General features: G+C 65.5%; 48 protein-coding genes (1 of these 48 running past the window's edge). 34 read left to right on the top strand and 14 right to left on the bottom strand.

What is annotated here, in order from left to right; translation table 11 throughout:
* The first annotated feature begins 97 nt into the window (after positions 1 to 97).
* The 12 genes from ACFC79_RS24665 to ACFC79_RS24720 all read left to right on the top strand — a co-directional run bounded on the left by ACFC79_RS24665 (position 98) and on the right by ACFC79_RS24720 (position 6809).
* Positions 98 to 601, top strand: a complete 504-nt coding sequence (locus tag ACFC79_RS24665) for a hypothetical protein (protein WP_376243679.1) — start codon at positions 98 to 100, stop codon at positions 599 to 601.
* Positions 601 to 1071, top strand: a complete 471-nt coding sequence (locus ACFC79_RS24670; RefSeq protein ID WP_376243682.1) for a hypothetical protein — start codon at positions 601 to 603, stop codon at positions 1069 to 1071. The genes ACFC79_RS24665 and ACFC79_RS24670 overlap by 1 nt, the downstream gene beginning before the upstream one ends.
* 1 nt (position 1072) lies before the next feature.
* Complete coding sequence (locus ACFC79_RS24675) at positions 1073 to 1945, top strand: hypothetical protein (RefSeq protein ID WP_376243684.1); 873 nt, start codon at positions 1073 to 1075, stop codon at positions 1943 to 1945.
* A 10-nt stretch (positions 1946 to 1955) separates the two neighbouring features.
* The gene (locus ACFC79_RS24680) at positions 1956 to 2654 is read left to right on the top strand and encodes a hypothetical protein (protein WP_376243687.1); all 699 of its coding nucleotides are present in this window, start codon (positions 1956 to 1958) and stop codon (positions 2652 to 2654) included.
* Between the two features lie 139 nt (positions 2655 to 2793).
* Entirely contained in the window at positions 2794 to 3225 is a 432-nt protein-coding gene (locus tag ACFC79_RS24685; RefSeq protein WP_376243689.1) for a hypothetical protein, read from the top strand.
* Positions 3226 to 3296: 71 nt separating this feature from the next.
* Complete coding sequence (locus ACFC79_RS24690) at positions 3297 to 3518, top strand: hypothetical protein (RefSeq protein WP_376243692.1); 222 nt, start codon at positions 3297 to 3299, stop codon at positions 3516 to 3518.
* A gap of 189 nt (positions 3519 to 3707) precedes the next feature.
* A complete protein-coding gene (locus tag ACFC79_RS24695; protein WP_376243694.1) occupies positions 3708 to 4274 on the top strand; it encodes a hypothetical protein in 567 nt (188 codons plus the stop codon).
* Between the two features lie 146 nt (positions 4275 to 4420).
* Positions 4421 to 4906: a hypothetical protein gene (locus ACFC79_RS24700; RefSeq protein ID WP_376243697.1), complete on the top strand. Its 486-nt coding sequence runs from the start codon at positions 4421 to 4423 to the stop codon at positions 4904 to 4906.
* A gap of 176 nt (positions 4907 to 5082) precedes the next feature.
* Positions 5083 to 5208: a hypothetical protein gene (locus ACFC79_RS24705; protein WP_376243699.1), complete on the top strand. Its 126-nt coding sequence runs from the start codon at positions 5083 to 5085 to the stop codon at positions 5206 to 5208.
* A gap of 78 nt (positions 5209 to 5286) precedes the next feature.
* Positions 5287 to 5508, top strand: coding sequence for a hypothetical protein (locus ACFC79_RS24710; protein ID WP_376243702.1), 222 nt, complete (start codon positions 5287 to 5289; stop codon positions 5506 to 5508).
* Positions 5509 to 5724: 216 nt separating this feature from the next.
* The gene (locus ACFC79_RS24715) at positions 5725 to 6207 is read left to right on the top strand and encodes a hypothetical protein (RefSeq protein ID WP_376243705.1); all 483 of its coding nucleotides are present in this window, start codon (positions 5725 to 5727) and stop codon (positions 6205 to 6207) included.
* The gene (locus tag ACFC79_RS24720; protein ID WP_376243706.1) at positions 6204 to 6809 is read left to right on the top strand and encodes a hypothetical protein; all 606 of its coding nucleotides are present in this window, start codon (positions 6204 to 6206) and stop codon (positions 6807 to 6809) included. The genes ACFC79_RS24715 and ACFC79_RS24720 overlap by 4 nt, the downstream gene beginning before the upstream one ends.
* 226 nt (positions 6810 to 7035) lie before the next feature.
* On the opposite strand, the gene ACFC79_RS24725 is transcribed toward ACFC79_RS24720, so the two are convergent.
* On the bottom strand, positions 7036 to 7740 hold the full coding sequence (locus ACFC79_RS24725; RefSeq protein ID WP_376243708.1) for a hypothetical protein: 705 nt from the start codon (positions 7738 to 7740) through the stop codon (positions 7036 to 7038).
* Positions 7741 to 7815: 75 nt separating this feature from the next.
* Positions 7816 to 8298 (bottom strand): hypothetical protein, encoded by a 483-nt coding sequence (locus tag ACFC79_RS24730; RefSeq protein ID WP_376243710.1) that lies wholly within the window; start codon positions 8296 to 8298, stop codon positions 7816 to 7818.
* Between the two features lie 685 nt (positions 8299 to 8983).
* Here ACFC79_RS24730 and ACFC79_RS24735 point away from each other — a divergent pair.
* Positions 8984 to 10900, top strand: coding sequence for a helix-turn-helix domain-containing protein (locus ACFC79_RS24735; protein WP_376243713.1), 1917 nt, complete (start codon positions 8984 to 8986; stop codon positions 10898 to 10900).
* A 558-nt stretch (positions 10901 to 11458) separates the two neighbouring features.
* Positions 11459 to 11998, top strand: coding sequence for a hypothetical protein (locus tag ACFC79_RS24740; RefSeq protein ID WP_376243714.1), 540 nt, complete (start codon positions 11459 to 11461; stop codon positions 11996 to 11998).
* A 312-nt stretch (positions 11999 to 12310) separates the two neighbouring features.
* On the opposite strand, the gene ACFC79_RS24745 is transcribed toward ACFC79_RS24740, so the two are convergent.
* Positions 12311 to 12793 carry a LysM peptidoglycan-binding domain-containing protein gene (locus ACFC79_RS24745; protein WP_376243717.1) on the bottom strand — a complete coding sequence of 161 codons (483 nt, stop codon included), beginning with the start codon at positions 12791 to 12793 and terminating at the stop codon, positions 12311 to 12313.
* Between the two features lie 186 nt (positions 12794 to 12979).
* Between ACFC79_RS24745 and ACFC79_RS24750 the strand changes: the two genes are divergently transcribed.
* From ACFC79_RS24750 to ACFC79_RS24820, 15 genes are all read left to right on the top strand, one after another.
* Complete coding sequence (locus ACFC79_RS24750) at positions 12980 to 13924, top strand: hypothetical protein (protein ID WP_376243720.1); 945 nt, start codon at positions 12980 to 12982, stop codon at positions 13922 to 13924.
* A 105-nt stretch (positions 13925 to 14029) separates the two neighbouring features.
* Positions 14030 to 15067 (top strand): hypothetical protein, encoded by a 1038-nt coding sequence (locus tag ACFC79_RS24755; RefSeq protein WP_376243722.1) that lies wholly within the window; start codon positions 14030 to 14032, stop codon positions 15065 to 15067.
* 243 nt (positions 15068 to 15310) lie between these two features.
* Positions 15311 to 16552 (top strand): AAA family ATPase, encoded by a 1242-nt coding sequence (locus ACFC79_RS24760; RefSeq protein ID WP_376243725.1) that lies wholly within the window; start codon positions 15311 to 15313, stop codon positions 16550 to 16552.
* A gap of 207 nt (positions 16553 to 16759) precedes the next feature.
* On the top strand, positions 16760 to 18445 hold the full coding sequence (locus ACFC79_RS24765; protein ID WP_376243728.1) for a hypothetical protein: 1686 nt from the start codon (positions 16760 to 16762) through the stop codon (positions 18443 to 18445).
* 899 nt (positions 18446 to 19344) lie between these two features.
* On the top strand, positions 19345 to 21285 hold the full coding sequence (locus ACFC79_RS24770; protein ID WP_376243731.1) for an AAA family ATPase: 1941 nt from the start codon (positions 19345 to 19347) through the stop codon (positions 21283 to 21285).
* A 609-nt stretch (positions 21286 to 21894) separates the two neighbouring features.
* Positions 21895 to 24735 (top strand): UvrD-helicase domain-containing protein, encoded by a 2841-nt coding sequence (locus tag ACFC79_RS24775; protein ID WP_376243733.1) that lies wholly within the window; start codon positions 21895 to 21897, stop codon positions 24733 to 24735.
* 106 nt (positions 24736 to 24841) lie between these two features.
* On the top strand, positions 24842 to 25462 hold the full coding sequence (locus tag ACFC79_RS24780) for a hypothetical protein (protein WP_376243736.1): 621 nt from the start codon (positions 24842 to 24844) through the stop codon (positions 25460 to 25462).
* Between the two features lie 65 nt (positions 25463 to 25527).
* On the top strand, positions 25528 to 26613 hold the full coding sequence (locus ACFC79_RS24785) for an AAA family ATPase (protein ID WP_376243739.1): 1086 nt from the start codon (positions 25528 to 25530) through the stop codon (positions 26611 to 26613).
* 64 nt (positions 26614 to 26677) lie between these two features.
* On the top strand, positions 26678 to 27031 hold the full coding sequence (locus tag ACFC79_RS24790) for a hypothetical protein (RefSeq protein WP_376243742.1): 354 nt from the start codon (positions 26678 to 26680) through the stop codon (positions 27029 to 27031).
* Positions 27032 to 27068: 37 nt separating this feature from the next.
* Positions 27069 to 28289, top strand: coding sequence for a hypothetical protein (locus ACFC79_RS24795; RefSeq protein WP_376243744.1), 1221 nt, complete (start codon positions 27069 to 27071; stop codon positions 28287 to 28289).
* A 599-nt stretch (positions 28290 to 28888) separates the two neighbouring features.
* The gene (locus ACFC79_RS24800) at positions 28889 to 29212 is read left to right on the top strand and encodes a hypothetical protein (RefSeq protein WP_376243747.1); all 324 of its coding nucleotides are present in this window, start codon (positions 28889 to 28891) and stop codon (positions 29210 to 29212) included.
* On the top strand, positions 29209 to 29526 hold the full coding sequence (locus tag ACFC79_RS24805; protein WP_376243749.1) for a hypothetical protein: 318 nt from the start codon (positions 29209 to 29211) through the stop codon (positions 29524 to 29526). The genes ACFC79_RS24800 and ACFC79_RS24805 overlap by 4 nt, the downstream gene beginning before the upstream one ends.
* A 343-nt stretch (positions 29527 to 29869) precedes the next feature.
* Positions 29870 to 30940, top strand: a complete 1071-nt coding sequence (locus tag ACFC79_RS24810; RefSeq protein WP_376243751.1) for a hypothetical protein — start codon at positions 29870 to 29872, stop codon at positions 30938 to 30940.
* A gap of 134 nt (positions 30941 to 31074) precedes the next feature.
* A complete protein-coding gene (locus ACFC79_RS24815; RefSeq protein WP_376243754.1) occupies positions 31075 to 31428 on the top strand; it encodes a hypothetical protein in 354 nt (117 codons plus the stop codon).
* A gap of 126 nt (positions 31429 to 31554) precedes the next feature.
* Positions 31555 to 32283 carry a hypothetical protein gene (locus tag ACFC79_RS24820; protein WP_376243757.1) on the top strand — a complete coding sequence of 243 codons (729 nt, stop codon included), beginning with the start codon at positions 31555 to 31557 and terminating at the stop codon, positions 32281 to 32283.
* Between the two features lie 277 nt (positions 32284 to 32560).
* Here the strand turns inward: ACFC79_RS24820 and ACFC79_RS24825 are convergent, their stop codons facing one another.
* The 4 genes from ACFC79_RS24825 to ACFC79_RS24840 form a co-directional block, all read right to left on the bottom strand.
* A complete protein-coding gene (locus tag ACFC79_RS24825) occupies positions 32561 to 32938 on the bottom strand; it encodes an HU family DNA-binding protein (RefSeq protein ID WP_376243760.1) in 378 nt (125 codons plus the stop codon).
* Between the two features lie 112 nt (positions 32939 to 33050).
* Complete coding sequence (locus ACFC79_RS24830; protein WP_376243762.1) at positions 33051 to 33416, bottom strand: hypothetical protein; 366 nt, start codon at positions 33414 to 33416, stop codon at positions 33051 to 33053.
* Between the two features lie 56 nt (positions 33417 to 33472).
* Entirely contained in the window at positions 33473 to 35284 is a 1812-nt protein-coding gene (locus tag ACFC79_RS24835; RefSeq protein WP_376243765.1) for a hypothetical protein, read from the bottom strand.
* 1 nt (position 35285) lies between these two features.
* Positions 35286 to 40847, bottom strand: a complete 5562-nt coding sequence (locus tag ACFC79_RS24840; protein WP_376243768.1) for a hypothetical protein — start codon at positions 40845 to 40847, stop codon at positions 35286 to 35288.
* A gap of 169 nt (positions 40848 to 41016) precedes the next feature.
* Here ACFC79_RS24840 and ACFC79_RS24845 point away from each other — a divergent pair, with 169 nt between their 5' ends.
* On the top strand, positions 41017 to 42975 hold the full coding sequence (locus ACFC79_RS24845) for a zinc-ribbon domain-containing protein (RefSeq protein WP_376243771.1): 1959 nt from the start codon (positions 41017 to 41019) through the stop codon (positions 42973 to 42975).
* Positions 42976 to 43088: 113 nt separating this feature from the next.
* On the opposite strand, the gene ACFC79_RS24850 is transcribed toward ACFC79_RS24845, so the two are convergent.
* From ACFC79_RS24850 to ACFC79_RS24860, 3 genes are all read right to left on the bottom strand, one after another.
* Positions 43089 to 47150 carry a type IV secretory system conjugative DNA transfer family protein gene (locus tag ACFC79_RS24850; protein WP_376243774.1) on the bottom strand — a complete coding sequence of 1354 codons (4062 nt, stop codon included), beginning with the start codon at positions 47148 to 47150 and terminating at the stop codon, positions 43089 to 43091.
* A gap of 126 nt (positions 47151 to 47276) precedes the next feature.
* Complete coding sequence (locus tag ACFC79_RS24855) at positions 47277 to 49376, bottom strand: hypothetical protein (protein ID WP_376243777.1); 2100 nt, start codon at positions 49374 to 49376, stop codon at positions 47277 to 47279.
* Between the two features lie 140 nt (positions 49377 to 49516).
* A complete protein-coding gene (locus ACFC79_RS24860) occupies positions 49517 to 52396 on the bottom strand; it encodes an AAA family ATPase (protein WP_376243779.1) in 2880 nt (959 codons plus the stop codon).
* 565 nt (positions 52397 to 52961) lie between these two features.
* Between ACFC79_RS24860 and ACFC79_RS24865 the strand changes: the two genes are divergently transcribed.
* Together ACFC79_RS24865 and ACFC79_RS24870 are read left to right on the top strand one after the other, a co-directional pair.
* Positions 52962 to 53381 carry a hypothetical protein gene (locus ACFC79_RS24865; protein WP_376243782.1) on the top strand — a complete coding sequence of 140 codons (420 nt, stop codon included), beginning with the start codon at positions 52962 to 52964 and terminating at the stop codon, positions 53379 to 53381.
* A 97-nt stretch (positions 53382 to 53478) separates the two neighbouring features.
* Positions 53479 to 53682 carry a transposase gene (locus ACFC79_RS24870; RefSeq protein WP_376243784.1) on the top strand — a complete coding sequence of 68 codons (204 nt, stop codon included), beginning with the start codon at positions 53479 to 53481 and terminating at the stop codon, positions 53680 to 53682.
* A gap of 228 nt (positions 53683 to 53910) precedes the next feature.
* On the opposite strand, the gene ACFC79_RS24875 is transcribed toward ACFC79_RS24870, so the two are convergent.
* Both ACFC79_RS24875 and ACFC79_RS24880 read right to left on the bottom strand, forming a co-directional pair.
* Positions 53911 to 54120 carry a DUF397 domain-containing protein gene (locus ACFC79_RS24875; protein WP_376243787.1) on the bottom strand — a complete coding sequence of 70 codons (210 nt, stop codon included), beginning with the start codon at positions 54118 to 54120 and terminating at the stop codon, positions 53911 to 53913.
* Complete coding sequence (locus tag ACFC79_RS24880) at positions 54117 to 54989, bottom strand: helix-turn-helix domain-containing protein (RefSeq protein ID WP_376243790.1); 873 nt, start codon at positions 54987 to 54989, stop codon at positions 54117 to 54119. Before ACFC79_RS24880 ends, ACFC79_RS24875 begins: the two co-directional genes overlap by 4 nt.
* A 250-nt stretch (positions 54990 to 55239) precedes the next feature.
* Between ACFC79_RS24880 and ACFC79_RS24885 the strand changes: the two genes are divergently transcribed.
* Both ACFC79_RS24885 and ACFC79_RS24890 read left to right on the top strand, forming a co-directional pair.
* On the top strand, positions 55240 to 55524 hold the full coding sequence (locus tag ACFC79_RS24885) for a hypothetical protein (RefSeq protein WP_376243792.1): 285 nt from the start codon (positions 55240 to 55242) through the stop codon (positions 55522 to 55524).
* Positions 55521 to 56093: an ATP-binding protein gene (locus ACFC79_RS24890; protein WP_376243795.1), complete on the top strand. Its 573-nt coding sequence runs from the start codon at positions 55521 to 55523 to the stop codon at positions 56091 to 56093. The genes ACFC79_RS24885 and ACFC79_RS24890 overlap by 4 nt, the downstream gene beginning before the upstream one ends.
* A gap of 124 nt (positions 56094 to 56217) precedes the next feature.
* On the opposite strand, the gene ACFC79_RS24895 is transcribed toward ACFC79_RS24890, so the two are convergent.
* Complete coding sequence (locus tag ACFC79_RS24895) at positions 56218 to 56751, bottom strand: hypothetical protein (protein WP_376243798.1); 534 nt, start codon at positions 56749 to 56751, stop codon at positions 56218 to 56220.
* A gap of 369 nt (positions 56752 to 57120) precedes the next feature.
* Positions 57121 to 57671, bottom strand: partial view of a relaxase MobL gene (mobL, locus tag ACFC79_RS24900; protein WP_376243801.1) — the 3' end only. 1729 nt of this gene lie beyond the right edge of the window; the window shows 551 of its 2280 coding nt (coding positions 1730–2280); its start codon lies beyond the right edge, outside the window; it ends in the stop codon at positions 57121 to 57123.

The following is a 57671-nucleotide window of genomic DNA, read 5'->3' on the forward strand; positions in this document are numbered from 1 at the left end:
CCGCTACGAGAAACGCGCCTACATCTACCTCGGCACCGTCACCCTCGCGGCCCTCGCGATCTGGCTCCGAACATGATCCAAGAAACAGACCCTAGTCATGAAGTACGAGATGTGCGCCACGCAGTTCCGCACGGCCCACGATTACCTGAATCTCGTGACCGGCGAAGTCGAACTCATCCGTCGGTACGGCGCCTACGACGTCCAGGAGTCGTTTCTTCAGCCCGACGGGCGGATCCTCCTCCTAGCCCACGGCGCTCACTGCGGCGAGCCCTACGTGGTCGGTGTCCACAACGCGTCCTCCGGCGTCTACTGGTCCGACGAGGGCGACGCCCGCAGGCACTACGGCTGGCGGATCGCCGAGTCGTTCGGCCTGGTCGTCGAAAAGGAGGGCTCGGTGGCCGTCGTCCCGGCCAGCCGTGAGTACGCCACCGACCTGGTCAAGAAGATCAAGCAGGACTGCGCCGAGTGGAACAGCGGCGCGGTCGACGCGGAGGAGGTCGGCGACCGCCTGGTGGAGCACGCCTCCTCCCTGGCCAAGCACCTCCAGAGGACCGGTGTTCTGTCCGCTCGGGTCTTCGAGAGCTGGGAGGCGGTGGGCTGATGCGTCCCACGTTGCAGACCCTGATGCTCAACCTCCAGCTCGCGGCCTACCAGTCCACCCCGGGCGCTCCAATCAAGAACTACGGGCCCCAGGGCAAGGGACCGATGGGCGAGTTCCTGCGGCCGACCACCAAGGCCGAGGCCGAGAAGATCCGCCCCGTCTTCGAGCGGTACGCGGCCGAGCTGCGCGAGCGCGACCCCGGCACCTACAACGCGTGGCTCCTCGACTTCGAGTTCTGGCGCGCGGGCGACCTGACCGTACGCATGCCCAGAGTGGACGCCTACGAGAAGCGCGACGAAGACGGCCTGCGCATCTTCCGCGACCACCGGTTGATCAACACCCGGGAGATCGTCCCCTGCTCCGACGACGACCAGAAGGCATTCGCATGGCAATGCCGACGCTGCGGCTTCAAAGGGCACGACGCCGACCTCATCGGCGCACCCCGCTGCATGACCAAGAAGGGAAACTGACATGCGTTGCACCACCGTGTCCGGCACCGACGTCGAGGGCGATTGCCTCGGTACCGCAACCCACCTGTTGATCGGCTCCATCAGCGAAGACGAAGGGGCCCGAACGCCTTTCCGTGACCCGGTGTGCGAGCCCTGCGGACGAGCCTACGAGCGGCGCCCCGCGCTGAAGGCCCGCGTCGTCCCGCTGCACGTGTACATGCCGGAGAGTGCGTTCATCGAGATCGTCGAAGGACACCGGCTGATCAAGGACCCGGAGCATGAGTCCCGGTGCTTCGACTGCGGTAAGGCCGGCACCCCGACGTGGTTCCGGTTCCAGACGAACGGCTGCCCCGGCCGCCCGGAGTCCATCACCGTGCTGCGTTACTCGCGCGAGTTCCTCCAGAGCGGCCTCGGCAGGGCCGAGAAGGCCGCACAGTTGTGGTGGGACTACGCCGTCGGCTACCTGCACACGCACATCGGGGACTGGCGGGCGGTCACCGATGACCCGCACTACGCCGCCTACTTCACCTTCCGGGACCGTGAGTACGGCGTGCGGCATGACCTGCTCGGCGGCCGTTTCGGGGCCGAGAAGCTGCCCAACCGTGGCCGCCCTGAGCCGGAGATCATCGATCCCTACCTCGACCCCTACAACCAGGCCGTCTTTTACTTCCACGGCCGGGTGACGGACTCCGGGGCTGCGTACTCCGCCCACTGGACGCCCGGCCACGCGAACATCGCCGACCGCGAGCTGATCATCCTCTACACCCCCGGGGGCTCGATCCGCGAAATCCTCCGCGTCCCGGGCGTGCGGGGGTGGGCCGAGACGGTCGGCGCCATCTGCGACGCGTTCGGTCCGATCAGCCACATCAAGCTCCAGACCCGCATCTTCGAGTAGGAGTTCAGCCATGCCCAAGCCCGAGTTCATCTACCACCCGACCACCCCGCCCGGCGAGGAGCCGACGCGCTTCCAGGTCTACAGCAAGAGGTCAGCCGACATCGACGACGCCTATCTCGGCACGGTCTACCTGACCGCCGGAGGCGAGTGGGTCGCGGACTGGAGCACGCGCAACGGTGCTCCCAACATCGCCATGCCCGGCTTCGGGTCCAAGGCGAGCGCGGCCGAGGCCCTGTACTGGTTCGCTCCGCCGGCCCAGTCGCTCCGCAGCCGCCCGGCCGGCAAGCAGCTCGGTGGGGTTGACGAGCGCCCGGTCGACATGTCCCGGTGCGGCTGCTGCGTGAACAACGACTGCGAGTGCGAGGGCCTCAACCGCATCTCCCAGCGGGTCGGCACCGCCCAGTCCTACGAGATCTGCCCCTCGCTCATCCCCGAGACCGGCGTGCTCGTGTCCCTGATGCCGTTCCGCGACAGCAGCGACTTCCTCGTGGACTTCAACACACGCGGCATCGGCACGGGCATCGGCTACCTCCAGCACCGGGACGACGGCCGCTATGACGTCCGCGTGGGCCAGAAGTCGATCGGTACCGCCGCGACGCCGGAGGTCGGCATGTGGGCGTGCTTCCAGGCCCACACCGCCACGAAGAGCTTCGCGCAGCTCCTGGAGCACTTCGAGCCGCATCAGGAGGAGCCGGCCGGCACCGAGTAGGCGGCACACCCACAACTGAATAGGCCGGAATACGGCCGGGCCCCGTGAACGAGTTCCTCCGCCCGGTTCGATTCCGGGACGGGGCGCCATGCGTCCAAAGGGACGCAGCAGAAACAGCTCCTCTGAAGGGTCCGAACGCATGAGTATCACGCCTGAATCCGTGCTCACCCGCTACCGCCTGACGTGGTCGCGAGCCGACGGCACCGGGAAGGAGCAAACCGTCGAGCGCTTCGTCGACTCGGCTGACCTCACGCGACCGGGCGACATGGACGAGCTGAAGCAGGTCATCCGCAGGATGCTCGCAATCGCATACCTGCCGACCGGCGAGGCACAGCCGGAGAACGTGCACCTCCAGGACGTCATGCCGATCTGCAACTGCGACGACCCGAGCCCCGGGAACTGCGCCTTCGCGGAGTATGGGGGGCACCGCTTCTACCTCGGCCCGGCCGGCGTCGGCGGCGGCTACGAGGCTATCCGTGACCGGCACGACGACAGCGTTCTCGGCGTCGTCCGCAACACGCTCAGCGTCGAGTTCCTGACGCTGGTCCAGCACCGGTGCGGCCACCAGTGAGCGGCGCGAGGCGACCCCGGCCTCCGGCACCATCCACTACCCGTTGAACTAGCTGTAGGAAGAGGTACCCCATGGCACGCCGAATCGATCCCCAGTCCATGCTCGTTATCGCCCGCATCGGCGGCAGCTCCAGCAGCCGCAAGGAGGAGCGGTGCGCCAGTGTCGAGCGGGGCGAGGCCCTGATCAAGCTGTGGGCGACCGAGGGTTACACCACCTTCTGGACCGAGGTCGGCGAAGAGGGGTTGTCGAAGCCGTTCCGGCTGGTCGACGGCGAGCGCGTCGACATCAAGTAGCACGTGCGGGGCAAGGCCCAGGGCACACCAGCAACACACAGCGGCTCGCCAACCGGTAGCCGCTTTTTCGTGCGCAGAATGAAGAAATCGGAGCTTGTCATGACCATTACCGCCATCGAGGCCGCTCCTTCCGCTCAGACGTCCGCCCCCGTCATCCGCCTGGACGATCCGTAGGGGCTGCACCGGGCCGTGTCCAACGCCCTGCTGTTCACGATCGCCGCCAAGGAGAACATCCCGGCGCTGCGGGCGGTCCGCTTCGAGCGCGACAAGGACGGCACGCTGGTCCTGGTGTCCAGCGACAGGTACCGGCTGTTCAACGAGACTGTCGAGCACACCCTGGTGTCCGGGAAGACCGAGTTCGGGTTCCTGCTGGCCCACGACGACGCCAAGCGGCTCGCGGACCTCCTCAAGGGCGCAGGCAGGTTCGGTCAGGTGATGCTCACCGTGGAGGACACGCGGCTGAAGGTCCAGGCCGGCGGCGTCGAGATCACCCTGGGCTTCGAGGAGGCCGCGTTTCCGAAGTGGCGGAAGCTGATGCCCTCGGAGGACACGGCCACGGACGTCGGGGCCATCGCACTCAACCCGACCTTCCTCGGGCACATCGGCAAGCTGAAGCTCGCCACGGCCAACACCCCGGCCCAGCTCAAGTTCTACGGCCACAACAAGCCGGTCCGGATCTCCTTCCACGACGGCCCGCTGGTCTGGCAGATGCCGGTCGTTATCGACTCCCCGAAGGCGGCGGCGAAGGCCGCCTGATCCCGGCCAGCATCTGCCCAGATCGGGAGGCCGGCCCCCTACGGCCGGCAGCGCATTCCGATTCGTGCGGATTCACTGATGGTCAGCCCGCAGGAATTCACTGCGACCTGATCATCTGTGTGCCCGTGCAATAAGGAGGAATTTCCGTGCCCGAAATTCGGACCGATGTCTGGATCACAAACGCCGCCTCACCGGAGCAGCTCCTGCCGTACCTTGGCAAGCATTTGGTGGCCCTGCCATTCGGCCGGGAGGGAGAGAAGGCCAGTGGCCAGTTCATCAGCCTCGACCCGACCGCCGAAACGGTGGCGCTGCGCGACTACTCGACCGGGATTGTGACCGAACTCCCCATGTTCACCACACACTTCCGCTACAGCACCACCATCGAGTCGCCCTTCGCCGGACTGGCCGTGGGAATGATCCGCCGATTCGAGTGGCATCACGACCACTACGGCAACCCGCTGGCCCTGCCTGTCAGCTACCTCGGCACCGTCGACAAGGTCGCCGCCAATGCCGTGCACCTGTGGGTCCGCGATACAACCCACCAGGCAGGCGGCTGGTGGGCCCACATCAAGGCCGACGACGCAGCGAAGCACTCGATTCGTCCACCTAGTGCCGCCGCGCCCGCTGAATAGGGAATCCCATCAATCGAATGGGCCCTACATTTCGCCTGGACCTCTCCCTGCGCTACTTCCAGTCGCCAGAAGTTCAGCTACGTGTGGGACTTCGTCATGTCCTTCTGGATCGTTGTACGGCGTAAAGACCGGCCGGAAGTTGATCCCGACGCACGACGTGGTCTACGACCGCAAACGTGGCAACCGGGGCCACCGCCCTGGTCATGTCCTCCCGCGGGCACTTCCAGGTCCGCTACGAGGGCGACGAACAGCTCACCAACTACCTCCACCGGTGCCTCCTCGCTCCGGGGACTACGGCGTGACCACGAAGCAGTGGGCCGTCGACATCGAACTCGGCCGCAAACAGCCCAGTCAGAAATGACCCCGATATGCATCTCGTCGTGTCTGCTTCCGACGGGATATACCGCAACTCCGACACCGACTACTCCTGGACCGACGCAGGGGAGATCCTCGCGATCGGCGCGAACGCCAGCTTCGTAGGGATCTCCTCCGGCCGCCACACCACCCGGGGCAAGGTCGTCGACCTGACCGTCACTCGCGACGAGGTGACCGAGAAGATCACCGTTCTGCTGACGAAGCAGGGTTGGTACCGGCCTGACTAGGAGCAGCAGAGCGAGGAGTGCCGCAAGTGCCTGCGCGAACCCTTCGGCCTGGCCCCGGATTTCGCGGTCGGCACCGTACTGGAGATCCATCAAGGCCGACCCCGGCTGTACCAGCCCGACGCGTGACCCCTCAGCCGTGTCGGTCCCCCCTGCGGGGGCGTGGCAGTCATTGCCGAGCGCCCGAATCCACCCTGCTATCCGAAAGGAAATCCACGCATGCCCGTGCCAAGAAGCGGACAGCCGGAGCGGGACGAACCGCCCACCTCCGGCTGGCTCGTCGACCTCTCCGAACAACAGCAGAACGCCCTGGTCGGCAGCACCCTGAATGTCTTCTGGAAGCAGCAGGCCGCCACCGGCCTGCTGCTCTCCGTCACCGAAGGCGTCGCCCACCTCTACCGCCCCGACCAGGTCGAGCCCCTCAAGTACCTGGTGACCGGTACCCGCTTCGAGCGTGTCCCCGGCACCCCGATGCGGCCGGCCCTCGCCGCAGCGCTGCGCTACGAGCACTTGTGGGTCACCCGCTTCAACGCCTTGCTGACGGACGGCGAGCTGCGGCCCGGTGTAAGCCAGAAGCACTACGACGAGAAGGTCACCGAGTACGAATGGGGCCTGCCCGACGTGTTCTCCAGCCTGGTCGCCGAGGCAGCCATTAGCGCATTCACCCCGCCCACCATGCCCGCGAAGGAACAGCAGCGATGACCGACGCACCAGTCTTCGAAGCGCCGTTCGGAGGCGCGATGGTCCACCTGACGAGCCCCCGGGACCACCGGGGCTACCGGCACATCGTCGCCTGGTCCGTCGGCATGGGCGCCACCTCGACCGACTTCGTGAAGGAGCGCTGCCGTCAGGCCGAGGCCGAGCAGGCACCGAAGGACGCGGTCTACAAGTCGACACCCAACCCCAACAGCGAAGAGGTGCCGCAGTGGGTCAGGGTCGGAGACATCGCCCGGCCCGAGAACCGTGAGAGGGTCGAGACCTACGTCAAGGCGATGCTCGCCTACGAGAAGAAGCTGAAGGCGTACCGCAAGCAGGTCGCCGACCTGCCGCCCCTGCACAGCTACACCCTGAATGTTCCGGCCACCGTGACGATCACCGTCAAGGCCCCCTCCTACGAGGCGGCGCATGCCGCTCTCGCCCCGGCCGACGGGAAGCCCGGCCACGAGATCAAGCAGATCACGCCCCGCATCAATGGCACGCTGCTCCTCCTGCTGAACCGAGAGGACGCCGAACTGGTAGCCACGGACGACCCCGACTACAAGACCCCGCCGACGACCGAACGCAGTATGCCTCTCAGCACCTGAACAGCATCCCGGTACCGGCCCGGCCTCCCTCGCGGCTCCTGCTCGCGGACACAGGCTGCCTCCCATGAGCGCGAACACCGACGCCCCCGGGGTTCAGTACGTGGACACCAAGTTGCGAAATGTGGTTTGAGGTCCACAACATCAGCCCCGGCGAGTGACCAGTCCCTTGAGGCGAAGGCCTCGGAAAGTCTCCGGGGCCTTCGTCGGCCACCAGACTCAGCCGTACTCACGACCACTGATCGCCAACCGACGGCCGTAGCCTTTTCTGGCGTAGACGCTCACGTACGGAGCCGATCATGGGAAGTGTCAGGCCGGAGAAGAGTGCGAGCACTGCCAGCCCGCTCAGGACGGGGCTCAGAATCTCTTCGGTCTTCAGCGGCCACGGGCTGTTGAGGGTGTAGAAGATGATGTACGACCCTTTGCAGAAGGTGTACGCCATGCCCAGAGCTGCAGCTACCGAGGACATGGCGAAGCCGGCGCCACTCCACGGGCGGATCCCCCAGTTACGCCGGGCCGTTCTGCCGCACATGAACGTGAGTTCGCCACACGTGACCAGGACGTATGAAAGGTAGATGAGCAGGTAGGCGGCGACCTTAAAATTATCCGCGTAGGCAGTGGTGAACTCGACATCGGGCCCGTTCGTGGCCAGGAAGAGCGGCACCATAATCGCCAGCTCCACCAGCGCGGCGAAGCCGCGCTGGAACATCGCGGACTTCAGGTACTCGGGCCGGTAGGCCAGATCCACCATCGTGATCTGCAGAGCGGCGCACCACAGAATCGCGCAGACGTGCGCCACCAACTTGCTCACATTGGCGATACCTGTGATGTCCTCCGCCGTATTTGCGACCACGGGGACAGCACACAGGACGCCGAGTGTGCAGACACCGAAAGCGATGGCGATGGCCCATGTGGAGACGCGTGGATTGCCCACAGCTCTCCGTGTGCAGAGTGCAGAAACCAGCAAACCGGCCACGGTGCACGTCCCGAAGACTATGCCGTCCACTACTTACAGCCCTTCCAGTGCGTCAGCCGCATATCGCGCGGCCTCGTCTCTGCTTCGTCGGCGTTGGTGTCTGCCTTGTGCCTTGGGGGTGTCGCTGGTGGTGGCCTGATCTAGACCGAGGTCGGCCCGACGCTGTTCCAAGTCCGCGATGAGATCCTGCAGTTCATTGTGCGGAAGTTCCTTGAGCAGGACCAGGACGCGGCGCGCGAGAGGTTCCTCGAAAACGATCAGGGCCTCGAGATCGTCATAGCTCTCATGCGGCAGTAGATGGGCAGGTGGGACGCCCAGGGCTTTGCACAGGGCCACAACCGTCTTGACAGTCGGATTGTCCTGCGCACCCTTGGCCAGGTGGAAGATGGCCGTGTTGGAGACTCGGGGATACCCATCTGGCAGTGCATTTACAGAAGCTGACAGTGTGCGAGACGTGTACGTGCGACCGCCTCGTACCCCGCGCCCGGCCATGAGGGCCTTCAGCTTCTCCGCCAAGGACGGGCGGTTGCTCCTCACCACGGGTAGGAGCTGTCGGACATGGCCTGGAAGCCCTCCTGCTGATGACTGCACACGACCATGTACCGGTCTCTCGCTCTGTCGGGACTCGTGTGTGTTTACTTTAGTTGACACGTTCGTGTGCGCAAGGCAGGATCACGATGGGGAGACGAAACTCTGCGCAATGATCAGCTTACTGGCTGTGATGGCCGTGTGGTGTGTCGGTGCAGGGTTCCCTTCTGGGCCATGAAGCGTGGTGGCCTGATGAGTTGGATGCGATGGCTGACGGACCAGGGGCCGGTGTTTGCCGCATGACCCGCGGCTGCACCTTCAGGCTAGGTGCTGCGCCGACAGGGGGAGATCGGAAAGTGGCGTCAACAGCAGCGATCAGACGGACCAGCGGCACATCTGTATGGTGCATTTCTCCGGACCGGACTTCCATTTCCGGCCGGGGGAGTACCCGTGTGCGCCACGTCAGAGCACCCCGGCAGACCGGATTCGCGGCAGGGACCCGGTGTGTCTCTGCGACGTCGCCTCGCACAGCCGCGCAGGTTGCGCGGTGCAGCCCTCGTCGAGCGAGCAAGACCGGAGCGTCTTCATGAAGTCGTGACTGCCTGTGTGCCTTGGCAGGCCAGTCGTCAATGGCACATTCGCGACTTCGTCCGGACAGCCCAAGGAGTGCTCGATGCCAACACTGGGCTCGCTGCCCGCCGACAAGCCTGAACTTCGACTGACATTCGTATGGGACGACCCAAAGCGCGCCGGGGTTAGGGAGGTTGCCGGCGTGGTCACCGTGGCTCCAGAGCAGGTGCTGAAAGATGGTGTTCCCAGAAATCTACCCGATGGCTGCCTCGTCCTGATCGCCGGTGCGGCGCCGCTCCGGTTCCGCGGCCGTATCGCGACGGTGCTGGAACCATTGCTCCAGCATATGAGCCAGAAGAGGAGTCCCGGACTCGTCATCAGTGCTGATTCCGGTACCTGTCAGCCCTTTCCTCCACCTGTCGTGGATCAAGCCAGGCGCCTGGATGTCCCGCTCCTGACAACGGCCGCGCCTGCTGAGAAGTGGGAGGGCCTGCACGAAGAGATTCAGCAGTCCCGGCTCAGGCTTGCTGAACGCCGTGTGTCCCATCTCAGCTCACTTGTCCAGGAATTGCCTGCTCATCTTGCCGACGCGCAGGCGATGCAGCGCATTGCGGACTGGCTCGCACGAGTCCTGGACGTTCAGGTCCTGGTCAGTGAGCCGGAGCGGGTCCTTGCCGCTTCGCCGGCCACCGCAGCAGAGCAGCTCGCACAGGCCGTCATCCAACAGTCCGTCGACGCCGGTCTGTCCGATGCTCCTTCCCGGCCCCACACCCAACTCATTCCGCTGGCCCCGGCGTCGGCCGTGGACACGGTACTCGCCGTGGCCCGCCGTATTCCGTTCGATGCGGAAGATCTGAGACTGCTGCGCCATGCGGCGAAGCTGCTCGGTCTCGTGGACCAGGCACACCGCGAGTACCGGGCGGCCGCTGATGCTTCCCGAGCGGCACGCGGTGCAGCTTTTGCGCTGCTTATGGAGGGCGAGGTAGCCAAAGCCCGCCGTGTCATGACCAGCATGGCGCCCGGGATGCTCGACCCGGACACTGCTCGTGTCTTTGTCATCGACACCGAACAGGCGCATCGGGATGCCGCTGTACGCCGCTGCACTGCCATCATCGGGCATCAGGCGCTCGTTGTGCCCGACTCGCGGAGAGCGCGAAGGATCCTGATCGTGCATCCGATACGTTCCGAAGAAGACAACGGGGCTGCTGTCGCAGCTGAGCTCACCCACCTGGCTGGCACATTCGGAGCCCACTCGTCACTGGGTGGCAGCGGGATCTATTCCATGACACTGCTCGCCGATGCGCTTCGCGAAGCAACCACTGCGCAGAGCTTTGCCGCATTGCAACCTGACCCCGTAGCCCTTTCGGTGCAGGGGGCGGACCTCGCCAGTCTTCTCCCTCAGGCGGAAGCGCAGCACTGGGCCCGGCATCTGCTGAGCCCGCTTATGCAGGACGGAGCACAGTGGGAGTTGATGCGTGAGACGCTCCCTGCCGCCCTCGCCTATCCGTATACGGTGGCTGCTCGTCGGCTCCACTTGCATCGCAATACCGTCATGCGCCGCACCGCACGTGCGGCTGAGCTCCTCCACAGGGATTTCGGACGCGTAGGCGACCGGGTCGCCGTCGCTCTCGCCCTGGAAATGGTCACGCAGAGGGAAACGACGGTTCCGGCCGTGCACACCAGCACGGAACCGCCGTCCCTGACACGCCTCCTGGCCGCCCCCCAGGTGCAGGCATGGGCGCAAACCCTGGTCCGACCGGCCCAGGCAGACCGGCGCGACCTTCTGCGGACGGCACGTGCCTGGCTCGCCTTTGATACACACGTCGAGCCCGCGTCCCGCGCGCTCGGGCTCTCCGAGGTGACAGTCCGCTCTCATCTGCGCGCTCTTGAGAGCCACATGCAGCGCGATCTGACCACCCTTCCCGGTGTGCGCGACCTCCACGTCTCCCTGCACGTTGCTACGGGCGACCCCGGTCTTCTTGCGGATCGCCCCGATGACGGTCTGCGCGTCGTGGCATGAGCCGGGTCACGAATTCAAAGCGACACACCGCTTCTCTGTATTCGCTTGCGTGAATCGTGAATCGTGTTCGGATCTGCTGGTATATGAGGCAAGCCGAACTTCCCTGCTAATAACCGACTGAGCGGTCTCAATGTGCATGCCTCGGGGCGGTCGGTCGGGACTCTGGGCGGTCAACCGTGTCACGGGTGTGCACTCCCGGTGTGATCACGTCCCGAGGGGTGCACACCTGCGCTGCCAGGCGACTGTCAGGTGCAGGGTCGAAACGTCCAACCAGTCGGTTTGTGCAGAGGTGTAATGGCGTCGCTCACCGCATATGCGTAGCGTTGCTGGTGCAATTAGATTCCCGATTTCGGGGTGAGTGAGGTGCATCGAACTCACCGGCAGTCAAGGGGATCAGGCCCGCGGTGAGTGGGCCAGGTGGGCAACAGCGAATCTGCTGGGCACACCAGAAGGCGAATGCCGGAGGTGGTTGGAAGCCTCCACCCGGCACCCGCTCTCGCCAGCGCAGAAGCAGGCGCGAAAGGGCCTGCGCAAGGCTTGCATACGAAGGAGTGCGCCATGACGTCCATACAGCCCGTAGCCCCCGGATCCGACGATTTCCGAGGGTTCGAGGAAGCGCGGACGCTCATGTGGTGCTATGAGGCCAGGTCCCGGGTGCACGAGCGTCTGGGTCTCACGGACTTCCCTGCGGACGAGGCCATCATGGCTGTGCACGTGGAGAACACGTCGCGGGCCGACAGGATGTTCCTCTCAGCCTTCGACCACAGGGGTCGACTCATCCGCGGCGATACCCTCTACGTCGACGAGCCGGGCCAGCGCGTCGACGTGACCCCCGAGTTCGACCACGACTTCACCGGCATGGAGATCCCCGTGGGCTCCGGGCTAGAACAGGCTGTCGTCCGTGAAAACGGCTGGGTCATCGACTTGCAGGCCCTGCGGGAGTACGATCCGATCGCCGATCGGCGAGCCACCCAGCGCGCGGTGTTCCTGGCTCACCTCGCTGACATGCTGGCCAGCGGTCAGGCCCGCAGCTTGATGTTCGGGGGCGCCACCGCAGTGGACGAGCCGGGCGAACCTCCGGAATCCGGGGTTGTCTGATAGACCGCCATTTTCCCCTTTTCGCGGGCCCCGCCATGCATGCTGGGCGGGGTCTGATTGCGCCACCCATTGCCCGAGAGCGCTGCGTGGTGTCGAACAGCATCCGACGGAAAGCAATTGAGATAACCGGCGTGGACCGGCTCACGCCGGTCCCGGGTGATGATTCGCGTGCACACGACCGTGCCGCGTACAGCCGGGAGGGATCAGGCGATCGCCTCTGCCCGAGTGGGAGCACAGGACGAAGCCCCGATACCGCGTCACGTCAGCGGCATCGGGGCCTCGTCCACCATCCTGCAGCGGCAGGCTCCTGGATCATCGCACCGGAGGGATCAGCAGTGATGCCCCGGCGTAGATGAGATCCGGGTCCTGAATCCTGTTCTCCTCGACCAGGTGTCCGACCGGGACCCCGCTCTCACCTGAGATCCCGGCGAGGGTGTCGCCCGGCTGGATCACGTAGGCCCTGGTCCCGGGTTCCTCCTTGCGGTCCGTCTCGCCCCCGGGTCCGGCGGGCCCGGCTGGCTCTCCCGCGCCGTTGTCGTCAACGGCGCCGGAGGTGCCGTCGCCCTTCCTGTCCGGCAGCGTCACAGTGCCTCCCTCCTGGGCGGGGGCCGCAGCTGCCACGGCGTTGCCCGTCAGCGCCATCTGCATCACACCCCATCCTGCGAAGAGCATCGCACCGCAGACCATCAACCCGGCTGCGATCACCGGACCGCGGCCGTAACCCAGAGGTCCGACCTGGCCTGCCCTAGTCGTCTCCGACTCGGTCCTCTCAGGCTTCTGAATCGCATCTGTCATCCCCGCCGCCTCTCCTCTGCAAATGGCCCTGAGTGACCATCCATGTCCGGCGTGAGCATTCTATTCATAGTTCATTTGAACTAGATAGAATGGGGGGAGTGATGGTCGGTCTGCTGTCAGTCCGAGAGATTTCGATAGGTCGACGAAAGACCATTGGGTCACCCAGATAGAAGGAAAAGCATCACCATGGTCAACTACTCTGTCTCCGCAAACCAGCTCACCGAGGGCGCTCATGTCCTTGTCCGCGGCATCCTCGCCTACGGGCGTCTCACACGCCCGATCGAGGGCGCCGAACTCGAGGCCAGCGACCAGCGCAAGATCCAGAACGGCATGAGCCCGGTCGGCAAGCCGCACACCACGGTGACCATCACCGAGGCCGAGGTTCTGCTCGCCGACCCGCAGAATCCCACCGTCGAGGAGATCTTCGTCGCCGAGCGCCGCTACACCTCGAAAAAGAGCCCCGATACCGGAGCGAACTACTCCATCGATTCCAAGGGCACCACCCCGCCGATCATCGCGATCCCGTCGGACAAGGGCGACGGCACCTTCGACCAGGACACCAGCGGCCAGGAGCTCGCCCAGGGCCTCAACGTCACGCTCGTGCTGCGCGTCTACAAGCCGAAGAACTTCAGCAACCGCGGCCTGGCGCTCGACCAGGTGATCGTCAACGAGGAGCCGCACTACTACAACGCCGGCGGCGTCTCCACCAGCGAGCTCGCCGCACGCGGCATCGTGTTCAACACCCCGCCGAAGGCCATGCAGCCCCCGGTCGGCGGTTCCACCGCCGATGTCGCCCAGGAGATGGTCGGAACCGAGATCCAGGAAGGCCTGGCCTTCCCGGCTCCGCAGTCCACGGTTCTCGTCCAGGAACCCGCCGCCCAGCCGTCGGCACCTGCACCCGCTGCCGCGGTTCCCACCGCGGTGGCCCCGGCTGCCGCTGCTCTTACGGCACCGGCCCCGGCTGCGACCACCGAGCAGGGGCTCGCGGAGAAGCTCGCCGAGCTCGAGGCCGAGAACGAGAGGTTGAAGAACGCCGGTTCGGCCGTGGGTGCGCCCATCGCCCAGAGCCCCTGGGGCAACCAGAACGGCGGCGCTGGTGGCCAGCAGGTCGGGATCACCTACCAGGGCTGATCCACACCGGCCAGAGACGAGACCCCCGTACTGGCCTCCGTGCAGTGCGGGGGTCTCGTATTTCTCCGTTCCTCCCGCCCGCAGAACGAAAGTGTGCGCCTCACGATGACTCCCGCCGGCCCCCGGACATGGTTCTCCGCCTTCTACGACAACCCCGCGATCCGCACCCTGGGGACCGCTTGTCGGTGGACCATCTCCGGACGGCTCGGCGACCTCGGTACCGACGGCGATGAATCGGACCACAAGGCCCCGATCGACGTGCGCCACCTGATCGACGGATGCAACCCGGGCTGCCGCCATGTCGGCGCGCTGCGCGGAGCCTTCGCACCGGACGCGACCTGTCTGCTCACCCTCGACGAGCTCACGGCCGCGGTGCCGAACGCGGCCAACGCGGCCTACTACCTGCAGGCCCAGACCGACGGGCTCATCGTCATCGACATCGAGCCCGATTGCCCGCCGGGCATAGCCACGGACCTGCTCCGACTGCCGGGGATCCTCTATTCGGAGCTGTCGATGTCCGCTCGGGGCTTCCACCTCGTCGCACCCGTGCCCACGAACCTGCACGGCTTCCCGGTCGCCGCCGGCAAACGCGTGCTGCGCGAGGAGCACGGCTGGTACGAGATCCTGTTGGACCACTGGGTGACCTTCACCAGGTCCCCGGTCCCGGACCGCCTCGTTGACCGCGCTGCCGCCTTGACCGGGCCCCCGCAGTTCTCCTCCGTCGAGGAACTCTACGCCGAACTGGCGGCCAAGGCCCGCGAGAGCGCGAACGCCTCAGCCGTCACCGTCAGCACCAGTGGTCAGATGCCCGACATCCCACACGCGGAGAAAATCGTCGAGCAGACCCTGCTCAGTGCCCGCGGGCGCCTGCGACAACAGAGCGACTTCGACCACGACATGTCCCGCTGGGAGTTCTCCGTCATCGCCACCCTCTACCACTGGATGCAGGTTCCGCTGCGCACGTACAGCAGCTTTGGCATGGAGTACTCCTCCGGTGACCGTGCATGGCTGCTCTACCGGGCGGCCCTGGACGCCATCCCGGCGCGTCCGAAACACAGCCAGCTGCGCAACGGGAGGCCGTTCCTCCTCGACCGGGCGGCAGCCCTCGTCGCAGAACGCGAGGCAGCAGAAACGCGTGCATAGCGTGGCTTGACGCCTGCGCACGGGAGCGTCTGGACGGCAGCCAGTGACGTGGCGGCGGGGGAGGCGCCGGATCGCGCGGAGCGCGATCGGGTGGCGGTGGGCAGCGGGGCGACACCGCCACCGGTACCGGCCGCGTGACCGGGACTTTGTCTTCTCACGTCGTGCGCTGTGTACCGCCGCTCTCCCCTTCTTCTCTCCTTTGTTCCGCCTGCTCAGCTCACCCACAAGAAGGACATCATCCTCATGAAGTTCAATGACACCCTGACCACACTCATGCAGCAGTCCCTGGAGGTCGGCGCGACCCCTGCTCTCATGGGTGAGCCCGGCATCGGCAAGTCCTCCTTCGTCGAGGCGTTGGCCTACTCGATGGGCACCAAGGCATTCGTGCTGCCGTGCAACCAGCTCGCGGACAAGGCCGACCTCACCGGCGCGCGCCTCGCGCCATACACCAAGATCGACGGCTCCCAGAGCTACAAGCAAGTCTTCTACCCGCACCAGGTGATCCAGGAATGCATCGACTACGCCGAGGACAACCCCCGTGAATGGCCGATCCTGTTCCTCGACGAGATCAACAGGACCACCTCGGACGTGACATCCGGCGCGCTCACCCTGGTGACCCTGCGCCGCATGGGCCACATCGAACTGCCGGACAACGTCCGCATCGTCGTCGCTGGCAACGACAAGGGCACCGTCACCACACTCGACGAAGCGAGCCTGTCGCGTTTCACGATCTTCCACGTCGAGCCCGACGCCACCACTCTGGTTTCCGTCCTCGGCGACGACATGAACCCATGGGTGAAGAAGGTCCTCACCCAGTACCCGGCGCTTGTCTTCCAGAAGTCGACGCCCAACGCCATCGTCGCCGACGGCAAGGACGATGACGACGACGGCAACGTCACCATGGCCGATCTGTTCGACGGCGGTGAAGAGATGAGCCAGCTCACCACACCACGCACCATCGACAACCTGTCTCGGTGGCTCAATACCGCCGACAGGCAGGAGCTGGGACAGTACCTCGCGACGCCGGTCCAGATTGCCGGGCGTGAGACCTCACAGCTCAACGAGGTCATTGAGGCCTTCACCGGGGACACGATGTTCACCGCGCAGCTGGTGGGTGTCATCGCGGAGGACCTCGCGTCGAGCTCCGGCGGCCAGCAGCAGAACCGGGTGAACGTCCCGAAGCCGAACTGCTACGCGACTCTCAAGAAGGCGAAGAACATCACCGATCTCGCCACGGAGATCTCGCAGCTGACCAGCAACGAGGTGTCCGGCGCGCTCGTGTATGCACTGAAGGAGAAGAGTGACAATGCGCGCCTCATCGAGCAGCTCGCACAGGTAGCCACGCAGATCGAACCGGAGCACACCCGCACCCTCATCGACATGCTGCGCATGCAGCAGGCCGACCGGCAGAACCTGGAGGCATTCCTTCAGCTCGACACGCCGGTCGTCAACGCGGCCAAGCCCGTCCTGTCGGCCTTCCTCTGAGGCCGGGCCCGTCCGTGCCGTGCATCCGGCACGGACGGGCTGCGCCCGCCCCCCCCCCGAGACAACCGTCTTCCTCCGTACCACCCGTTTCCACGGTCCTCCACCACTGCCCGGCTCCTGGCGAACCGGGCGATGGCGGGGGCTGTACGCCGACTGATCCCTCGGAGGGACGGGCCCGGCTCCATACCCAGATAGAGGAGGTGGCTCATGACGATCACCGTCACGAACCAGAAGCCGGCAGTGCTCGACGCGCTGCACACGATCCCGTGCACCGGTGACTACGACCCCATGCCCGCGCTCCAGCAGACGCTCATCGATCCCCTGCTGGAACCGCTGAACCCGAACGCCCCGGCGACGCTCACCGACGGATCCGGCCACGACCTGACCGGCGACATCCCGGATCTGATCAGGCGCTGCCTCGGCAGCACGATGGACACCGGCGCTGAGAAGACTGTTAAAGAGCTGCTGGGGCAGGCCCTGGTGCACTTCAACCCGAACACCACGCTTCCCGTGGGCGAGCTCTTCGCTGCCCAGGCCGGCAGTAAGCACAATCTGCCCGCCCCTTCCCCGAACGTTCTGTACCACGCGAGCAATGCCGTCATCCCCGCCGCCAAGGAGCTGCTGGCAGGCGTCGGAGAACCCAGTCAGTTCTTCGTCGCACTCGCCTACGCATACCACCCCAACACGCTGGGGTTCTGGTTCCAGTCATCGGCGGCGTTCGACGGCTTCAAGACCTGGCTGAGCCAGCAGACCCAGACCATGGCACCCGCCCTGGCCCCGGAATCCGTCCGGCTTCTGAACGACTTCACGAATCTCTCTCTGAAGGGACTCACGGAGTCCCTGCTGCTGCGGAAGGACGACGCAGACGGCAACGACGAGTTCTCATTCGCCCGTCTGCTCATCCACATGCTCATGTCCTATGCCGGGCAGCAGGCCGGGCAGGCCGCCGCGAACGGTACAGCCGTCGACGCCGGCATCCTGCCATTCACTGTCGGCGAGCTGTTCTGTCCCCGGTCTGTGGTCCTGGTGAACGCCGAGGCCCACGCACGGGCCGCCGCGCCGAAGGTGACGGGGGAGTGGAACCTCATCAACCAGTCTCTGGCCTCGCCGGTCAAGGTGATCTCCAACGCCTCGCTGTCAAGGCTCACGAGCCTTCCGCGCGCGGCGGCCAAGGCTGCAGCCATGGTGGGGAGCAAGCTGTCCGGCCAGCCCGGGGCCCGGTCCGCCCAGGTGAAGTTCCGCAAGCAGCCTCCGAGCAAGCTCGACCTGTTCAAGGACATCACCCGGGTGCTGCACCGCATGGGTAGGGTCAACCGCTCGCAGAACATCTTCCGCACCACGAGGACGACCTTCCTCAAGGCCAATCGCCGCAATCCGGACGACTTCAACAAGCCCGGCCGGATCAACTCGGTGCAGTACATGCCCGACCTGCACGTCTACATCGACACTTCCGGGTCGATCTCCGAGGAGAACTACCAGGAGGCGGTGCTGATGCTCATCCGGATCGCCAAGAAGCTCAACGTCAACCTGTACTTCAACAGCTTCAGCCACCTTCTATCGCAGGAGACGCTGCTCAAGGTGGAGAACAAGTCGATGAGGCAGATCTGGAAGGAGTTCCGGCGGGTGCCCAAGGTCGCTGGCGGCACCGAGTTCAAGCTGGTCTGGGACTACATCAACGCCTCACCGGCACGCAGGCGTCAGATGTCGCTGATGATCACGGACTTCGAGTGGCCTGTGCCCTCGACCCGCGAGGAACACCCGCCCAACCTCTACTACGCGCCGTGCTCGGCCATGGACTGGCAGCATGTGATCCAGTCCGCCGAGGAATACGCGAACGCGATGCAGCACATCGATCCGAGCATCCGGCAGAAGCTGCTGGGCATGGTCGTCTGACTCGACCCGCCACACCGCGGAAGCCGGCAGGGGCAGTGCCGTCCGCTTCTTCTCGTCGGCACTGTCCCTGCCGGCCCGACGGCCTCGACGTTCTCCCTATCCACCCGTGTCCCGATCGGAGCCCCACGGCGCGTCCACCGAGCGTGGCAGCGTACCGAGCGGCCAGTCCGACGGAGCCTGTGATGCGAATCTCCGTTGATGTGCTCACCGTCCGATCACGCCAGGGCCGACGGCCACCGCCTGGTATTGACCGGTCCCCGTACACCCGCCCCCTACCAGAAGGTCGACGAGATCCGCGAAGCCGCCGGCGGCCGATGGACCACGTCCGAAGGCGCCCACGTCTTCCTTGCGGACGCCTCTGAAGCGATCGTCCCGATGCTCCTCCGAGATGCGAGGTCGTACCACCGCTGCCCTCATGGTGGCCCGGCAGATCCATGGCACTGCGATAGCCAAGGCGCAGCGTTCCGTCCCGCCGCCCTCGGCAGTCACGCGCAGGATGCTTCGGCAGTGGGCCTACGCCGCCGGTCACGTCGAGTCGGATCTGCTGCCGCCGACCGCATGTACGCGCTCATCTCCCAGAACATCGTCGCCGCGTCGTGCGCGGCCGGGCTGACCGCCGAGATGGCCTCGTCTCCCCGTCAGTAGGGGTTCAAGGCCGTCTGGCTCGTCCCCCCATGCGATACCTGCGCGTACGCCCTCAACTGGCACGGATATTACGCCGCATGCACCGTCCCGCCGTGCGACTGCAGTCGGCACCAGTCGCCCAGAGACACCCCTGTCCCCGCCGTGAATGGAGGAGCACTCTCCGGTTTCGCTGACGAAGCACCGTGACACCCGAATCGCCCCGGCAGCCACCCGGTAAGCGTGCACCCACCATCCCATCAGCACAGGAGGACCTCATGGGCCTGTCCAATTTCACGTCGGGATCCGACGACGACAAGACCAACGGCTCCGGCCCGCCGTCCGGTCCCCCCAACTTCCCTCCGGCACCCCTTGCATACGGAGGTGATGACGAGGACGTCGTCACGGAACTCCTCATCGACTACAACGAGAAGTTCAAGAACGCCGGCCCGACGATGTTCCGCGACGTGCTCATCGAGCAGGTCCTCGCCACACTCATCAGCAAGAACAAGCCGAACGTGCTCCTGAAGGGCTCCGCCGGCGTCGGCAAGACGAAGATCGTCGAGGACATTGCCCGGCGTATCGCCCTCGGCGACACCCTCATTCCCGACTTGCTTCAGGATTACACGGTCTACGAGCTGCCGATCACGAACATCGTCGCAGGATCCGGCGTCCTCGGATCTCTCGAGGAGAAGGTCAAGGCGGTCGTCGAGTTCGCCTCGGATCCCACCAACAAGGCGATCCTGTTCATCGACGAGATCCACCAGATCACCGGTGGCTCCAGCAGCCGCAGCGACTCGGTGCTGCGCAAGATATCGCAAATCCTCAAGCCCGCGCTCGCTCGCGGTGACATGTCCCTCATCGGGGCGACAACGTCGACCGAGTCCCGTGCCTTCGATGAAGACCCGGCCTTCGCCCGGCGCTTCACCCAGCTCGTTGTCGACGAACTCACGGTCAAGCAGTCCGAGCAGATCCTCATGGCCGTCCGCCCCGGCCTGCTCGACCACTACCGGCACCAGATCGGAGCCTCCGACGACGTCCTTGTCGAGACGGTGAAGATCGCCGAGGCCAACTCCCGTGCCGGTCAGCACCGTCCGGACAACGTCATCACTCTGCTCGACCGGGCGATGGCCGACCGGATCCTGGAGCAGAAGAAGCTCATCGTCCAGGCCGAGAACGCCGGCGACACCGTCCTCGCGCAGACGTTGCGCTCCATGGGGCAGGTGCCGCTGACCACGAATCGTGTGCTGGCTGTGGCCAAGCGACTGATGACCGGCAACGCCCAGCGGCCGGATTTCGATGTTGCGACACTGCGCGCCACGCTCATGGACCACCTGCAGGGTCAGGACCACGTGCTCGACCAGCTCATCGACCGTCTGGCCCGCGAGGAGCTCGACCTATTCCCGACCAAGGCCCCGACGACGTGGATGTTCGCCGGGGCCTCGGGCGTGGGCAAGACCGAGACCGCGAAGATCATCGCCGAACAGATGACCGGTCAGGGACCGATCATCCTCAACATGACCGAGTACCACTCCGCGTGGTCGACTTCGAAGATCATCGGCTCGCCTCCGGGCTACGTCGGGTCCGACTCCAACCAAGAGCTGCCGTTCGACACCCTTGAGTCCAACCCGCACCGGGTGATCCTGCTCGACGAGTTCGAAAAGGCCGACAAAGCCGTGCAGCGGCTGTTCCTGTCGGCGTTCGACGAGGGCTACATCCGCAACGCGCACGGCAAGGTACTCGACTTCTCCAAGGCACTGGTCATCTGCACGACAAACGCCGCCCGTGAGTCGCTCAACGGCATTCACATCGGGTTCGGATCGACTCCGAAGGCCGTCTCGCACAAGAGTCTCACCAAGGCCCTGACGGGATTCTTCGATGCTGAGCTGCTGGGGCGGCTCTCGTTGGTCGTCGGATACAACCCCATCGACGAGGAAACCTACCGGCGGATCATGGCAGCCGACTACGCCCGGCAGCGCGAGCGGATTCTGATCGCCAAGCCCCGGTTGGCCCCGGCTCTGCCGGACACGATGCCCGACGACGAACTGCGCGCCATCGCGGAGGCCACCTACGTGGACTCCCAGGGCGCCCGCCCTGCGGGCAAGGCCGTGCGCACCTGGATCGAGGACCGGCTGCTGGCCGCCCAGGCCCGGACCACGGGCGCATCCGTGCCCTCGGCCGCACCGGTCGAAGAGCCGGTGTCACCGACGGCCGACTGATCCAGAATTCGTGCTCCATCCAACACCCCCGCTCCGGTCTGTCCTGGCGGGGGTGCCCGCTGCCCGCACCGTCACGCCTGGCAGAGTGAAGGACGCCCCGATCACGACTGCCGCACAGCTACAGGGCCGGGACGCGGGGATCGCCGACAACGCCCGGCTGATGCTCGCCGAGAAGGCCAGGAGCTCCGCCGAGTGCAGCCAACCGGGCATGATGTTCGGCCTGTTGAAGAACGGCCTCAGCGGTTCTCTCGTCACGGTAGATCCCTGGGACACCGATGTCGGCGATCCAGCGCGGCACTCGCCCAAGGGGCAATCTGCCGCTCGATGGGTGACCGCGCGCCTGGGTATCGCGGTGTCCGGGGTTGTGCGGCCTATGCCACGGACCCCGGACTCACGGGCCGCACGGCCCCTGACGGGTGAGTTGAGAGAAGCACGGGAGGGCTCGTCGCCCGACGAGAGCCCTCCCGTGCTCAAGCCTGCTCCTGCGCACCCCGAATACCTATCGTCGAAAATTCGGTAACTCATTCGATTTTTGGCAAAATAGCCCTATCTGTCCCGATTCTGTCTCTCTCGACTCACCTATCGAGCCGCCTGACGAAAGACGACACCATGCCCATCGAACCCACGCTGCTCGACGACATCGACCTCTCCGCCGCCGCTGTGGCCGCAAAGGTCGTCGACCCGACGTTCTTCTCCTCGAAACTGACCGGCTCCGGCAAGATGACCGGCCTGCTCAACAAGAGCCTGCGGCCGGTCAACACGGTGACCAACACTGCGTACGCCGTCGCCCGCGACATCGAGGTCAAGCAGAGCTCGACGCATCACGACATCACCACCTCGCAGGTGCCGCTGGCCCCGATCACGCGCCGCGCGCTGCTCTCGGACGGGTCCTTCAGCCTGCCGGTGCCGCACGTCGACGACCGCTTCGCCCTGGACACCTCCTCGGCCAGTCGGGTGCAGGACTTGGACGTCTTCTTCGACATGACCCCCCAGGGCCTGACCCTGTATGAGGACAAATCCGGGGACAAGCCCACCCGATCCTTGGTCATCCAGTACCGGATGGAGCTGGTCTTCCTCAAGACGGGCCTTCCCGAGCCCGAGCGGGCGACCTCAGTCTCGCTTCCGGTCGCCTACGGAGGCCGCGACGCCACCGTGCTTCTGGACTGGAGCACCAGCCCGATGGAGAACGCCCGCGACTTCATCGAAGCTTCCCTCGTCAGTGCTGGGCTGCAGGCCTCCAATCTCGGTGACGAGTTCGACGAGTGGATGGACGCGTACCCGATCTATGAGCGCATCACGCGCCTGTCCCAGATCTGGGACTCCGAGGCCATCGCCGACGAGGTCTGCCAGTACATCCGCGACATGCCCGCCAGCCCGACCGAGGAGCAGCTGAACATGCTTGCGGTCCAGCTGCGCTACCTGGAGAACTACAACGTCCCGCTGGAGGCATACCGTCAGATCCACAAGCAGTTGGACGCGGCCTTTCCCGGGCAGATCGCGGCGAAGCTGTCGAAGCAGAATCTCAGCCTGCTGATGAACCACACGCTCGACCACCTAGAGCAGATGAAGCCACAGCTGGTCACGCCCGCGCGGCCGGCCACTTCGCCGGCCCTGCCGTCGTACCTGTCGCAGCAGCAGTTGAACGCCGTCACGACCCACGAGCCGCTGGCGATGACCCAGGCCGGTGCAGGCACCGGCAAGTCATCCGTGATCCTGGCCCGGATCGCGTATCTCGAAGCCGGCGGGGTACCCGCCTCGGACATCACGGTGCTGTCGTTCACCAACGCGGCGGCCGACAACATCACGGAGAAGAACCCGGCAGTCGGCTCGATGACGATCGCCAAGATGATCATCGACATCTACTCGCTGAACCACCCGACCCACAAGATCTCGGCGATCGACACGATCATCAACTCGATCGACATCTTCTACCCGAACAGCACGTTCGCGGCGACGTTCCGTCACCGCCTGCTGGAGGTCGACCAGAACAAGACCGGCGGATTCACCGCTCTGAACACGTTCGTCGAGAATCACTTCGACGAGGTGATCGCCCTGCTCGACCGCATCGAGCAGACCTCGCTGGAACTGCAGATCATCATCTGCTACCAGAAGATCGACGCCATGGCCGAGCCGGCCCATGTGCAGAGCAAGTTCCTCATCATCGACGAGGTGCAGGACAACTCGGTCTTCGAGTTCATCTACGTGCTGAAGTACGTCACCAAGCACGCGCAGAGCCTGTTCATCGTCGGCGACGCGTCGCAGACGCTGTACGAGTTCCGCTCGGCGAACCCGAGGGCGCTCAATACGCTGGAGGGCTCGGGGGTCTTCGCGACTTTCCGGCTGACGACGAACTACCGGAGCAACCAGGAGATTCTGGATTTCGCCAACGTCGTGCTCGGCGGACTGGAGACCAACCAGTTCGCCAACATCCAGCTGCAGGCGAACTCGCTCGTGGTCCCGACGGCCGACTCTTTCCAGGAGAAGGTCAGGCTGGCCCACCACGCAGTGCACCGTCTGCAGGGGTTCGTGTCCAACGACCTGGCGCCGATCCTGCGCAACACAGTGATCCCGGACTACGTCCAGGACTGCATCGACCGCGGTGAGCAGGTGGCCTTCCTGGCCTACTCGCGCCGGGAAGTGGCAATCATCCAGGATGTGCTGGAGCAGGTGTACCCCAGCCAGCACGTGGCCTCTCTCGTCAGCGAGCGGGTCTATGCCACGGATATCTTCTCGAAGTACATCAAGTTCTTCTGGAACGATGTCCAGCAAGCGCAGCCCGCCAACGCCGCGTTCGTGGTCTCCCAAGGGATCAAGAACAACATGAGCAAGCTGACGAAGAACGCCGGCAACCAGAACGTCGAGAAGGCGGTCCTGCGTACCATCTCCGACTGGTGGATCGAAAACAGCGCTGCGATCAACGGATGGGTTAGCCTGTGCAACCAGGGAACCCTTGCGCACAGGGAGTTCTTCGACCGGCTCCGCGACAACCTCCTGGCCTTCGAGATCTCACGCAACCAGCAGAAGCTGAACGTGAACAAGCAGAAGAACCAGGAACGTAAGCGGAAGAACCTCGAGTCCAGGGCCGCGCTCGTTGTCTCGACGATCCACGGGGCGAAGGGCCTCGAGTTCGGCAACGTCGTCGTCCTCTACAAAGAGGACACCAAGATGACACAGGACACCAGGCGGATGTTCTACGTCGCCTTCACGCGGGCCATGCAGAGCCAGTACGTGCTCTCCTACGGCACCGTGAAGAACCCGCCGATCCAGAGCAGTTACGAGCAGATCGTCAACGCTCTGACCGAGCGCGACAAGAAGAACGCCCAGCGCGCCCTCGGCGTCGACCCGGATTTCCTGGCCGATGCCGATGCCGATGCCGATGCCGATGCCGATGCTGACGCCGCCGGTTCCGGTACAGCCGGCGGCCGCGCCGCGGTCGTCACGACCCGCTGAACGGCTGCCGCACCCCGCATCACAGGGGGCGGGTGGTGCCTCACCCACCGAGGACACCCGCCCTGTCGTCCTCCAACCACCGTCACGCGGCCAAAAGGAGCACCCTTTGACCACGCCCGGCCCTCAGGGCGACTCCGACGGGCTCGCCCCCAACTCCCTGAGCACCTACGACCTGATCATCTGTCACAACGAGCGGATCGTCTTCCACGACCACTACGAATCGGCCGAACAGCGACTGCGGACGTGCGTTTCGATCCTTGTGAACTCCGATGTCCTGACTGGCACCATCACCAGCGGCAGGGCCATCCGTATTCAGCAGCTCCACAGTTCACACGTCGCGCAGTGGAGTACCCGGCCGGACGAGGTCGTCAACGCCATCGCCGAGCTCTGCCGCGGCTGGGGCATCCAGCTGCACATGAGCTCCACCCGGAAGAAGAACACCGCTCCCGCGGTGCTTTACTCCGTCATCACCAAGTACGGGCCGGACCAAGCGGTTACCGAGCTCTTCGCGAGCAAAGAGGAACGCATCGCCAGCCTGATCGAGCGCGCCGAGCACTTCTTCACCTCGCCCGGTCACATTCCCCCGCTCGTGCTCGCGGACGAGCGGCGTCTAGCCGCGCTGGTGGCCACTTTGCTCATGCCGGCCACCGTGACCCTCACCGAATCCGCACTCGACGAGGACGCCGGAGTCTACCGGCCTGCCGATACACCGCACACGATCCGCTGACCCCTCGCCCCGTCGCGATCCCGGACACCGCCACAACCACTCACACCCAAGCAAGGAGGAGCCCCATGTCCGCATCCACGATCGTCGCCTCGGGCGGCGCGTTCCGGCTCTACGGCGACTCGGTGCAGACCTTCAACCGTCTGCCGGTGGCGACCTACGCCATCAGTTTCTCGGAGATGAACGGCTACAGCCTCCACCAGACCGAGCCGCTTGCGCCCAGCGAGGAGACCATCTACGGCGACCACGCTGCGCGAGTCAAGCGCATCGTACGCGGCTACCAGGCCATGGACCGCTCACTGGGCGTGATCCTGTCCGGCGATAAGGGCATGGGCAAGAGCCTCGTGATCCGCATGCTCGCCGAGCGGGCCCGAGACGAGCTCGGCCTGCCCACCGTGCTCGTGTCGCACGACACGCCGGGGCTCGCTTCATTCCTGGACGAGCTCGGCGAGGCCGTCATCGTCTTCGACGAGTTCGAGAAGGCCTTCTCGATCAGGGAGGACGACAATCCGCAGAACCAGTTCCTCAGCCTCTTCGACGGCCTGAGCACCACCAAGCGCCTCTACGTGCTCTCTGTCAACCAGCTGCACCGGGTCAGCGACTACATGCTCAACCGCCCGGGCCGGCTGCACTACCACATGCGCTTCGCATATCCCGACGCCGACATGGTCGCCGGGTACCTGCGCGACCAGGTGCCCGGGATCGACGACTTGCAGGTCGCCGAAGTCGTCGACTTCTCCCGGAAGTATGACGTGAGCTTTGACCATCTGCGCGCGATCGCGTTCGAGCTGAGCCTGGGGGAGCGCTTCGCCGAAGTGATCGCCGACCTCAACATCAAGCGCACCAACGACCGCGGCTACGACACCGTCCAGGCCAGCATTTCCTGGGCCGACGGCAGCACCGACGTCACCAGTGGGCACATCGATCTGTTCGACCACGACGCCCTGCAGTCCATCTCCGACTGGGAGCTCGGCGTCGAGCTGAGCTTCCGCATACGCGACGCCCGCCCGTCCAAGGACGGCTACGTACTGCCCGGCGACGCCTTCAAGATCACCGGCACCCGCGACGAAGAGCAGAAGGCCGAGGAGGAGCGCTCGTTCGACGCCCTCGCGGTCACTCTGCGCCGTCCGCAGAAGGAGTCGATCGACTTCTGAGCCACGCCCCCTGCGAGTGCTCCTCATGAACGCACCAGCAGCCCCGGAACCGCAAAGGAGGGCCATGACCACCCGTCGTTTCGACTCCGATCCGGACGAGCCATACGGAAGGTGCCTGCAGTGCCCCAGCCTGGTGCTCACCACGCAAGCCGACGCCACCACGCATATGACCGAGACCTACGTGGCAGCTCAGGCCGACGGAGGAACCAGTGGTCACTCCGTGGAGGTGACCAATCCGCCACGCAGCCGGCGCATTGAGACAGAAGTCGCCCGGGTCGTCGACACCGCGATCACGGATGCCATTGACAGGCTGCAACGGCTCGTCGAGCTCGGCGACGTCACCGCTGAAGAGATCACCCACAGCCTTCGCTGGCACAACGAATTCGACGAGGCCTGGCAAGAACACTTCAACGAGTAGAACCCGGCTGCCCGGCCCATTACGGCAGAGAAGCGTCATGACCACGACCAAACCTGAGAACCCGTACGCACAGGCGTACGCCTCCTTCCTTGCGGAGACTCGGAACCATCAGCTCGTCGTCCTGCACGAGGACGGCGTCTACCGCCATCTGCGTATCCAGGCCCCCGGCACCCGGGCATGGTCGTGGGACATCTCCACTTGGCCGGGGCACCTGGCCACCAGCGGAGACATTGCCGACGGCTACATGTTCGCGCGAGAGCACGACATGGTCGAGTTCTTCTCGCACGCAGGGAGGCGCGACGGCTACTACTCCGACGGTGCGCCGAGCATCGACGTCCGGTACTGGGCCGAGAAGCTCTGCGGCGGCCGCTCGCACGAGGTGAAGAAGTACGAGCCCAAAGTCTTCCTCCAGCACATCAAGGACTGGCTGTCCGAGGACGAGGAACTCGGCGATGAGGCACAGCGTTTCCACGAGCAGCAGCACGCCCTCTTGTGCAGGCTGTACGAACTGCGCGGTCTCGGGCAAGCGACGCTGATCGAGAATCTCGAGGCGCACTGGGCTCCCACATACCGTCCCGGGCTGCAAGGCCGCGACGCCACCAAGGCGGCGAAAGACCGCCTGTGGAGCACCGACGGCCTCTCGGGCGAGCAGTCCGACCAGCTCGCCGAGGAGTTCGACTGGGTAGAGCTCGGTGACACAGAGATCAAGAAGCAGTCACCCGCCGAAGAACGCGAGCGGATCCTCGGCGAAGCAACGCTCTACGCGGCGGAGTCCGAGCACGAGGCCCGGGAATGGCTGCGAGACGATGCTGAGGCGCGTGAGATCTTCGGAGAGGACGCGTACTGGGAGAGCGACTTCCGCACGTACGACGTTCACTTTCTTTTCACCTGCTACTGCATCGACCTCGGCGTGCGGCTGTACCACGAGCATGTCGAGAAGCACGGCGTCAACGACACCTACGTCCTCGTACAGGACGACAGGGTGGCCAACCGCCCGTCGCAACCGGTGATCGACCTCGGAGTACTGGACTACAGCACCCCCGACGCGCACACCGCGCGTGACGCTCTCTTGGCCCGCGAGCAGATCATGACCGTGCCTCAGGCACGAAAGGAACTTCCGGAGGCGGTGGAAGAGCTCACCGCGCTCGTTCGGTCCCACGGCGACACCGGGACCCTGGAACGTCTCAACGCAGCCCTCACGAAAGAGCACGACGCGGTGGAGCGTGCGGTCGGCCAGGTTGGTTCGTTCCGTGAATGACGGCCTTTGGCTGTCGAACCAGCGCGAGCACGGCGTCGGTGTTCAGGCATTCAGCCGGGCTCGGAACCGCAGTACCTCACGGGCGTGGAACGAAGACGCGATCGACGATCCTGCGGTGTTCCCGGACTGGACTGGCCGACGCTGCACCCCTGGGGCTACTACGTCCATTCACGCATCGGTGTACCACCTGCCAGCCCTGCCGCGTCGCCATCAAGAGGCGTGCGCTGCGGTAGACCAGTAGCTCGTGGTGTACCTGCCAGTGGTCCGCCGGGTGGATGCCATCGGTTCCGACGAGGTGCAATAGCCCGTACTTCGAGCCGAGCGACAAGACACTCCGCGGACGGCGGCCGGGCGGCGCTCGATGTGACCGTAGACGCCGCCCAACACACGGCTGCGTGACCTGAACCGTTTCGACTGGTGAGTGCGGTGCGCGAGGGCAGTTGGTACCCGCACGGGGACGTCATCAACCACCAGAGCGCCGTCCCCGCAACTACCTGCTCGACCGACCGCGCAGCACCGATCCCGAAAAGATATCGCCAGCCCCGGGAATCGGCCGGGAGCCGGCGCCCACGCGTCATACTCATCATCTGGAGGACCCTGTGACCGTCGCCCCTGGGCAGGTCTACCGTTCGCTCAGCAAGCGTCACCACCCCGTTGACGGTGCCATCCGCATCAAGGTCGTTGGCCGGCCCAACACCGATCCGGGCGGGTGGCGCTTCGGGAAGGTCGACATCGTCACCATCACCCGGGACGGCCGAGAGATCCGCCGACGCGCCATCGAGATGTCCCAGCTGCACGACAGCGGGACCACTCGCGACGGCAGGCCCCGCCGTACCGGCTATGTGCGCGAAGCGGCCACAGGGCAGGGACCGAAGGGACTCAAGAGCGAGACCGCGTCCGTCACCGAGGAGCCTCAGCCGTGACCGAGGCCCTGCCCGGTGTCCTCGCTGACTTCGTCGCTCATCGGCGTCATCGAGAACTGGCCGCCGAGGTCGATGCAACTGCGGCTATGCGAGTTTCCACCCCTGTGGGGGACAGGCACGACGCGCCGCCGAACGCGCTGTCCGCCGAACAGGAGGCGATCGAGCGGGACCACCCGGCCACCGCGCTCATTCACGGCTACGGCAATTCTCCCGCGCGGCGTCTCGCCTGCGGACACCGTCTGCACGAGGTCTGTCAGCGCTGCGACAGGTGCCCACACACCTGCTGCTACGTCTCGTTGAAGGTTGTGCCGTGATCTGGCTCGTCATCTTCGCTGCCGTCACCCTCACCTTCTGGATGCTCGTGCTGGCCCTGGGAGGACACCGGTGAGCAGCTGACCGGCCGCTGAGCGTGTCCCGATGCGACGAAGCGGTCGCGCCTGACGAAGCGCATGTTCTCACGACCGGTCACTTCGCCAAGGACGGGCGCCCGGCCGAGCCGCTGCTGTACCCGGAGACCCGCACGAAGGTTGGGCACTGGCTGACCCCACAACCGACGGCACTTCGTCCCCATCCCATCTGCTAGCCCCGACCGGCCGCCATTCGGATGCGGCCCCGGCCGCGCGCGAGCACCCGCGCACCACACCCTGAGAGGATCCCATGAACGACACCCAGCCTGCCGAGCCGTGCACGGACCCGCGTCACACCGGACCCATCCACGACCAGTTCGGATGCACCTGTCATGCCCCGGCCGTCAGCCGCCCGACTGGCCTCGACGCCCTGCTCGACTACGTCGTCGCCAACCTCCCCGACGAGGATGACGCCCCGACCGGCCAGAAATTCCCGTGCGGGCTCGGCGTCTTCTGCGATACGTGCGGCGCGACTTTCAAGGGCGACTTCATCGTGTCGGACACCATGACCAAGGTCGAACGACTGGCCGTCATCCGCGACCACGTGCGCACCGAGCTGGGCTGGCAGTGCGACGACGCGGGCGACTTCTGCCCGAAGTGCCGGCCGAACGTCCCCACCGCCGAGCAGCCCGTCGACGGCGAGCACCAGGACAACGAGTTGCGCGCCGAGTTGGCCAAGCTGATTCGTTGGCACAAGGAAGACGGCGAGCAGCTCACCAAGATGCGTTCCGCGATCGAGCAGCTGCGCGCCGAGCGTGACGAGTTGATCCGCCAGCGTGACCGCATCGCGAACGACACGACCAAGGCCATCGCGGAGCAGCCCACCGGCCCCACCGACCGCCCCGCCAGCGAGATCAACCGCGAGCAGCGCGACAACATCGACTTCAACCGCGGCGGCGTGGTAGCCGCCCTCCGCGACGCCCTGCTCGACCCGGCCGAGCACACCCCCACCAACGCCACCGTCGCTGCCCGCCTGCTGCTCGCCGCCCACACCCGCCAACTCGCCGCCGCCGCCCGTGAGTACACCACCCAGCGCAACACGGAGATGCGCAAGGCCGGCGACCGGCGCCGCAGCGCCACTGTCACCGGCATGCGCCACATCGTCCGCATGCTCGACGCCCGCGCGGCCCTGGTCGACCCGCAGCCTGAGGTTCCGGCCGCCGAGCAGCCCGCCTTCGCCCTTCCGGCGCTCGCGGTCCCCTGCCCCCGCTGCGAGTCGGCCCGCGGGCAGCTGTGCACCAGCCACAACGGCACTCGCGACCGCCACCACGACGTCCACCAGGCCCGCACCGCCGCCTACCAGGAGCATGCCGGCCGATGACCAGCATCACGACCGCGCTGTGGCGCCAACGTGACCGCCGCATCCTCGCCTCTCTCCCCGGTAGCCCTCATCGCCGATAGCCCGCAGCCCACCTCGCCGCCCGCCGAGGACCGGTCGCCGCAGTACTGCTACACATGCAGGAGCAGGTGCGGAGCCTGCCACTGATCACCTGGGGCGCCGCCATCGTGCGGCGCCCCGCCATCACGGAACACCCTGTGGGATTCCGTCATTCCGCCTATTTCACCTACGGCGTGCACATCCCGCTCACTGAGAGGACCAGTGTGGGCGAAGCAGTGCACCACATCGACCCCGTGTCTCACACCACCAACCGGCAGGACGACGACGTCGGTCACCTCACCGCAGGCAACTATGACGACGGTCTGTTCCTCGTCACCAAGTGCACCCGCATCGAATTCAGCTCCTACGAGCACGTCACCGCTGATCCCGACATGGGGCAGTCGCAGGGCGGAACGACCAGCTCGCTGTAGCTGTACAGGCACTCGGATACAGAGACCGGGACGTGCCTGCTCCCGCGCCCTAACACCTCCGCCCACCACGCTTTCGCACTCCCGTCCTGCACCTCACTCTTCTCGAACCGCAAGGAGAAGTACGTCATGAGCGTATACATGATCACTGCCGCCATCACAGTCCCCGCCGACCGCTCCAAGCCGCCGGATTTCGACCACGGCCGCCGCCTGGTCGACAAGGGCACGGACCCGGCGGAGTTCAACCTCGACGACCCGGAGCTCCAGATCAAAGACGTCCTCGGCAGCGTCTTCGACCCGGACACGCACCTCGATCAGAACGGCGAACCGACCGCCGAGATCCTCACGCTGTACGGCCACAAGGTGATCGACGACCTCGAAGAGGCTCTCGCTCCGGACAACGACGAGATCAACGACATCATCGTGGCCGGGCACCGGCTCTACATCTCCGGTGGCCTCTCTTTCGGCGACCCGCCCACCGAAACCGCCGAGGCGATCAGGAACGCCTACCGCCTGCCCACCAGCGTGCTGTGGGTGATGGGCTTCATCCCGGACTGCAGCAAGCCGCTGTCGCGTGCAGGCGGCAGCACGGGTGCGGTGACTGACACGGACGTCGTCGACGCCATCGCGCTGGGCCTCGGCACCCGGCCGAATTGGTCGGGTGCCCAAGAACTGACATGGATCGCCGACACGATCGGCAAAGTGCGCCCGCACCCCGGCGATCAGGACCCCGTCGAGTACTACGAGCACTACACCGCCAAGACCGGCTTCGACCCGCTCGCCGATGGCTTCCTGGCCAGCCACATCGACGCTGGCTTCGGCGACGAGACCAGCGAAGAGGACTACGAGGAGAGCTGATCTCGGCCGAGAAGACTCCCACCATCTGCAAGTGCTGCACCCTCAAGCAAACCAATGACGACGAGTCCGTCCGCAGTGAGCACTGTGCATTTTGAAGTTGCTGGTCAGGGGGCTGGTGTGCGCGAGGTCTTGTGTGCTCCTCGCCCCGCTCATCCTGCTGGTGTGTGTCTTCGACCTCCCCGACAACTGAGCAGCCCGGCAACGCACCAGACACAGAGAACCCCGGTGATGCATCAGCATCACCGGGGTTCCTTCTTTTCGCCCGCTCGCTCCTCATCTATGATCGCACCTCCAGTTCCGGCTCCAGGCCAACATCGAAAGAATCCACGAGCGTCCCGTAGTTGTCGGACCGGGCCTCATCCAGGCCTACGCCGTTCTCCAGGCCGCGGTTGACGACCCGCGAGGCCGAGAACTTCAGCACCAGGTAATCGCCCACATCCTTCTTGCCGAAGCGCACCTTGTGCCCCTTGTGAGTCTGCCGGTAGAAGCGGCCGAAGCCTGCGAGCACCACCGTCTCCCCGGCACCGACTGCACTCGTCAACTCGCCGATCAATACGCCGTACACCTGCTCCACGACCTCGGCCGGCTGACCGCTGCGTGCCGCGACCCGAGAGATGAATTCGCGCTTGCTGACGCGCGGACTCTCCGTTCCCATGCCCACACCTTGTCCTATCGTCCTTCGGTCTGCACTTCTTACTTGAAAACCAGCCTATCCGACTCAAGTGCCTATCGGGAAAGCATTGAATAGCCTATCTGGATCCAGTCGACTACAGCTCGAAGTCAGGCTCGATCTCCTGCCGGTCGTCTTTGTGCTCGTAGTCGACCGTCTCGGTGATCGATTCGTTCTTCGGGCCCCGCCGCTTGCTTGTGATCTTGTCGTGGGACTCTTCGAACTGCCGCTGCTGCGCCACACGATGCGCTGCATTGAGCTTCGAATCCACATTGCGCTGTCCGAATTCCATCATCGAGCTGCCCGCCGACTTCGTGCCCTGCTCGAGCGCGCTCACACGCTTCCTGTTCTGTGCGCGCTGCTGCTCCCAGCGCCCACGGTCCTCCGGAGTGACATAGCCGAACATCTGCGCGAAACGGGACCCGTATAGCGGCTGCTGCTCGGCCTGCTGGTCGTTGCTCATGATCGCCCCTCCTCCTTCTTCGCTTTCTCGGCGCTGCGGTCGTCCGGTCCGCCGACCTACAACGGCTGGTACTCGTCACTGCCGGGCTTTGCCTGGCTGGATGCCCAACCCCAGTCGAAACCGGCATCCTGCTGGGGCGGCTGTCCAGGAGCCGTCCGGTACACGGTCGACCTGACCTGCTGCTCCTGGACGAACCGGTCCGGATCGTCAACGGCGTTCTGCAGCGTTCTGGCCCAGTCCTTGCCGAAGCTCCACATGAGGTACTTCTCGACACCCGGGTACTCCCGGCCGACCTCCTCCATCGCGTCGGTGAAGGCGTTGGAATAGACCTCCTGTTGCTTGTCCGGCAGCAGGCCGTCGATGTCCATGCTCGCGAGCATGGTCTCCGACTGGTCCATCCGCTGTTGGAGGACCGCGGGCAGCCAGCTTGTGTCCAGGCCCTGCTTCCTTGCGGCGAAACCGACGAGATAGCCCAAGACGCTGCCCGCGTAGGCCGCCTGGTCACCTCGCTCGATCCCGTCGATCATGGACTTGGCCATCGTCTCCGCCAACTGGACCTGGTGCGTGTCGGCCCCCATGGGCTGGCGCAGTGTGAACATGCCGTCGTCGGGAATCTGGTGGCCGAGCTGGTCGTTGAACTCCCCGGCCCAGACCTCACGCACCCGGTCGGTGCCAACCACCTGCTCCGCGTGCGCAGGAGCCTTGACGATCCGCCCCTGCGCCATCCCGTTGAACATCAGAAGCAGCTCGGGCTCCGACTCGAGCCGCTCGCCGATGATGATCCGTGCGCGCGTAACAACTTCCTGCCGCTCCAGACCGTCCTCGGCGATCTGGCTGCGTAGCCGCTTACGCATCGCCCGGTAGCTGGCATAGATCTCGTTGCTTTCGTTCTGCGGGTCACGCATCTTCCAGAAGGCGTTCTCCATGAGCGCGACCTCGGTCATCGCCGCCGACTCCGGGGTGAACATCTCACGGTTGCCGCGCTCCCGGCGCTCCATCTCCTCCAGCCGGCGCTGCCACTTCTTCGACAGAAACCAGTTGCGGTCGGTCTTCTTGCCCTCCCGGCCAGCCATGAACGCCTCGTCACCGGCCAGCGAGGGATCCCGCTCCAGCCTTGCCTCAGTACCCAGGTCCACCAGGTGGTTGCGCCGGCCGGCCTCGCGCTTCGCGAACGACCCCACCGACCTGGTCCGGGCGTCCATGCGCTCCTGGACCTTGTCCTTGAGCGGCTGCAGATAGGTGCCCATCTCCTCCCTGAAGTCGGGGGAGAGCATCCGCATGGCGGCCATCATGCCCACGGCCTGGATCACCGAGTTGACGTTCACCCCGCGCGAGAGCGGCCTGAAGCAGCTCTGCAGCATCATCTGCATGTAGACGCTGTGCATGACGTCGAACTCCTGCTCGCGCTCCTCGTCGTTGAAGCCGGGCACGAGCAGCTTCGAATCCCGCAGCGACTGCATGTACTTCTCGCCCGCCAGCCTGGTCTCTGCCCGCAGCTTGAGCAGCTGCTCGCGCTCGTCCAGGCCAGCGCCACCGGCCGCTGCCCGCTCCTCGTCGGTACTGCGCCGCCTGCTCCGGTCGTCCATCCGGGCGCGGGTCTTCGCGCCGAAGAAATCCCGCGCGCGCTCCCGCAGGTGCTCCCAGTTCTCCCCCCGTGATTTCCGGGGTCCGGTCTCATCGATGATCTCGGCGTCCACGATTCCCTCCTCGCGTCCGGGCAGCCATCCGGCGTAGATGTTCCGCGGCTGGTCCCGCGCCGTCGGCTGCTCGTCACGCGCACCCGGGGTATGGCCACCGGCGACGGGCAGGTTCCTCGTCGAACGTCCGGGGCCCTCAGGCCCCGTCCCGCGCTCGTTGTCCCGCGCCATCTCAGCCCCCCATCCCGTAGCCGCCGGTCTGCTGCTCACCGGCATCGAAGCTCGGCACGTAGACCGGCCGGCGTGCTCCCACACCGACCGCGTGGACCGAACGCCTGTGTGCGCCGCGCGTACGGGAGGCGTCCGCGGTCTCGGTGATCACGTCGCGCTTGACCACCGAGGCGTCGACGGCGATTTCCGTCTCCGGGGCGTCCGGGCCGTGCTGCCCCAGGACGTCCAGGGCGCGGGCCGTCTCCATCCGGGCCTTGCGCGTTCCCACAGAGGCGAACTGTCCGTTCATCTCGCCGTCGTAGACGCTCTCGCGGTTCTTGGCCGCGTGCACGAGGGCGGCGAAGTCGCCGCCGTAGGCCATCCGGTCCATCACGGTGCCCACCAGTGACGGATCTTCCTCCAGATTGCGGATGAGCCCGGTGGCCGGGTCCTCCAACGCGCGCGCCACCCGGGACACGTAGTCCGGGTTGACCGTGACCCCGAAGCCCTCCCTGGATGCGTAGAACTCGACGAACTGGACCTCCCACTCCTTGGTCGTGGCCTGGACGGGCTCACCGTCGGCGAATTCCGGGCGCCACTGGTTCGGACCGACATGTTCGAGCTTGCGGCCGCGCCACAGGTCGCGCCCCGGGCCCTGGAGCATCTCGTACTTGTGCCGCGCCTCGGCCGCGTCATGCTTGGCCTGCAGGATCGACTGGGTCACCGGGTAGGTCACCTCCAGCACCGCCTTGAGGTCCTCGCTGCGCAGGGCGCGCACCGCGCGCTGGCTGAACGAGCCGCCCAGCCCGGTGCCGTGGGCCTTGATGGCCGTGGCGAACATGCTCGCCTCCTGGTCGGCCTGCGTGATGCCCGGGGTGCCCTGTTCATCGCCGAGATTGCGGGCGTAGCCGTCCAGCTTCTTCTCGCTGCCCTTGGCCCCGGTCTCGACACAGACCTTGCGCACGCTCTGCAGATGCGTCTGGCGGTCCGAGAACGTCAGCGCCGAGCCGAACTCACCGCGCTGGGCCTGGCGGTACAGCCCACTCAGTTGATCCGTCACGACCTGCTGGCCGAGCCGGACAACGGCCACCCCGGCGGCACCGGCCAGCGCCAGACGGCTGATCCTGTTCGCCTCGCCCCGCGAGCTCTCCAACTCCTCGGCCAGCTCGCTGTCCTTCGACAGAGCGACCCGGGTGTCCAGTGAAACCTGCATGGCCAGTGGGTGGGAGCCGTCGGGCTTCACCACGCCGGTGTCGAGCAGGTTCGCGGGCACCGAGAGCTTCGCCATGGCCTCGGCCTTGGCCGCCTCGCCGTGCAGCTTCACCACGGCGACCGCGTCACCGTCGAAGTCGCCGTCGAAGCACTGGTCCATCACCGGGTTGATCGCCGCTCCCGTGAGCCGATCGTCGATCGCCACGCGCAGGTAGCGCACGCCGGCGTCACGCAGCACCGGGTCGCGCCACACCAGCGCGTGATCATCCTCTGCCAGGCCCAGCTGCGCGGCCTTGACCGAGCTCAGCGCGACCTGGTCGACATCGAGACGGGGATCGGCCGTCCAGACCATCGTCGCCGAGTCGGAGAGCCGCGAGGACATCAGCCCGGTCTTGAAGATGTTGTTCTTTCCGGTGAGCACCCGGTTCTGCACGTCGGTCGTGATCGCCTCGAAGGCGCGCTGCGCACGCGAGACCGATTCGCTCATGCCCCGGCGGATCTCCGCACGCTTCTTGGGCGGCAGGCTCTGGCCCTCCAACTGCTCGGCCATGTACCGGTATCGACAGGCCTCGACGAAGACGTCCTGGTAGCTACGGGTGTAGTCGTGCGGGACGGAGGTCCCGTCGTCGAACTCCTGGCCGCTGCGCAGGTGCGAGGACAGCACCGGCAGCTTCCAGGACGTCGCGCTCACCGTCTCGGTCCGCTCACCGGTCGGATACGTCAGCGGGAACGGGATCTCCATGTCGCCGCCGCGGTCGCCGACGAGGTTGCCGAAAGACTTGCGCATCGCCGTCGTGTTCAGCCCTGGGAGCTGGCCCTCCTTGCGCGGCTGCGTGCGCAGCAGTTCCGGCATCGCGATGAGGCGGCGCTCGGGCCGCTCGTCGACACTCTCGGCCGGGCCCACGATCCGCAGGGTGCCGTCGGCCTCCATGTCCATGCCCGTGACCAGGAGGTACTCGCGCAGGTTCGACTCGGGTCCGGAGTTGTGGCCGTAGAACTCCCGCATGATCGCCGGGCAGCCCTGCGACTGCAGCGCCCAGGCCAGCTGAGAGGAGGCCTTGCGGCCACGGCCGGACAGGACCGCCTCGTCGTCGTAGATCTTGGTCTTCTCATCGACGGCCATGTGCGTGACCACGAAGCGCATTTGGCCCAGAGCACCGCTCGGACCGGGCTCCAGCAGGTTCGAGTCCGGAACCGGCCGCACCAGGTCGCGGACTCCTCCCGACATCAGCTCGCGGGCCGAGCCCGCGTTGCGGCGCGAAATCAGCGAGAACGGGCTCATCACCACGTCCATGTCCGGATTGGCCCTGAACCACTGGACCTCCTGGTCCAGACCCCGCTCCCGCGCCTCGTTGAGATCCATGTCGCGGTCCACGACCAGCGAGATCACCCCCTTGTTGCCGTGCAGGTCGCTGATTTTGTCGCCCACGACCAGGTCACGCAGCAGGCCGCCGGCCCCGCGGATACGGTGGCGCTCAGCGAACTCACGGCTCACAGCAATCGGGTCGTCGGCCGTCCAGCCGCCGAAGGTCATCAGCGCCGTGCCCGTGGGCCGGGTCACCTCGGAGCACTGCATGATCGTCGAGGCCGTCATCTGCTGACGGTCGAAGGGGTCGTAGCGCAGCGTCTCCAACTCGGGACGGCTCATCAGCGGGGCGCGCGAGCCCGTCACAGTCCGCGGATCACCCGGCTCGATGGTTCCGTCCGGGCGCACCACGGCGCCCTCGGTGAGGTACCGGACGATGCCCTGGTTGGTCGCGCCTCCCGTCATCACCGGGTCGAAGTAGCCTCCGGGAGCCTCCAACCCGTTCTTGCCCTTCCCCGTGAGCACGGCCATGTTCCGTCCGCCGGTCAGATGCCAGGCATCGAAGCGGTTGTCATCGGCAGGGTCAGTGCGATCGCGCCCGGCCCGGTACTCGGCGTAGATCGTCGAACCCTGCTTGATCTCGTTGGAGTAGCGCACGCGCTTCGCCTCGGTGCGCAGGATCGAGGCCGTCCACTCATCCAGCTCCGAGCTGACCTCGCCCGTGGCCGGATCGACCTGATGCGCCGTAGCCCGCTCGATGAAGTCGACAGGGTGCTTGGTGCCGTAGAGCTGCGAGTACACCGCGTTGAGCGAAGTGGGCTCGCCGGTGTGGCTGCGTCCGGAGACGAGGTCGCCGGCGATCTGGTACTGGATCCGCTCGTGCATCAGCTGCGCGTAGCCACGCAGAATCGTGCGCTCCTCGACCGAGGTCGGAGCCTCGCCCGGAGTCTGCGCCGCGATCCGCGCCTCGTAGCCGGGGACGATGAGCGCGTTCTCGCCGCTGGCGAACCGGGTCACGATCTCGCCGTGCCCGCCGACGTCGAAGACCTGGCCGATCTCGCCGGAGACCGGCGTGGTCTTTCCGTCACGGCGTAGCTTCTCGCCGCTCCAGCGGATGATGCCCTGCTCGTCGATGAGGATCTCACCCGGCGTCGTAGCGTTGCGCTCCAGGCTCTCGCGTACGGTGTCGCCGATGCGGCGCATGAACTGCGATTCGTGATCGGCGATGGGCCGGGCCCGGTCGGCGTCGAAGCGCACGATTCGATCCTTGAACCTGGTCGTCTGGAAGCTGCTGCCCATCATCTCGTCGGGGGAGACCCCGCAGCGGCGCAGCGCCGACGCCAGGTTGTCCAGATTTGACCACTGGCCGGTCGGACTCGTCATGTACTTCGCGACCCGGGCCGGGTCGAAGCGCTGATCGATCCACTCGCCTTCGATGTCGTGCGGCTCGGGTTCCCAGGTGCCCACGAGCTCGAAGGGCACGTCCTCGGCATGTGCGCGGACCTTCTCCGCGGCCGGCCCGCCGTAGACCAGGTTTCCCAGGTCGGGCACTTCACCAGCCTGCAGCTCGCCGATCTCCTCAAGGCGCTCCTGGTACATCTCCTCGGTCGCTCCCGGGCGCAACAGGTCGCTGCGCGCCCCGGTGAGCACATCCCAGTAGGTGCGCTGGATTGCCGCGATCTCCGCATCAGAGGCGTATTCCGGTGGCTCCAGCTCGTCGGGCGCGTCGCCGGTGCGCTCCAGTTCGGCCTCGGCATGGGCAATGAGCTCCTCGACGCCGAGTGCCGCGCGCAGGTTCTCCCGTGCGGTCCCGACGGCTTGCTTCGCGTAGGCCTCGGCCGGCTCGGCGTCGACGAAGAAGGTCGGCAGCGAACGGTTCTTCGCGTCGCGGCGCAGCATGACCTTCGCCCCAGGACGAGGTTTATGCTCCCCGGGAAGCACGTAGTCGGAGACGACGAGCATCGACTCCCGGTCGACGTGGTAGCTGTCGGGCACGTCCAGGGTCGTGCGGCCGCGGCCTGCCTCGGGGTGTGTCGTGCCGACTTCGCCGACAGCCCGTCCCGGCATGTCCTCGCGTTCGATGCGCTGGCCCTGCGCGAAGCGCAGCAGCCGCACGGCCTCGGCCGGGGTAGGGGAGGGCACCGCCATGCCGCCGGGCACCCGGTGGTTGGTGCTGTAGCGCAGTACCGTGCCGGCGTCGTAGATGCGCGCCCCGGCATACCCCTCCTGGCGCATGTCGGTGAGCCGGATCTCCATGCCGGTCCCGGAGATCTTCGCCTTGATCTGGCCGGGCTCGCGGTCGCGCAGCACCTCATAGGCCACACCTTGGGCCTTCAGCTCCTCGAGAAGTGCCACCGAACGCGCTACGGCGCGCGGCGACATGAAGCGGTTGCGGTCGACGCGGCCGGTCTGCGGGTCGCGCCCGCCGTCGATGACCCACTTGCGGACTTGGTCGTACTCCTGCTGGCTCATTTTGTCCATGAGCGCAGTGAGTCCGGCGGCGTCGTCGTTGGTCATGGCCCGGCCTGCCTCGTACGGCTTGCCGTCGCCGTCGACGCGCCAGAGCACCATGTTCCCGCGCCGGGGATCAGCCAGGGTCTCGACCTCGCCACCGGCCACGCGCACGATCGTCTCGTCGGGCAGGTAGACCAGCTTGGTGCCCGCCCGCTTCACTGTGGCGCGCTGTGACCAGTCAGGGTCGTAGGGGCTGATCGGCAGCCGAGCGGACCTCGGGTCGGTCTGCGTGCCGACGCCGGTGATACGGGTGAACTCCCGCTGCAGCGTCTGGTAGCGCTCGTTGCCTGGTGTGTGGTCGCCGAACTGCGGCTCGTAGCCCGGCACTTTCTCGGCGAAGGCGGCGTCGATCGCGGTCAGGCAGTCGCTGACGCCCAGCCGGGGATCCGCGATGGCCGTGCCGCGCCGCGCGAGGATCTCGTCGGCCCGGGTGCGGATCGCCTTGGCCTGGGAGATCGGAATAATCTCTCCGTTCTGGTCCCTTGCCTGTTCGACCGCCTTGTAGAACACGTACTCATAGAAGTACCTGCGCAGACCGTGCGCCTTTTTCATTGCCTCTCAGCCTCCTGCAGACGCCCGGGTTTCATATCTATTGATAGATCCTATCCTGACGAGTCGATAGGTGGCGATAGATGATTCTGGAGATGGGGGTTGTGCGATTACTCTCCCTGTCTGCGTCATGCATGGATCCACCCATTCGAGGTTCTATGATGGGTTCATCATGAGTAGCCTTCGGATTACGCATCCAGATCTCGCCCAGCAGCTCGTCGAACCCGGCCTGGGCGACGTCCTGACGGCAGGCAGCGGCAAGAAACCCGAGTGGCGCTGCGATACCGACCCACGGCACATCTGGAACGCCGCCGTGTACAGCCGCGCTGGCGGCGTCGGCTGTCCGGTCTGCGCCGGGAAGCTCGTGATCCCGGGCGTCAACGACCTCACAACCACACACCCCGATCTCGCCGCGCAGCTCGTCGATCCCGAACTCGGCACTCGCCTGAGCGCCGGATCCAAAACCAAGACCGAATGGCGCTGCGAGACCGACCCGCGGCACGTGTGGACGTCCCACGTCGGCAATCGTGTGCTCGGGCGTGGATGCCCGGTGTGTGCGAACAGGCTCGTGATCCCGGGCGTCAACGACCTCACAACCACGCACCCCGATCTCGCGGCACAGCTTGCCGATCCGTCGGCAGCGGAGCACGTCTGCGCGGGGAGCACACGGAAGATGCAGTGGCGCTGCGCCATCAACCCCGCGCACAGTTGGAACGCTCGTCTCGTCGATCGCACTATGGGGGGCACCGGCTGCCCGGTCTGCTCCGGGCATCGCGTGCAGCCAGGCACGAACGACCTGGCCACCACACACCCGGATCTCGCGGCACAGCTTGCCGACCCCGACATCGGACGAGCCGTCAGCGCCGGGAGCGTGACAAAGGTCCGGTGGCGGTGCCAGGCCGACCCCCGGCACGTCTGGAACGCGCAAGTGAGCAACCGTGTGGCCGGGAACCTCTGCCCCGTCTGCGCCAACCAGATCGTCATGCCCGGCGTCAACGACCTCTCAACCACCCACCCGCACGTCGCCGCGATGCTCGTGGACCCGTCGGCCGCCGCCGCGGTGACCGCCGGATCCAAGCAGATCCTGCACTGGCGCTGCCCGGACAACCCCACACACACGTGGCCCGCGGCCTGCTACCACCTCACCGGGCCGAATCCAACCGGATGCCCGCGGTGTTTCGGCCCGCTGCCCAGCCAAGCCGAGAGCCGGCTGGCCGAAGCCGTACGCCGGCTCATCACCGGGCATCGCGTCCTGACCTCCCACCGCGGCGCACTCGAAAACAGCCAGGAACTCGACATCGTGGTACCCGGTCTCGGCCTCGCCATCGAGTTCAACGGCCTCTACTGGCACAGCGTCGAGGCAGGCCGGGAGCAGAACTACCACGCGACCAAGAGCGCTTCCGCACGCGCCCGTGGTCTGCACGTGCTGCACGTCTGGGAAGACGACTGGCGGGACCGACCGGACATCGTCCTGCGCGCCCTGGCGCACCGGCTCGGCGTCACGAGGCGGTTGCTCGACGTACTTCCAGACGCAGATCCCCGCATCGCCGGGACCACTTATGCCCGTGCTCTGTCACCTGACAGCGCCACGGCACAAGAAGCACGCGCGTTCCTCAAGACGAACCACATTCAGGGACCCACGGCGCTCACGAGGACCTTCGTGCTCCGCGACGACCAGCAGGCCATCCGCGCGCTGCTCGGTCTGCGCTCTCCCAGGAACAACGCCCGGATGCGTCGGGCCCCCGGGGACTGGGAGATCCAGCGGTACGCCGCCCTGGGCATCATCCCCGGAGGCTTCACGCGACTGCTCACCCACGCCGAGCGGTCGCTACGCGCGGAAGGCGCCGACATCCGGCGCTGGGTCTCGTTCTCCAGCGACGACCTCTCCGACGGCGGCCTGTACCGCGCGGCCGGCTTCACCGCGGAGGCGACGCTGCCCCCGGACTACCGCTACGCGGGAAACCTCACCGGGTGGAAACGCGTGTCCAAGGAGTCGTTCCAGCGCCGCCGCTTCCGTGAGGACGACAGCCTCGTCTGGGACGAGGCATGGACCGAGCGGATCGCGGCTCAGCGGAACGGCCTCGTACGCGTCTACGACGCGGGCAAGACCCGCTGGGTGAAGCCACTCTGATCCCGGCGGGCGCGCCAGCCACATCCCAGGCGTATCGACGGTGCCCGTTCGATACGCCTGGGATCCATGAGAGAGAACCCCGGCACGTGACCGCGCCCTGCCTCCGCAGCTCGCTACTTCGACTTCGAATTCATCTCGATAGCCATCGCCCGGTCGAACACACCGTCAGCGATGACCTCCCAACTCGGAAGCGAGGCGAGATACTGGTAGAAGGCCGCGTGCACCTTCACTGTCGACAGCGAACGCACGTCCGCCTCGGTGACATCTTCTCCGGCGAACACCCGCGAACCGTCGTCGAAGATCTGCCCGTTGATCCGGCGCACCGCCTCCGCATACCGGTCGGAGTGCACCTGGCTGATGTACGTCTGCGACCCGTCCGCGCTGCGCAGCTCACCGTCACCGCCGACCGAGAAGCGCTCGTGATCGCGCTCAAGTTCGACCTGCGTCGACTTGTAGGCCTCGCCGATCTCGATGTCCAGACTCTTGATCTTCGCCGAGCCGTCCGGATTGACCAGCATTTCCTTGCTGATAAGACCCTCGGCGTACACCAGGCGCTGTCTCTCGGCCCGATACGCCTCCTGCGCCGCGATCTCGGAGACGACCTCGACGTTCTCCAGAAACTGTTCGTCAGAAAACAGCATCGAGGCTGCCTCGTAGTCCTCTGGGTCCACCATGACCGGCGCGTTCGGGTCCCGGCCTTCGGTGAGCGCGGTCATGGTGATGATGATCTCCATGACCTCATCCGAGTAGACGTCCGGGTCCAGGCGCTCGATGTCGACATCCCGGTACCCGTAGGTCTCCTGGTAGAGCCTCTTGGCGTCCTCGGCCCGGAAGGCCTGCCTCATGCGCTTGTCCAACATCGCGCGGAAGTCCGGCTGGTTCCTCCGCACGTCGAACTGCATCGCCGAGGAGAGGGTAGGGATCGTCTGCAGCGAGTAGTCGTGCCCCGGGTGGACGATCGTGTTCTCCCGCAGCAGCTTGAACGCCATCGGCAGGATCGTCTCGTTACGGTTCCAGACCGGCGCGTCACCGGCCCGGAAGACCATCGAGTTCCGCTCGGAGATGAAAGCCATGTCGTTGTACGAGATCAGCGGCTCCTTCTCAGTGTTCATCGTGTATGAGACACGCCCCTCCGTCTTGCCGCCCACCACCTTGCCCAGGTCCTGGCTGATCTGCTTCGAGTTGATGTAAGACCGGTGCCTCGTGCCGCTCATCTTCTCCAGCGTCTCGATCATCGAGTCGTCGGTGGACTTGAGGAACACGATGTTCGAGGTGTTGCCCTGCACGATCTTGTCCACGCTCTCGCCGTAGACGTCGCGCAGCTGCTGCAGCGTCTGCAGAATGATGGTGAACTGCTGCTCCTGGCCCAAGCCGATCGAGAGCATCGTCTCGAAGCCCGCGATCCCCTTGCCGTCGGACTGCAGGTTGCCGAGCTCGTCGAGCATGAACCTCGTCCGGTAAAGCGGCTTCTGGTTCGACTTGGTCATGTACGACTGGTCGAAGCTGACGTCGACGAGCTGCTTGACCAGGATCAGAACCAGCCGCGCGTACTTGGTCAGGTGCGGCGGCGTCACCAGGAACACGGCCTTGGGCGACTCGGAGTAGTGAACGATCGTCTGCGTGATAGCCCGGGATTCCCCGGTGACCTTCTCCGGTACACCTGAGAGCGTCAGATCGAGCCGGTCCTCCGGATATACCGTGTCGGCCGGATCGTAACCAACGACCGGGCCGTCCTTCGCACCGCCCTCACGCACCGGGCGGAGCTCGCGGATCACACCGTTCCTGACGATCTTCTTGCCCGTGACCGGCTCGGTCACGTAGTGCCGGCCGTTGAGTGAGAGCTGGTAGCCCTTACGGAAGTGGAAGTAGAAGGTCCTGACGAGCATCTGCGACTGCGGGTTGACCAGCTCCAGCTTGATCCACGCCTCGTCGGCCGGGAAGATCCCCTTGAAGTTGTACCGGGCCCAGCCCTCCCGGCCCAGAATCTCCTCGTGGTCGAAGTCCGGCCCCAGGGACTCCTGGAACATCGCGTCCGCGTACGCCGACCAGATCGCCTGCTGGCCAATGAGATGGTCGCGCTTGAGATAGTTCATCGCGAAGCGCACGCCGAGTCGCCGGGGGAACGACAGCCCCGCGAGATCCGTGTTCTGCGACGGCCGGCCCGAGGTGAGCGTGGCGATCGTCGGATCCGTGAAGAAGCTCATACCAGTGATGGCGATGCCGTACACCGACGAGATCATCTTCTCTGCCCCCGCCATCGCGACCAGGGCGTTGTGCGCGTTGGCGACGAGCGTGCGCATCGTGTTCCTCGGCAGCGCCTGGGTCGCGTTGAAGTACAGCGTGAGCAGGTCCTGTTCGGCCTGACCTTCCCACAGGAACGCCTGTGCTGCCGCCTTCTCCTGCTCCTCGGCCAGCGCTTCCGCATCGTTGTCGAACTCCCCGGCCTTGATGCGCTTCTCCAACTCGGCCTCGGGGTTCTTGAGCTTCTTCGACGTCAGCTGCACGAACAGCTGGTAGCAGTTGTAGGGCGTGACTTTGCCCCACATGTCGTCCAGCCGCTGCTCCAGCGTCGCAGGATCCATATCCGTGGCCGCGGCATAGGCGCGCAGCTCGCGCTCTTCTTCGAGGTAGTAGTCGATCAGACCGTAGGCCGCTCGTTTGAATGCATTGTTCGCCGAGTTCGGCCACACCGGGTCCTCTCCGCCCGTGACCGGGAAGAACACCTCACCGATGTTCTCGACGTACAGCGCGCACTTCGTCGATCCGCCCTCACGGGCGGCCTCGGCCGCCATCCCCAGCGGGTTGTAAATGTCCGTCTTCATCGGATTGATCAGGTTGAACTGCACCGGCTCGAACCCGCGCGTGACGAACGGGATGTAGTTCCGCACCAGGAGTTCGCCCTTGGGATCGTTGATGACCATGTTGGACGGCTTCTTTTCCCGGCTCCACATGTCCAGCATGGGCTCGATGTACGTCTGGCCTTTCCCAGCGCGAGTGATCGCCAGGACCATCGTGTTCACCGGCGCGGTATCGACGATGTACGCGCCGGCCGGGCGCTGGACCTCGTAGGCCGGGAACTCCCAGTCGTCCTTGATCAGGTCCGCCACGGTCTTGTACCGCCCGAGTTTGTCGCGGTCCTTCCCATCCGAGTTGTACGGGATCAGCGTGGTGTCGTACGTCTTGCGCATGCCCGGCTCATCGGGCAGACCCGAGACCTCGAAGAGCGCGTCGCCGAAAGCTTCGTCGATGACCGGCAGAGTCTTGGTGATCGGATCACCTGCATCGTCGTCCATGGCCTCACCGGCGTAGTAGAGGGGATTCCCTTCCTTGTCGACGATCTCCTTCTCCGCGCGCTGGGAGACCTCGAAGGTGCCCAGGCCCTTCCTGCGGAGCATCATGTGGCTGATCATCGAGCTCACCTGGACGTCCGAGTGCGCGCCCGCGTCCGGGAACCAGTCGAACTTGCGCTGGATCTCCTCGGGCAGTGCAATGTGCTGATCGCCGTGATGCTGGTTGATGTCGCTCGTAGTGTTCATCAGGTTCGCCGCGGCGACCCGGCGCGAGAACCAGGTGCTGATGATGATCACGACCAGCAGACCCGAGCCAAGCGTGACGAAGAGTTTGAACGGCGAGACCGAAGCCAGCTGCTCACCAACGCTCGTCGTGCCGCCCCCGGCGTTCTGCCCGTCACCATCGTCCGCCGTACCCGCAACGTCCGTGCCTCCGCCCTCGGTCCACCAGCCGGGGACTGGGACTTCCGCGACGCTGGCGTAGCACGGAGACGTGATCTCCGGGTGGCCCTTCTCGGTCACCGGCCGGTAGCAGGTCACGACGTCCCCACCCTGACCGGTCGTGACGTCCTCGACGTAGTAGGAGCTCGGAGCGCTGCTGCCCCCGCTGCCCAGACCGTCGTTCATCGTCGCGCCCACCGAAAGCACCGCCGTGGCGATGACCGAGAACAGCAGCCAGGCAACGATCGCTACGAGAGCGCCAGCGATCACCCCCACTACCACGCCCGGAGCCATAGACTTCCGTGCCTGGAGCTTTCCCCGGTCGAGCTGCTGATCATCGTGGATGTCCCTGTTCCTCAGGGTCTCGCCAGCAGTGCGGGCCTCGATCTTGTCCCAGTTGCTCGCCTTCGGCCTCAGCGCCTTCCGCTTGTTCGAAGCCATCATCTTCCCTGCTTTCTGCTGTGCCGCGTGCTGTTCTTCCTCGCCGTGTCCGCCCCCTGCAGACGACGACGGCGCATGGAGTTCGACTCCACGCGCCGCCAGGTCCCCCGTCATCGAAGCCCGGCCCGCTCAACCGAGCAGACCCGATGCGGCCCCGCCGATGAATCCCGCCACGCCCGAGAGCAGCGAGAGGGCGATCACCAGGACGATGAGCGTCCTGTTCGCGCGCTTTTGCACTTCCGCGGCCCGGCCCATCGCGGTCGAGTACGAGTCGCGCTCGGCTTTCAGTCCTTGGATCGTCTCTCGGTAGCGGCTGCCGATGACCGACTCCACGGTCTCCATCTGCACAAGCAGGTCGGACACGCGCCGGGCCTGGGAGTCGGTCTTCTCCTTCTCGAGATCGAGACTGTGCTGCCACTCGGCCTCGCGCGCTTGCATCTGCACCACGGCGTCCCGCCGGTTGCGCTCAAGCTCGTCATCCACCCGGTGGATGCGATCAGCGTGCTCTCTGCGCAGCGACTCCAGAGCCGATTCCTGCTCGCGCCGTAGAATCCCGACCTCGTCGGTGGTCCGCTGGTGCTCGGCCAGGGCGTTCGCCTGAGCGATGTCGGCCTGCCGGTTGTCGTCGACGATCCGCTGGATCTCGACCTTCCACCGGCCCAGCCGCTCCTCCTCGGCCGCCAGGAACTCCGACTGCCGCTCGCCCAGCACTTCGAAGATGCGGCTCGTGCCGACCTGCATCTTCAGTGCTGCGTCCGAGCGCCGCACCCGCAGGATCTCCTGCAGGTCGTGCGAGTACGTGTTCTCGATGTCCCGGTCGATCTGGGCGGCCGCGTCGGCCTGCTCGCGCTCCATGCGGGAGCGATTGCGCTCCTTGTACTGGATCTCCGCCTGGATCGCGGCCTGCTGGGCCAGCTTCGCGGCCTGGTCCTCGTAGTCCTTGACGATCTCGGCCTTGCGTGCCCGGACCTTCTGGTCCTTCTGCGACTGCCGCTCCAGATGCGCCTGTTCGACACCGTCCTTGAGCTCCTTGTAGCGGGAACCCTCGCGATCTGTGGCCACATCCCGGATGACCTGCTCCACGTGCGCCGACATGAGGTTGACGTGGAGGGTCCGCAGCTCGTCCTCGTGCGCTTGCCGCAGCTGGGCGAGGTCCACGTTCGCCTGTCGATTGAGCTGGGCGACTTGGTCGCCGAGCCACTCGGTCGCTCCCTGTGGCACCGCGATCTGTACGACCGGTGCTCCGATGGCGAATGTCGCGTTGAACTCGCTGAGACTCACTTTCAGGTCGAGCTCCTCGGAAAGGAACCGGCGGGCGATGTCGTCGCGCACCTGCTCCTGACCGGTCGGGAACAGGTGCGCGACGTCCGAGTCGGAGTTCGCAGCTCCATCGGCCCCGTAGCCGCCTGTCTCGTCCTCGTCGAACTCCTCGAAGCCGGCGGTCGCGCCGAAGTCCGATTTGGTCTCCACGGCCGCCGGGGCCGTGTCACCCTCGCCGCCGAAGTCCAGGAAGTCGTCATCGAAGACCGGCTCGCCCGTGCCCCCTTCGAAGACCGGCTCGTCCCCAGTGTCGTCCTCGTCGCCGGGAAGCGGGTCGAAGATTTCATCGCCCTCGTCGTCGTCGATCTGAACGGGTGGGTCCGCCTCGTCGGCTACGTCCGCCGCTATGGCTGCCGCGTCGTCGGCGGCACCCTCTTCGACGATGCCGCTGTGTTCCTTCCACGCCTGCTGGCCGACGGCCTCCTTCAGCTCCGTGGTGCCGGAAGCGATGGCCTTCGCCTGGGCGAACGTCGCGTCGGTGACCAGGTCGACCAGCAGATCACCACTGGACTTCTGCCACACGACGGCCCAGGCGTACTGGGCGCCGGTGAGAAGGGAGTACTCCTCCATCCGGGCCAGTGTCTCCTCGACCGGGATGATGCCGAAGACTTCCTTCTCCAGCATCTCGGCCGTCGCCACGGTCTTGATCTGGTCCGAGTCGATCAGCTCGATGATCGAGCCCTTAGCCTCGTCGCGGCCGTGCCGCTTGCTCAGACCTCCGATGGCATTGGCCGAGAGCACGAGCATGACCCACGCAGTGCCGCTCGGGAAGACGAACTTCGTGTTCGACCGCAGCAGTTGCACCGCCGCGGGGATCGCCGTCTCCCTGACTACGGAGGACAGAAGCTCATCTGCCTTCTTCTTCCGATCCTTCTTACGGCTTCCCTTCGTCGTGCCAAGAATACCCATTGGTACCGTTCCTTTCGATGATTAAATGCAATTCACCTGGCATTTCAGTCCAGTCAATAACGACAAGAACTGATGATTCGAGAGCATCTCTATATCTACCGACATCTGAGTCGAGTCGTGACCCGCCGGTCGGCTCTGGTTCAGCGCACTGCACTTACCTCGATATGCGCGTCCGAACTGAGCAGGGTCTTGTCGTCGCTGACCAGGTTGCCGACGACGTCGACCCGGAGCCGCCGTTCCGAGGGGTGCTCGTTGATGAACGTCGCCACCTCGGTAGTGACCTCGTCGGTCATCTTCGCCACGGCCGTGCGGGCACCGCCCGCGTCGGAATCCCTGTCGCCCTTGTCATCGATGAGGTATCGGAGCACCTTCGCGTCCACAATGACCCGCACGTTGTGTTTGACAAGCGCCTCCTGGCGCATTGAGCGCAGCTTGTTGAGCACGATCTTCTCCTGCGTCGCCAGGGACAGGGGCTGGAAGGGCACGATGGCGTCGATGCGGCCCAGGAGCTCGGGCGGGAAGCGGTTTTCCGCCGAGGTCTCTGAGATTGAACGCCGGATCAGTTTTTTGTACCCCTCGAGCTGCTTGCCTGAGCCCGTATCGTCGGCGGCGTAGTCGGCGACCGTCTTGTAGATTTCCGAGCCCGCGTTCGTTGTCAGCACGATGTAGGCGTTGAGGAAGCTGACCTCACGGTTGTTGTCGTCCGACAGCCGGCCGTCGTCGAGCACCTGCAGGAGCACGCGCGTCACCATCGGCGATGCCTTCTCGATCTCGTCGAACAAGAGCACCGCGTGGGAAAGATTCCACACGCGCCTGGTGAGCTCCGACCGGAACAAGGCGAACGACTCGTCCGAGGCGTATTCGGTGCAGTCGAACCGGATCAGATGCCGCTGGTCGTCGCCGAAGAGCAACTTCGCTAGCTGTTTGCAGAGCTCGGTCTTACCGACACCGGTGCTGCCGGTGAACAACAGGCTCGCCATGGGGCGGGTCGGGTCATGGAGATCTGCCACCGACAGCTGCAGCCGCCGTGCCACGACGCTCGTCGCTAGGTCCTGGCTGAATACCTTCGCGTCCAGCTGCTTCTTGATCTGCGTCCCGTCGACTCTGAATGCCACATTGACGCCCAGCGACTCCTGCAGTACGTCAGCAAGCAGTTCACGATCCATCGGCCGGTGCGCAAGACGGTGCCAGCCGACCATCGAATCGAGCACCAGGATCGACTTGCGCGGTTGTGCGTTGGCCGGCATGTAGCGCTGTGTGTACTCGTAGATCTGGCGGAAGACGAAGTCGTCGTAGAACTGATCGGCCACGCCGTAGCGCTCGGCCATCCCCTGCAGGATCTTGATCGTCGTCTCCTGGTCCGGGGGAGTGAGGTTGATGCGCTGCAGACGTTCAACCAGAGGCTGGTTCGGTGCGACGTGCTTGTGGAACTCCTCGTACGTCGTCGCCGCGATAATCCGGATGCCGCGCGTGCCCGAGGCGGCGAGTACCGGCTTGATCGCCTCGACGGCAGCGCCGGAGAGCTGGATGATCTGGTGGAACTCGTCGATGAAGAGCACCAGCTCACGTCTCTCGGCCCTGACGAAGCGCTCGGCATCGTCGAAGAAGCCTTTGAGGGTCGCGGCCATGAGGTCGCCGTCGCCCGCCTCTGAGATCATGCGCGCCGGGTCGACTTCCAAATAGAGGCGTGCGGGGTCGTCGGCCATAGTCGCTTGTACCAGGGCGGTGTTATGCGTGACAATGTGTTCGCGTCCCGCCTGGAAAAGTTGCGACGGAGATCCGACCTTGATGCAGGTCATCTCGACGTCGTGACCCAGATCTTCCACGCAGTCGATCGCGATCTCGTCATGGTGCTTGTGGAGGCGACGGTCTCGACGCGAATGCCGATCGATCTTCTCGAGACGATGCGGGGGCGAGAACAGGTCGGTCTTCCTCTCGTCCGGCAATTTCACCAAGATGGACCGGCCAAGGCCCTTCTCGCCGCGATCGCTGTCCACGACAGTCGACCTGATGCCCAACGAGGCCAGAAGCTCGTGGACGTCTTCAATCAGAGCCTCGCTTCGCGAGGAGAAGCACACGTTCACGCGGTCATTGCCTGTCACCGTCCCGTTGGTGTCCATCAGTCCACGCAGCAGTTCGAGACGCTGCCGCTCCGATCCGGTGAAGTAGACCCGGGGAATGCGCCGGTCCACACTTTTACGCCCGAACACCTCGTCCAGTTCCCCATTGGCATCTACATCGCAACGATGGACGTACTCAACTTCGGTGCCCCGAACTGAAAGATTCGGATCTTCCCGCAGGAAGACCCAGTTGAACTTGTGCTTGGACCGCTGCACTTCGAACGCCCCAATGGTGTTCGCCACGCGGCGTACCACGTACTCGTCACTCGACGACATCATGAGGACATTTGCCGACGAGTTCGCGCCAGTGTCCGACAGGTGTCCGTCACCGATGAGCGCTCCGAGTGCATACGGGTTCATCGGCACATTCGCGTCCATGCGCTGCAAGGCGGACCCAACCGGGATCGTCCAGCGGTTTGTCCCATCCTTGTCCTTCACGCCTCGACCGATGATCTCCCTGAGCGTGAACGTCCGGAACGCGCGTCCGCGACGACGGTCATCCTTCGTCCTGGCGTCCCATAGATGTTCGTCGTTGCATACGAGGGAAGTCCGGTCCTTGAGCGTGACCCGGAACGCTCGCTTCTTCCGCTGCGGGAACACACCCATGACCGTCGATGGAGCACCGGTGTCCGAAAAAACCTCGTCGCCGACGACCAGAGCCTCGATCGGAACGTAGCCACGCTCGTCATTGACCGGGATGAGTGTGCCGTTGGCCAGCGCCTTTCCCGCACCTGCGGGACCCAGCAGTAGGGGATTGCACAGCTCTGCCCGGCTCAGCGAGGCCAGCAGCTGCATCTTTCCGTGCTCGCGGCCAACGATCTCCCGCCCGGCCTTCTCGAGAGGGGCCGACAGTGCGGCCAAGAGTCGATAGCTCTCGTTGAGACGTGCATCCTGGAACATGCTGCGAGTACCTCTCGACAAGACAAGGATTCACTTGATAGATCAGTCGAAATCCTATCATTAATATCATTCGATAGGGGATCGATAGGTGGCGATAGGGTGTCTGTAGGCATGGCTCCCGTTCTAGTGGTCGTCGCAACACCCCAGCTCAGGTGACGCGATGGCTTCGAGATTCGGAAGGAGCGGAAGTCTCAGGGGCCCCGCAGGTTGGTCGCCGAGCGGGCTGTGTACTTCCAGCTCATGGAGCGTGGTTGCAGCACCCGGGAAGCAGCCCGCACCATCGGCATCAACCTGCGGACCCGCAAGAAATGGCGTAACGGCCACCACTGGCCGGGCAAGGGGAAGAAGCCGACCCCTTCGATCTGTCCGGTCCCCTGACGGCAGCCCGAGGAGTCAGTTGACCGGAGGAAAGCGGCTTCATGGGCGTCGAGGTGCTTGCGCGAAGAAGAACGCATCCACATATCGCCGACCGCTTGAAGGAGAAGGCGTCCATCCGGAAGATCGCCACCGAACTGGTCCACAGCCCATCGACCGTCAACGGGGAGACACGCGACATCCGGGTCCCATGCCCAAGGGCGGCTTCGCCTGCCAGCCCTTCATTGGCCACCGCCGCGCCGAACGGCGTCGCAGCCGGCCCAAGGTCGGCAAGACCGGCCAGTTCTCCGAGTTGCGGGACTTCATCCGGAGCCGCCTGACGATGCGGTGGAGCCCGGAACAGATCCGCCAGGCTCTGCAGACCCGCTTCCCAGGCAACCCGGAGATGCATGTGGTCCACGAGACGATCTGTCAGGTCCTCTACGCCCAGGGGCGCGGAGAGTTCCGCCGGGACCTGACCCGTGTCTTTCGGACCCGCAGAGCAGCGAGACGCCCTCACCGCCACGCCGACAAGCGCATCGGCCGACTGGCCAGGAACATGGTCGTGACCGGCGAGCGGCCCGCCGACGCGGCCGATGGGGCAGCCCCGGACCACTGGGGAACGACCTGATCACCGGCAAAAACAGCAAGTCCGCCATCGGTATCCTGGTTGAGCGCTCCACCCTCTACCTGATGCTCGTGCTCCTGCCCGTCGGCCACACCCCGCCATGGCCGCCTGCAACGTGCTCGCCATGGCCGTCCGGCCCCTCCCGCCGCACCTCTGGCGGTCCCTGACTTGGGACCAGGGCTCGGAACTGATTGCCCGCCGGGCGTTCACCGTCGCCACCGACATCCCGGTCTACTTCTGCTGCCCGGCCAGCCCCTGGCAGTGGGGCTCAAACGCGAACACCAACGACTTGCTGCGGCAGTAATTGCCAAGGCACCGACCTGGCCGCTCAGACCCACGAGGGCCTGGCGGCCATCGCCGCCGAACTCAGCAGCCGCCCACGCAAGACGCCCGGCTGGGAAACCCCAGCCGGGCGTCTCGCTGAGCTCCCGTCCACAGCGAGTTGATGTCTGTGTGGCAACGACCGCTGGAATTTGCCTGATACTCAGCAGTTCTGTCGATTCGTATTCAGCTATCGGCGTTCGTCGTCGGCTTACCCGCCCAGCTTGCCGCAGGTCACGCCGGTGATGAACGCCGACCACTGACTCGGCGCGAAGAGGAGAGCTGGGCCACTCGGGTTCTTGCTGTCGCGTGTGCCGACCGCGCCGGCATCCTGGCATATCGCCACTTCGACACACTGCCCTTGAGCGCTGCTGTAGGAACTCTTCCGCCAGGCCGCGGCGCTGAGCTCGTGTTGGATCATGCTGGAGTCTCCTCGGGAGTGAGTGCGTGCAGGGCGGCCTCGATCAGGGTGAGGGAATCGTCGTGATCGAGAGAGGCAGCCTGGAGGCGGCAGAAGACTGTGTTGTACCGGTCCAGGTCTGATTCGGACTCCAGGAAGAGGTCCCCGGCCAGGCCGTCCAGGTAGACCATCCCTGGATAGTCTGGGAAGGCCAGGACCGAGAATCCGCCGAGCATTCCCGGATGGGCCCCGGCGTCGAACGGGATCACGCGCATGTCGATGTGTGGTTCGGTTGCGACGGCCTGAAGGTGCCTCAACTGCTCGGCCATGACGGACGAGCCGCCGACGTGGTGCCTGACGGCCGCCTCGCCTAGCACAACCGACAGACCCAGCGAATCCGTGCCGGTGAGCCGATTCTGACGTTCCATACGTGCCTGCACGTGCTGTTCCACGTCCGTGGCCGTTGCGGTGGGCCACACGTCCCGGATGACCGCATGCGCGTAGTCCTCTGTCTGGAGCAGGCCGGGGATGAACATCGGCTCGAAGTTCCGGACGGTGAGGGCTTCGGACTCGAATGAGATGTACGCGGTGTACTGATCGGAGAGTTCCGCGTGATAGGGGCGCAGCCAGTCCTGTCGATCGGTGTTCTTGGAGAGCTTCACTATCTCGTCCCTGCGAGACCCATCGACGCCGTACAGGTCGAGCAGGGCCCTCAGGGTGCGTCCCTGGGGCCGTGATCGTCCCGCCTCAATGCGATACAAGGTGGCGCGATTGATCCCCGTCCTCTCCATGACGTCCTCCTGGCTCAGCCGGACGTGTTCCCGCAGCCTGTGCAGCTCCCCGGCCAGACGCCGAAGGCTGACGGATGGTACGGGCCGTGCCGGAGGCATGGCCGCTCCTCTCGTCTACGTGATGTCTGGAGCGAGTGTGACCCATACCTGGTCGGGACGCCAAGCCGAATCGCAAATGCAGCAGATGCAGATGAAGCTGTTGCATACGCCACGGTGAAGGGTCATGCTGGTCCTCCCACCCGCATGGCGCTGCGCTACGCGGGCTGGCCGAACTCTGTCCCGGCTGCGGGTTCTTGACGCTGCAGCAGAGCGAGTTCCGTGCACTCCGCCCCAACCAGAGGGAGGAAACTTGTCCGCCTTCGTCTACGGCTACCTGCACCACCTGCCCGCCAGGACCGCGTCGGATGTCGTACGTACGCGCAACCGGCTTCGAGACATCGCGTTACGCCGGCGCTGCCTCTTCGTGGAGCCCTTCGTCCTTCTCGCGGTGCCTTCGCTGACGCACTTTCACCCGGACCCGTATGTGGCGCGGTTGATCTGCCAGGACCTGTCCGGCTGGATCGGGAACTCGGTGTGGGTCGCCGGTACCCCCGTATCCGTCGGGCCCAGCGTCCAGGAGGGGGGGTCGAGGTGAGCACGGTTCCGCCGCTGACAGCGGCCTGGCTGTATCTCGCGCCTGTCCCCACGGCCGTCGGCTGCGCGCGGATGTTCGTGACACACACGTTGCGGTCCTGGGGATGCGGGAGGGGGGAACTGACGGACACTGCGTCGCTGATTCTCTCCGAGCTGGTCACAAATGCCGTGAAGGAGACCGGTACGACCGCCCACCAGACCTTCCCCGAGCTGGAAGACCTCGGCCTGATCGCCGTACAGGTCCGCGCCCATGGAAACACGCTGACCCTTGAGGTCTGGGACAGCAGCCCCGAGCGTCCGCGGGCACGGGACGTGGGCTGTGACGCGGAGGGCGGACGCGGCCTGCTCCTGGTGGACGCTCTGAGCCTGGAGTGGGGGACCTGTGTGCCGCCTACGGGCGGGAAGATTGTTTACGCCGAGCTGGAGTTCCCGGCCCCTGGTCCGATGGCACCGCTGGAGCCATTGCCGGAACCGGTCCGCCGCGCCGTCAAGACCGGACCCGGGCCGCTGCACGCGATGGCCAGTGCGGGACTGCTCGAGCGCGTGCTCGTAGGCTTGCGGATGCTGTGAAGGCCCAACCGCCGGAGCGGGGTCAAGCCCCTGCCGAATCCACTTCGTTTTTCTCCTTGCCATGCGGAAAGGCCCCTGGGGCGACCTCCAGGGGGCCTTTCCGTCGGGAACACGCGGCCGGGACTCAGCCGACGACCGGCTCGTCCACCTCGTCGACGGTCTGCTCGGTTGCGGAGGCCTGGGCCTGCGAATCCCTGACCGCAGCCCGCGAGTCGCGAGCATCGCGCATCGAGACGAGCTGGTTGTCGAGCGTGGTCCCGTCAACCTTGAAATCAGAAGCCCTGAGCGACTTGGTGTTGACCACCAGGCCGGTGCCAGGTGTCGCGGGCCGCACGTTGCCCTTGAAGCCGTAGAGGGCGCCGGCCTCCTCGCCGTCCTTGTCGAGGAGAGGCTCCGTGTTCGGGCCGGCGGCCTTCACGATGTCTTCCATCTGACCTGTGGAGTACAGTGCGCCGTTGCTGTTGCGGACCTTGTCGTCCTTATCCTTCACGCGCTCCGACTTGAGGTGCAGATTCGTCTGCCCAGGACCGCGCGGGTCACGGGCGTCCACCTGGACGTCGGCGTATACCGCCTTGCCATTCTTCGTGTAGCCGTTCTTGTAGACCTTGGCGACGAGATTGACTCCGGTCATCGCGCCCTTGCCCCTGAGGAGTGCCATGATCTCTTCCTTTCGTCATTCCGGCTATCGTCGAGCAGACCGGCCTCGATCATTTGTATCGTTCGGACGAGACCTGTGATGTCAACCGAGTGATCTCCACGCTAATGTCGCATAGGGCATTGTGCAACCACTCGAATTGCCTATCTCTTCTCTCTCGTTCCTGCTCGAAGTTGCATTGCGATAGGGGTTCCGCGGAGAGGATGAATCCAGCGGCGTCGTCGGTCTCGCACTATGCGCAGATCCCTGCACCATATGGAGAAGCAGGTGCGGGGGCTAGGGCAGTCGCACCGGGACCCGCCCGAGAGCCATGACGGACGGCCGTGCCCAGCCGAGGGCCTTACTCAGGACCTCGTCGTGGACCGGGACGACCTACTGATGCTGCGGCTCGCCGGGCACATCGTCAGCCCCGGGCACAAGCCTGCCGGTCGCATCCGTACCAGTGACGGAAGCGTCGACCTGCGCCCGGACCCGCACCACGAGACCCGCGTCGAGCGACGGGGCCTTCGACCGCCGCATCCGCTCCGCCTGCTCCCGCTCCGCACGCAACTCTGCGATCCGGGAACGCAGCACGGCCGGCCCCGCCGTGCTCGGCCCTGCGGCCGCCAGTTCACGGGATACACGGGTCATCGCCGCGACATCGTCCACCGGGAGGTCCGAGATCGCCTCGGACTGGCCGGAATCGTCCAGGTACTCCATCGCCGCCAGCAGCATCCGTCGGCGTTCGGCCGCTGCCGCCGTGAAACTCGCCCGGGCCTTCGGCCCGACCTCGACGTCAGCGACGAAGTCGTAGCCGAGGTGGTGCAGATCCAGCGCCTTGACCTCGTCGAAGTCGTGCGCCGTACCCGGGGAGATCGCCACGTCGGCGTTGACCTCGTTGTCTCCCGATTCATCCGGCCCACCAGGGCCCACTTGCAGCACCA

Source organism: Streptomyces sp. NPDC056061 (assembly GCF_042266885.1).
Taxonomy (GTDB): Bacteria; Actinomycetota; Actinomycetes; order Streptomycetales; family Streptomycetaceae; genus Streptomyces.

Bases quoted from the DNA above. Each gene is read 5' to 3' on its own strand.
- ACFC79_RS24665 (WP_376243679.1), top strand. From the start codon at position 98: ATGAAGTACGAGATGTGCGCCACGCAGTTCCGCACGGCCCACGATTAC.
- ACFC79_RS24670 (WP_376243682.1), top strand. From the start codon at position 601: ATGCGTCCCACGTTGCAGACCCTGATGCTCAACCTCCAGCTCGCGGCC.
- ACFC79_RS24675 (WP_376243684.1), top strand. From the start codon at position 1,073: ATGCGTTGCACCACCGTGTCCGGCACCGACGTCGAGGGCGATTGCCTC.
- ACFC79_RS24680 (WP_376243687.1), top strand. From the start codon at position 1,956: ATGCCCAAGCCCGAGTTCATCTACCACCCGACCACCCCGCCCGGCGAG.
- ACFC79_RS24685 (WP_376243689.1), top strand. From the start codon at position 2,794: ATGAGTATCACGCCTGAATCCGTGCTCACCCGCTACCGCCTGACGTGG.
- ACFC79_RS24690 (WP_376243692.1), top strand. From the start codon at position 3,297: ATGGCACGCCGAATCGATCCCCAGTCCATGCTCGTTATCGCCCGCATC.
- ACFC79_RS24715 (WP_376243705.1), top strand. From the start codon at position 5,725: ATGCCCGTGCCAAGAAGCGGACAGCCGGAGCGGGACGAACCGCCCACC.
- ACFC79_RS24720 (WP_376243706.1), top strand. From the start codon at position 6,204: ATGACCGACGCACCAGTCTTCGAAGCGCCGTTCGGAGGCGCGATGGTC.
- ACFC79_RS24735 (WP_376243713.1), top strand. From the start codon at position 8,984: ATGCCAACACTGGGCTCGCTGCCCGCCGACAAGCCTGAACTTCGACTG.
- ACFC79_RS24740 (WP_376243714.1), top strand. From the start codon at position 11,459: ATGACGTCCATACAGCCCGTAGCCCCCGGATCCGACGATTTCCGAGGG.
- ACFC79_RS24745 (WP_376243717.1), bottom strand. From the start codon at position 12,793: ATGACAGATGCGATTCAGAAGCCTGAGAGGACCGAGTCGGAGACGACT.
- ACFC79_RS24750 (WP_376243720.1), top strand. From the start codon at position 12,980: ATGGTCAACTACTCTGTCTCCGCAAACCAGCTCACCGAGGGCGCTCAT.
- ACFC79_RS24755 (WP_376243722.1), top strand. From the start codon at position 14,030: ATGACTCCCGCCGGCCCCCGGACATGGTTCTCCGCCTTCTACGACAAC.
- ACFC79_RS24760 (WP_376243725.1), top strand. From the start codon at position 15,311: ATGAAGTTCAATGACACCCTGACCACACTCATGCAGCAGTCCCTGGAG.
- ACFC79_RS24765 (WP_376243728.1), top strand. From the start codon at position 16,760: ATGACGATCACCGTCACGAACCAGAAGCCGGCAGTGCTCGACGCGCTG.
- ACFC79_RS24770 (WP_376243731.1), top strand. From the start codon at position 19,345: ATGGGCCTGTCCAATTTCACGTCGGGATCCGACGACGACAAGACCAAC.
- ACFC79_RS24775 (WP_376243733.1), top strand. From the start codon at position 21,895: ATGCCCATCGAACCCACGCTGCTCGACGACATCGACCTCTCCGCCGCC.
- ACFC79_RS24785 (WP_376243739.1), top strand. From the start codon at position 25,528: ATGTCCGCATCCACGATCGTCGCCTCGGGCGGCGCGTTCCGGCTCTAC.
- ACFC79_RS24790 (WP_376243742.1), top strand. From the start codon at position 26,678: ATGACCACCCGTCGTTTCGACTCCGATCCGGACGAGCCATACGGAAGG.
- ACFC79_RS24795 (WP_376243744.1), top strand. From the start codon at position 27,069: ATGACCACGACCAAACCTGAGAACCCGTACGCACAGGCGTACGCCTCC.
- ACFC79_RS24810 (WP_376243751.1), top strand. From the start codon at position 29,870: ATGAACGACACCCAGCCTGCCGAGCCGTGCACGGACCCGCGTCACACC.
- ACFC79_RS24815 (WP_376243754.1), top strand. From the start codon at position 31,075: ATGCAGGAGCAGGTGCGGAGCCTGCCACTGATCACCTGGGGCGCCGCC.
- ACFC79_RS24820 (WP_376243757.1), top strand. From the start codon at position 31,555: ATGAGCGTATACATGATCACTGCCGCCATCACAGTCCCCGCCGACCGC.
- ACFC79_RS24825 (WP_376243760.1), bottom strand. From the start codon at position 32,938: ATGGGAACGGAGAGTCCGCGCGTCAGCAAGCGCGAATTCATCTCTCGG.
- ACFC79_RS24830 (WP_376243762.1), bottom strand. From the start codon at position 33,416: ATGAGCAACGACCAGCAGGCCGAGCAGCAGCCGCTATACGGGTCCCGT.
- ACFC79_RS24835 (WP_376243765.1), bottom strand. From the start codon at position 35,284: ATGGCGCGGGACAACGAGCGCGGGACGGGGCCTGAGGGCCCCGGACGT.
- ACFC79_RS24840 (WP_376243768.1), bottom strand. From the start codon at position 40,847: ATGAAAAAGGCGCACGGTCTGCGCAGGTACTTCTATGAGTACGTGTTC.
- ACFC79_RS24845 (WP_376243771.1), top strand. From the start codon at position 41,017: ATGAGTAGCCTTCGGATTACGCATCCAGATCTCGCCCAGCAGCTCGTC.
- ACFC79_RS24850 (WP_376243774.1), bottom strand. From the start codon at position 47,150: ATGATGGCTTCGAACAAGCGGAAGGCGCTGAGGCCGAAGGCGAGCAAC.
- ACFC79_RS24855 (WP_376243777.1), bottom strand. From the start codon at position 49,376: ATGGGTATTCTTGGCACGACGAAGGGAAGCCGTAAGAAGGATCGGAAG.
- ACFC79_RS24860 (WP_376243779.1), bottom strand. From the start codon at position 52,396: ATGTTCCAGGATGCACGTCTCAACGAGAGCTATCGACTCTTGGCCGCA.
- ACFC79_RS24865 (WP_376243782.1), top strand. From the start codon at position 52,962: ATGCCCAAGGGCGGCTTCGCCTGCCAGCCCTTCATTGGCCACCGCCGC.
- ACFC79_RS24870 (WP_376243784.1), top strand. From the start codon at position 53,479: ATGGCCGCCTGCAACGTGCTCGCCATGGCCGTCCGGCCCCTCCCGCCG.
- ACFC79_RS24875 (WP_376243787.1), bottom strand. From the start codon at position 54,120: ATGATCCAACACGAGCTCAGCGCCGCGGCCTGGCGGAAGAGTTCCTAC.
- ACFC79_RS24880 (WP_376243790.1), bottom strand. From the start codon at position 54,989: ATGCCTCCGGCACGGCCCGTACCATCCGTCAGCCTTCGGCGTCTGGCC.
- ACFC79_RS24895 (WP_376243798.1), bottom strand. From the start codon at position 56,751: ATGGCACTCCTCAGGGGCAAGGGCGCGATGACCGGAGTCAATCTCGTC.